This is a genomic window from Streptomyces sp. NPDC031265 (genome assembly GCF_055570295.1).
Genome location: NZ_JBVIHM010000002.1, coordinates 114,272 through 171,942, shown reverse-complemented (window position 1 = coordinate 171,942; position 57,671 = coordinate 114,272). Strand labels below are relative to the sequence as shown.

The 57,671-nt window shown below is 71.1% G+C and carries 44 protein-coding genes, 1 tRNA gene and 3 pseudogenes (1 of these 48 cut by a window edge); 26 read left to right on the top strand and 22 right to left on the bottom strand.

Translation table 11 applies throughout. The features are described from left to right. From ACZ499_RS04945 to ACZ499_RS04935, 3 genes and pseudogenes are all read right to left on the bottom strand, one after another. Positions 1-1,325: the 5' portion of a bifunctional metallophosphatase/5'-nucleotidase gene (locus tag ACZ499_RS04945; protein ID WP_468672354.1), read on the bottom strand. 484 nt of this gene lie to the left of the window's left edge; 1,325 of the gene's 1,809 nt are visible here — the first part of the coding sequence; it begins with the start codon at positions 1,323-1,325; the stop codon falls past the left edge of the window. A 318-nt stretch (positions 1,326-1,643) separates the two neighbouring features. Further along, positions 1,644-2,063: pseudogene (locus ACZ499_RS04940) on the bottom strand (NPCBM/NEW2 domain-containing protein); the annotation flags it as partial. A gap of 36 nt (positions 2,064-2,099) precedes the next feature. Next, positions 2,100-3,776: pseudogene (locus ACZ499_RS04935) on the bottom strand (NPCBM/NEW2 domain-containing protein); the annotation flags it as partial. A 238-nt stretch (positions 3,777-4,014) separates the two neighbouring features. Here ACZ499_RS04935 and pyk point away from each other — a divergent pair. After that, entirely contained in the window at positions 4,015-5,448 is a 1,434-nt protein-coding gene (pyk, locus tag ACZ499_RS04930; protein WP_468672352.1) for a pyruvate kinase, read from the top strand. A gap of 116 nt (positions 5,449-5,564) precedes the next feature. Beyond that, positions 5,565-6,518 (top strand): DUF4331 family protein, encoded by a 954-nt coding sequence (locus ACZ499_RS04925; RefSeq protein WP_468672350.1) that lies wholly within the window; start codon positions 5,565-5,567, stop codon positions 6,516-6,518. A gap of 101 nt (positions 6,519-6,619) precedes the next feature. Here ACZ499_RS04925 and ACZ499_RS04920 read toward each other — a convergent pair. Beyond that, a tRNA-Leu gene (locus ACZ499_RS04920) sits at positions 6,620-6,692 on the bottom strand. Positions 6,693-6,794: 102 nt separating this feature from the next. Between ACZ499_RS04920 and ACZ499_RS04915 the strand changes: the two genes are divergently transcribed. Next, on the top strand, positions 6,795-7,445 hold the full coding sequence (locus ACZ499_RS04915; protein ID WP_361384341.1) for an ANTAR domain-containing response regulator: 651 nt from the start codon (positions 6,795-6,797) through the stop codon (positions 7,443-7,445). Between the two features lie 135 nt (positions 7,446-7,580). On the opposite strand, the gene ACZ499_RS04910 is transcribed toward ACZ499_RS04915, so the two are convergent. From ACZ499_RS04910 to ACZ499_RS04875, 8 genes are all read right to left on the bottom strand, one after another. Further along, positions 7,581-8,297 carry an ABC transporter ATP-binding protein gene (locus ACZ499_RS04910; RefSeq protein WP_385537088.1) on the bottom strand — a complete coding sequence of 239 codons (717 nt, stop codon included), beginning with the start codon at positions 8,295-8,297 and terminating at the stop codon, positions 7,581-7,583. Beyond that, complete coding sequence (locus ACZ499_RS04905; RefSeq protein WP_468672346.1) at positions 8,294-9,334, bottom strand: ABC transporter ATP-binding protein; 1,041 nt, start codon at positions 9,332-9,334, stop codon at positions 8,294-8,296. Before ACZ499_RS04905 ends, ACZ499_RS04910 begins: the two co-directional genes overlap by 4 nt. A gap of 5 nt (positions 9,335-9,339) precedes the next feature. After that, complete coding sequence (locus ACZ499_RS04900) at positions 9,340-11,124, bottom strand: branched-chain amino acid ABC transporter permease (protein ID WP_468672344.1); 1,785 nt, start codon at positions 11,122-11,124, stop codon at positions 9,340-9,342. A gap of 5 nt (positions 11,125-11,129) precedes the next feature. Continuing rightward, positions 11,130-12,062, bottom strand: coding sequence for a branched-chain amino acid ABC transporter permease (locus ACZ499_RS04895; protein WP_385537079.1), 933 nt, complete (start codon positions 12,060-12,062; stop codon positions 11,130-11,132). 143 nt (positions 12,063-12,205) lie between these two features. Further along, entirely contained in the window at positions 12,206-13,435 is a 1,230-nt protein-coding gene (locus tag ACZ499_RS04890) for a branched-chain amino acid ABC transporter substrate-binding protein (RefSeq protein ID WP_385537077.1), read from the bottom strand. Between the two features lie 476 nt (positions 13,436-13,911). Next, positions 13,912-14,325 (bottom strand): hypothetical protein, encoded by a 414-nt coding sequence (locus ACZ499_RS04885; protein ID WP_468672341.1) that lies wholly within the window; start codon positions 14,323-14,325, stop codon positions 13,912-13,914. An 832-nt stretch (positions 14,326-15,157) separates the two neighbouring features. Further along, positions 15,158-15,625, bottom strand: a complete 468-nt coding sequence (locus tag ACZ499_RS04880; RefSeq protein WP_468672339.1) for a PaaI family thioesterase — start codon at positions 15,623-15,625, stop codon at positions 15,158-15,160. A gap of 83 nt (positions 15,626-15,708) precedes the next feature. Continuing rightward, complete coding sequence (locus tag ACZ499_RS04875) at positions 15,709-17,991, bottom strand: FdhF/YdeP family oxidoreductase (protein ID WP_468405194.1); 2,283 nt, start codon at positions 17,989-17,991, stop codon at positions 15,709-15,711. A gap of 132 nt (positions 17,992-18,123) precedes the next feature. On the opposite strand from ACZ499_RS04875, the gene polA reads away from it, so the two are divergent. From polA to pgfA, 4 genes are all read left to right on the top strand, one after another. Next, on the top strand, positions 18,124-20,832 hold the full coding sequence (polA, locus tag ACZ499_RS04870; RefSeq protein WP_468672333.1) for a DNA polymerase I: 2,709 nt from the start codon (positions 18,124-18,126) through the stop codon (positions 20,830-20,832). Between the two features lie 244 nt (positions 20,833-21,076). Further along, positions 21,077-22,774 carry a lytic transglycosylase domain-containing protein gene (locus ACZ499_RS04865; RefSeq protein WP_468672331.1) on the top strand — a complete coding sequence of 566 codons (1,698 nt, stop codon included), beginning with the start codon at positions 21,077-21,079 and terminating at the stop codon, positions 22,772-22,774. A 153-nt stretch (positions 22,775-22,927) separates the two neighbouring features. Further along, positions 22,928-23,083 carry an SPW_0924 family protein gene (locus ACZ499_RS04860; RefSeq protein WP_283143937.1) on the top strand — a complete coding sequence of 52 codons (156 nt, stop codon included), beginning with the start codon at positions 22,928-22,930 and terminating at the stop codon, positions 23,081-23,083. A gap of 15 nt (positions 23,084-23,098) precedes the next feature. Beyond that, on the top strand, positions 23,099-24,088 hold the full coding sequence (pgfA, locus tag ACZ499_RS04855; protein WP_468672328.1) for a cell envelope lipid trafficking protein PgfA: 990 nt from the start codon (positions 23,099-23,101) through the stop codon (positions 24,086-24,088). Between the two features lie 63 nt (positions 24,089-24,151). Here pgfA and hrpB read toward each other — a convergent pair whose 3' ends face one another. Beyond that, complete coding sequence (hrpB, locus tag ACZ499_RS04850) at positions 24,152-26,761, bottom strand: ATP-dependent helicase HrpB (protein WP_468672326.1); 2,610 nt, start codon at positions 26,759-26,761, stop codon at positions 24,152-24,154. A 142-nt stretch (positions 26,762-26,903) separates the two neighbouring features. Beyond that, positions 26,904-27,722 (bottom strand): class I SAM-dependent methyltransferase, encoded by an 819-nt coding sequence (locus ACZ499_RS04845; protein WP_371652089.1) that lies wholly within the window; start codon positions 27,720-27,722, stop codon positions 26,904-26,906. A gap of 377 nt (positions 27,723-28,099) precedes the next feature. On the opposite strand from ACZ499_RS04845, the gene rpsA reads away from it, so the two are divergent. After that, positions 28,100-29,608, top strand: coding sequence for a 30S ribosomal protein S1 (gene rpsA / locus ACZ499_RS04840; RefSeq protein WP_371652088.1), 1,509 nt, complete (start codon positions 28,100-28,102; stop codon positions 29,606-29,608). Between the two features lie 91 nt (positions 29,609-29,699). Here the strand turns inward: rpsA and ACZ499_RS04835 are convergent, their stop codons facing one another. Next, positions 29,700-30,665, bottom strand: coding sequence for a right-handed parallel beta-helix repeat-containing protein (locus tag ACZ499_RS04835; protein ID WP_468672322.1), 966 nt, complete (start codon positions 30,663-30,665; stop codon positions 29,700-29,702). Positions 30,666-30,989: 324 nt separating this feature from the next. Between ACZ499_RS04835 and ACZ499_RS04830 the strand changes: the two genes are divergently transcribed. From ACZ499_RS04830 to ACZ499_RS04815, 4 genes are all read left to right on the top strand, one after another. Next, positions 30,990-31,871, top strand: a complete 882-nt coding sequence (locus tag ACZ499_RS04830; protein WP_385537129.1) for a PAC2 family protein — start codon at positions 30,990-30,992, stop codon at positions 31,869-31,871. Between the two features lie 79 nt (positions 31,872-31,950). Next, positions 31,951-32,553, top strand: coding sequence for a dephospho-CoA kinase (coaE, locus tag ACZ499_RS04825; RefSeq protein ID WP_468672320.1), 603 nt, complete (start codon positions 31,951-31,953; stop codon positions 32,551-32,553). A gap of 68 nt (positions 32,554-32,621) precedes the next feature. Continuing rightward, on the top strand, positions 32,622-33,008 hold the full coding sequence (locus ACZ499_RS04820; protein WP_468672319.1) for a DUF3592 domain-containing protein: 387 nt from the start codon (positions 32,622-32,624) through the stop codon (positions 33,006-33,008). Between the two features lie 93 nt (positions 33,009-33,101). Beyond that, a complete protein-coding gene (locus ACZ499_RS04815; RefSeq protein ID WP_385537042.1) occupies positions 33,102-33,473 on the top strand; it encodes a tetratricopeptide repeat protein in 372 nt (123 codons plus the stop codon). Here the strand turns inward: ACZ499_RS04815 and ACZ499_RS04810 are convergent. Then, positions 33,470-33,730 carry a DUF6343 family protein gene (locus ACZ499_RS04810; protein WP_468405174.1) on the bottom strand — a complete coding sequence of 87 codons (261 nt, stop codon included), beginning with the start codon at positions 33,728-33,730 and terminating at the stop codon, positions 33,470-33,472. The genes ACZ499_RS04815 and ACZ499_RS04810 overlap by 4 nt on opposite strands. 144 nt (positions 33,731-33,874) lie before the next feature. On the opposite strand from ACZ499_RS04810, the pseudogene ACZ499_RS04805 reads away from it, so the two are divergent. Further along, positions 33,875-34,783, top strand: a pseudogene (locus ACZ499_RS04805) (acyltransferase domain-containing protein). A gap of 31 nt (positions 34,784-34,814) precedes the next feature. On the opposite strand, the gene ACZ499_RS04800 reads toward ACZ499_RS04805, so the two are convergent. Next, positions 34,815-35,249 (bottom strand): hypothetical protein, encoded by a 435-nt coding sequence (locus tag ACZ499_RS04800; protein ID WP_468672317.1) that lies wholly within the window; start codon positions 35,247-35,249, stop codon positions 34,815-34,817. 301 nt (positions 35,250-35,550) lie between these two features. Between ACZ499_RS04800 and ACZ499_RS04795 the strand changes: the two genes are divergently transcribed. The 5 genes from ACZ499_RS04795 to ACZ499_RS04775 all read left to right on the top strand — a co-directional run bounded on the left by ACZ499_RS04795 (position 35,551) and on the right by ACZ499_RS04775 (position 43,757). Beyond that, positions 35,551-36,831 (top strand): esterase/lipase family protein, encoded by a 1,281-nt coding sequence (locus tag ACZ499_RS04795; RefSeq protein WP_468672314.1) that lies wholly within the window; start codon positions 35,551-35,553, stop codon positions 36,829-36,831. A gap of 106 nt (positions 36,832-36,937) precedes the next feature. Beyond that, complete coding sequence (locus tag ACZ499_RS04790) at positions 36,938-37,987, top strand: alpha/beta fold hydrolase (protein ID WP_468672312.1); 1,050 nt, start codon at positions 36,938-36,940, stop codon at positions 37,985-37,987. Between the two features lie 7 nt (positions 37,988-37,994). Beyond that, positions 37,995-39,506, top strand: a complete 1,512-nt coding sequence (locus ACZ499_RS04785) for a carboxylesterase/lipase family protein (RefSeq protein ID WP_468672310.1) — start codon at positions 37,995-37,997, stop codon at positions 39,504-39,506. 101 nt (positions 39,507-39,607) lie between these two features. Next, positions 39,608-42,436: a DEAD/DEAH box helicase gene (locus tag ACZ499_RS04780; protein WP_468672307.1), complete on the top strand. Its 2,829-nt coding sequence runs from the start codon at positions 39,608-39,610 to the stop codon at positions 42,434-42,436. Positions 42,437-42,533: 97 nt separating this feature from the next. Then, entirely contained in the window at positions 42,534-43,757 is a 1,224-nt protein-coding gene (locus ACZ499_RS04775; protein ID WP_468672305.1) for an SWIM zinc finger family protein, read from the top strand. Between the two features lie 19 nt (positions 43,758-43,776). On the opposite strand, the gene ACZ499_RS04770 is transcribed toward ACZ499_RS04775, so the two are convergent. Further along, positions 43,777-44,430, bottom strand: a complete 654-nt coding sequence (locus tag ACZ499_RS04770; RefSeq protein WP_468672846.1) for a DUF2293 domain-containing protein — start codon at positions 44,428-44,430, stop codon at positions 43,777-43,779. A 115-nt stretch (positions 44,431-44,545) separates the two neighbouring features. Then, positions 44,546-45,757 carry a pyridoxal phosphate-dependent aminotransferase gene (locus ACZ499_RS04765; protein WP_385537021.1) on the bottom strand — a complete coding sequence of 404 codons (1,212 nt, stop codon included), beginning with the start codon at positions 45,755-45,757 and terminating at the stop codon, positions 44,546-44,548. A 115-nt stretch (positions 45,758-45,872) separates the two neighbouring features. On the opposite strand from ACZ499_RS04765, the gene ACZ499_RS04760 reads away from it, so the two are divergent. Continuing rightward, a complete protein-coding gene (locus tag ACZ499_RS04760) occupies positions 45,873-46,526 on the top strand; it encodes a winged helix-turn-helix transcriptional regulator (protein WP_468672303.1) in 654 nt (217 codons plus the stop codon). Between the two features lie 90 nt (positions 46,527-46,616). Beyond that, positions 46,617-47,258: a nucleoside/nucleotide kinase family protein gene (locus ACZ499_RS04755; protein WP_468672301.1), complete on the top strand. Its 642-nt coding sequence runs from the start codon at positions 46,617-46,619 to the stop codon at positions 47,256-47,258. A gap of 4 nt (positions 47,259-47,262) precedes the next feature. On the opposite strand, the gene ACZ499_RS04750 is transcribed toward ACZ499_RS04755, so the two are convergent. After that, positions 47,263-48,222, bottom strand: a complete 960-nt coding sequence (locus tag ACZ499_RS04750; protein ID WP_468672300.1) for a carbohydrate kinase family protein — start codon at positions 48,220-48,222, stop codon at positions 47,263-47,265. After that, complete coding sequence (locus ACZ499_RS04745) at positions 48,219-49,124, bottom strand: pseudouridine-5'-phosphate glycosidase (RefSeq protein WP_468672299.1); 906 nt, start codon at positions 49,122-49,124, stop codon at positions 48,219-48,221. The genes ACZ499_RS04750 and ACZ499_RS04745 overlap by 4 nt, the downstream gene beginning before the upstream one ends. A gap of 196 nt (positions 49,125-49,320) precedes the next feature. Here ACZ499_RS04745 and ACZ499_RS04740 point away from each other — a divergent pair, with 196 nt between their 5' ends. Continuing rightward, entirely contained in the window at positions 49,321-49,710 is a 390-nt protein-coding gene (locus ACZ499_RS04740) for a cupin domain-containing protein (protein ID WP_468672297.1), read from the top strand. 31 nt (positions 49,711-49,741) lie between these two features. Here ACZ499_RS04740 and ACZ499_RS04735 read toward each other — a convergent pair whose 3' ends face one another. Next, positions 49,742-50,320, bottom strand: coding sequence for a methylated-DNA--[protein]-cysteine S-methyltransferase (locus ACZ499_RS04735; protein ID WP_468672296.1), 579 nt, complete (start codon positions 50,318-50,320; stop codon positions 49,742-49,744). A 279-nt stretch (positions 50,321-50,599) separates the two neighbouring features. Here ACZ499_RS04735 and ACZ499_RS04730 point away from each other — a divergent pair, with 279 nt between their 5' ends. The 5 genes from ACZ499_RS04730 (at position 50,600) to ACZ499_RS04710 (ending at position 57,665) form a co-directional block, all read left to right on the top strand. After that, the gene (locus tag ACZ499_RS04730) at positions 50,600-51,460 is read left to right on the top strand and encodes an MHYT domain-containing protein (protein ID WP_371652061.1); all 861 of its coding nucleotides are present in this window, start codon (positions 50,600-50,602) and stop codon (positions 51,458-51,460) included. A gap of 72 nt (positions 51,461-51,532) precedes the next feature. Continuing rightward, positions 51,533-53,665 carry an excinuclease ABC subunit UvrB gene (gene uvrB / locus ACZ499_RS04725; protein ID WP_468405147.1) on the top strand — a complete coding sequence of 711 codons (2,133 nt, stop codon included), beginning with the start codon at positions 51,533-51,535 and terminating at the stop codon, positions 53,663-53,665. Between the two features lie 118 nt (positions 53,666-53,783). After that, a complete protein-coding gene (locus tag ACZ499_RS04720; protein WP_101387801.1) occupies positions 53,784-54,362 on the top strand; it encodes a TerD family protein in 579 nt (192 codons plus the stop codon). A gap of 122 nt (positions 54,363-54,484) precedes the next feature. Next, entirely contained in the window at positions 54,485-56,407 is a 1,923-nt protein-coding gene (locus tag ACZ499_RS04715; RefSeq protein ID WP_468672293.1) for a TerD family protein, read from the top strand. 277 nt (positions 56,408-56,684) lie between these two features. Next, positions 56,685-57,665, top strand: a complete 981-nt coding sequence (locus ACZ499_RS04710; RefSeq protein WP_468672290.1) for a TerC family protein — start codon at positions 56,685-56,687, stop codon at positions 57,663-57,665. The last annotated feature ends 6 nt before the right edge of the window (positions 57,666-57,671 follow it).

Sequence of the window (57,671 nt, the reverse complement as noted above, 5' to 3'; positions counted from 1 at the left end):
TTGATGGTGACCTGGCCGGACGGGATGACGGCCGTGCGCGAGAAGCAGGACGCCTGCGACAGCACCGGCAGGGCCGCGTAGGCGCCGCCCGCGAGCGCCGCCTTCACCGTGTCCACCTGGACCGCGTTGATCAGGTCGATGATCGGCTCGTCCTTCCAGGCCGCCTCGGCGGTGGTCATCGCCGCCTTCGACGTGCCGATTACCTGGTTGACGTACGCCACGACCTTCCTGTGCTCGTCGGAGAGCAGCCGGACGATCTTCGGGTCCTCGACAGCGGCGCTGGAGTTGAGGACCTTGGACCCGGCCTTCTCGACCGCCCAGTGGCCCTTCTCCCACACCAGGTCGAAGTCGAAGACGGTCAGCCGCTGCCCCCACTTCAGCGGCTCGGACAGTACGACGTCCTTGCCGGTCTGCTTGTTCTTCACCCGGTACTCGGGGATCTCCACGTGCGCGTGTCCGACCAGGATCGCGTCGATCCCCGGCACCTGCTCGGCCACCAGCGCGGCCGCGTTCTCGATGTACGGAAGCTGGTCGCCGTACGACGAGGTGCCGGAGGAGCCCGAGTGGGCGGCCACGATCACCACATCGGCGCCCATCGAGCGCAGCTTGGGCACCCACTTCGCGGCCTGCTCCTCAAGGCCGGGGAAGACCATCTTGCCGCTGACGTTGGCCTTGTCCCAGATGGCGATGCCGGGGTTGGTGAGACCGAGGATCGCGACCCGGACGTCCCGCCCGTGCGGGGTGCACAGCCGCTTGACGACGTACGGCTGGAAGGCCGGCTTCAGCGTCTTGGCGTCCAGAGCGTTGGCGCCGAGCAGCGGGAAGTGGCACTGCTCCTCGAACTTGCGCAGCACCGGGATGCCGTAGTTGAACTCGTGGTTGCCGAGGGCGGCGGCGTGGTAGCCGATCGCGTTCATGGCCTGCGCCATCGGGTGCACCGGGCCGTGCTTGGCCGTGATCGGGTCGACCTTGGCGTAGTAGTACGACAGCTGGGTGCCCTGGATGGTGTCACCCGCGTCGATCATCAGGGTGTTGTGGCGGCCCTTCTCCTTGCGGATCTGCTCGACGAGCGTGGAGATCTTGGCGAGGCCGACGTCGTTGTGCGCCTTGTCGTCGAACTCCTTGTCCGTGAAGTAGTCCCAGTTGAAGACGTTGCCGTGCAGGTCGGTGGTGCCCATGACGCTGAACGAGTACCGCTTCGGCGCACGCCCGTGGCCGTGCCCCTGCTCATGGGCCTCGGCGGGAGCCGCGACACCCCCGACTATGGCCGCACCGGCTCCGGCGGCGGCCGTGGTTCCCAGGAACGTCCTACGGTTCAGCGGCATGTGATGCACTCCCTGACGGTGTGTTACGCGCGTAGACATACGCGACGCGCGTAGAAGGTCGAGAGGATTTTGGCCCAGAACCACTCCCACGCAACACCCCTGCGGGGTTTCGATCGAGTGACCGCCGAAAGTCACACGGCGGTCCCCGGACGAATGTGCCGCCCGGGGACCGCCGCAACCTTCCTTGCTTCTAGGGCCTGTCCGGCGGATCTGGTCGCCCGCGAGGTGCCTCCGCCTTTCGGTCCTGGTGAGCGGGGCTGTGTCAATGTGCGGCTCCGCCGCGTGGGCGCGCCCAGCCACAGCTAACCCGCAGAGAAGCTAGGCGCAAACAAGCTGCGGCCCACCCCAGTCACCGTGGTCATAGTCGACCCCGTCCCCCGCGTCGGAGACGACAAGCCGCACCTCAAGGGCGCCCTTCAGATCGACGGACAGCCGCTTCGCCACATCCGCAGACGTCAACTTCCCGCTGTCGGCGACAAGCGCCCCATCCCGCCAGATCTGGAAGACAACAGACCCCTTCGTGAGAACCTCGTCGTCCACCCCCACCGCCGTGGTCAACGAGGAGCACGAACCCCCCAGGTAGTACGAGACGGAGCTCGCCGCATGCGTACCGAGCCCCTTCGCGTACACCGCCCCGTTGACGGTGAGCGGCGTACCGTCCCCCGCCGCCTGCTCGGCGTTGCTGCGGTCACGCTCGACCGGCCCCCACCCGTTCGTGGCAGACGACCAGGTCAGGTCACTGAGATCGTGCGTACCGGCCGAGGGCCCCGCGCCGCAGGCCAGCTTCGCATCGGCCCAGTCGGCGTGGTCGTAGGTGATGCCGTCCCCGCCGTCGGTGACGACGAGGCGCAGCTTGGAGCCGCCCTTGAGGTCGGCGCTCAGATGCTTCGGCGGGTCGGCGGCGGTACGCACCCCGCTGTCGGCGACCAGAGTGGTGTCGCGCCAGATCTGGAACTGTACGGACCCGCCCTTCGTTGACTCGTCGTCGACGCCCACGTCGACCCCGAGCGAGGAGCAGGCGCCGCCCAGGTAGTAGGAGATGTCGCTGGGCGCGTGCGTGCCGAGGCCCTTGGCGTAGGCCGTGCCGCCGATGGTGAGCGTGCGGCCGTCGCCCGCCGCCTGCTCGCCGTTGCTGCGGTCGCGCTCCACCGGGCCCCAGCCGCCCACCGCCGACGTCCACGGCAGATCGCTCAGCTGGTTCAGGCCGGTCGGCGGCGGCACCGGGCTGCCCGGCGTGACCCGGAACATGACCGTGCCGTGCGCGGGCACCGACGCGCTGATGGCGTTGGTGGTCGTGCTCGTCGCCTTGGACCACAGGTCCTTCAGGGCGTACGACGACGCCCCGCCGATCCCGATGTCCCTCACGGTCGTGGAGACCGTCTTCGCCGAGGTGTTCTCGTTCGTCAGCGTCACCGAACGGCCGCCGTCCGCGAGGGGCTTGGACATCACGACCAGGCCGCCGGAGCTGGAGACGACCGTGCCCTGCTTGCCGAGCGGGTCCTGGTCCACCGCGATCACATCGGTGTTCTTGAGGATGGCGAGCGTCGAGGCGCTCGCGGTGCGCAGATCGCTGCCGATCAGCAGCGGCGCGGCCATCTGGGACCAGAGGCTGAAGTGGGTGCGGTACTCGGTGTCGGTCATCCCGCCGTTGCCGACCTCCAGCATGTCGGGGTCGTTCCAGGCGCCCGGCCCGGCGTACGGCGCGAGCGACTGGTTCTGGTGTGCGATGGAGATCATGCTCGACCAGGAGTCGCTGATGTCGCCGGTGGTCCGCCAGGAGTTGCCGACGGCCGGGGCCCAGGTCCAGGGCTGGTTGGAGCCCCACTCGCAGATGCTGTAGAGGATCGGGCGGCCGGTCGGGCCAGTGGCCGCCTTGAGCGCGTCGCCCATCGCCTTGTAGCGCTGCTTGGCGTCGACGCCGCTGTTGTTGCAGTTGTCGTACTTGAGGTAGTCGACGCCCCAGGAGGCCCACAGGTTGGCGTCCTGCTGCTCGTGGCCGAGCCCGCCGGGGAAGCCCAGGACGTCGCACGTCTTGGTGCCCGCGCTGGAGTAGAGGCCGAACTTCAGGCCCTTGGAGTGCACATAGTCGGCGACGGCCTTGATGCCGTGGGGGAAGCGCACCGGGTCGGGGACGAGGTTGCCGCTCGCGTCCCGGTTGGGCAGCGCCCAGCAGTCGTCGAGGTTGACGTAGGTGTACCCGGCGTCCTTGAGGCCCTGCGAGACGAAGGTGTCGGCGATCCCCTTGACCATCGCCTCGTTGAACTCGGCCCGGCAGTGCGTGGAGTTCCAGTTGTTGAACCCCATCTGCGGGGTCCGGGCGAGTCCGTTGTCGACGGCCGCGGCGGGGGCGGCGGTCGTGGTGGCCAGCGCGACGAGCCCGCCGGCGAGGAGGGGGAGCGAGGCAAGTGCGGCCCCGGCCCGTTTTCTGAACGGCGTTCTGGACGATGACATGTGCGGCTCCGTCGGTGTAGTAGCACGCAACTCAACGAGGTCGAACGAAAACGAACATATCTCAGCGCTGGGGCCTGAACATGTCAAGGGTTTGCGCGGGGGTGCGGACCGGCGCTCCCTGCTCATCGGAGCACCCCCGCGCCCAATTCAACAGTTGTCAATAACCTTTCATGCAAAGGTTGTTGAGTAGTCACGCGGGGCCAATTCTCTACCGGCCGGTAAGGCCTAGGCTCGAAGCATGCGCCGAGCAAAGATCGTCTGTACCCTGGGGCCCGCCACCGACACGTACGACCAGATCAAGGCACTGGTCGAGGCCGGAATGGACGTCGCCCGCTTCAACCTCAGCCACGGCACGTACGCCGACCACGAGGAGCGCTATCAGCGCGTGCGCAAGGCGTCCGACGAAACGGGCCGCAGCGTCGGAGTGCTCGCCGACCTTCAAGGCCCGAAGATCCGCCTCGAACGTTTCCGCGAAGGTCCCGTACTGCTTGAACGCGACGACGAGTTCACCATCACCGTCGAGAACGTCGAGGGCGACCGCCACATCTGCGGTACCACCTACTCCGGCCTGGCCGACGACGTCACCATCGGCGAACGCATCCTCGTCGACGACGGCAAAGTGGCCCTGGAGGTCGTCGGCGTCGACGGCCCGCGCGTGCGCACCCGCGTCGTCGAGGGCGGCCTGGTCTCCGACCACAAGGGGCTCAACCTCCCCGGCGTCGCCGTCTCCGTGCCCGCGCTCTCCGAGAAGGACGTCGAGGACCTGCGCTGGGCGCTGCGCACCGGCGCCGACATCGTCGCGCTCTCCTTCGTCCGCAGCGGCCGCGACATCGACCACGTCCACCGCGTCATGGACGAGGAGGGCCGCCGCGTCCCGGTGATCGCCAAGATCGAGAAGCCGCAGGCCGTCGACAGCATCGACGACATCGTCGCGGCCTTCGACGGAATCATGGTGGCGCGCGGCGACCTGGGTGTCGAAATGCCCCTCGAACTGGTCCCGATCGTGCAGAAGCGAGCGATCAAGCTCGCCAAGCGGAACGCCAAACCGGTCATCGTGGCCACCCAGATGCTCGACTCGATGATCGACAACTCCCGCCCCACCAGGGCCGAGGCGAGCGACGTGGCCAACGCGGTCATCGACGGCACCGACGCGGTGATGCTCTCCGGCGAGACGAGCGTGGGCAAGTACCCCGTCGAGACCGTCCGTACGATGAGCCGCATCGTCGAGGCGGCCGAGGAGGACGTCCTGGCCAAGGGCCTGCCGCCGCTCACCGAGCTCAGCAAGCCCCGTACCCAGGGCGGCGCCGTGGCCCGCGCGGCGGCCGAGATGGGCGACTTCCTGAACGCCAAGTACCTCGTCGCCTTCACCCAGTCCGGCGACACCGTCAAGCGCCTGTCCCGCTACCGCTCGCCGATCCCGCTGCTCGCCTTCACACCCGACCCGGCCACCCGCTCCCAGCTCAACCTCACCTGGGGCGTGGAGGCCTTCCTCGGGCCGCACGTGGAGTCGACGGACGCGATGGTCGCCCAGGTCGACGAACAACTCCTGAAGATCGGCCGCTGCGAGCGGGGCGACACCGTGGTCATCACGGCGGGCTCCCCGCCCGGAGTGGCCGGCTCGACCAACCTCGTACGCGTCCACCACATCGGCGAGGACAGCCCCAGGAGCTGAACGCGTCGCCGTACGGGGGACGCGTCGCCCGCACCGGGGACCCGGCCGGGCCGAAGGGATGACCCGACGGCCCGGCCTCGGGGGCCCGGCCCGGGGTCCGCCGCCACGCTGACGCCATGTCACATCACCACAGCGGGCCGAACCTCCGCTCGCCCATGGACGACGCGCGCCTCGACCTCACCGACGTGTTCGCCTTCACGGTCCCGGGCGGCCGCACCGTCCTCATCATGAACGTCAACCCGATCGCCCCCACCGGCGGCCGGGCGTTCCACCCTGACGCCGTCTACCGCCTCAACATCGACACCGACGGTGACCACCGGGCCGACGTCGCCTACAGCTTCACCTTCTCCGACCCCGCCGACGACGGGGAGCAGACCCTCACCGTCCACCGGGCCACCGGCGCCGAGGCCCGCGCCCACGAGGCCGCCGGCACCCCGCTCTTCACCGACGCGCCCGTCTGCTTCGGCCCCCATCCGCAGGTCACCGAGGCGGGCCAGTACCTCGTCTCGGCCGGGCTGCGCAGCGACCCCTTCTTCGCTGACCTCGACGGCATCGTCAACGAGTTCCAGTGGACCGGCACCGACTGGGGCGCCGACAAGAACGTCTTCGGCATCGTCCTGGAAGTACCCGACTCCGAACTCGGAGCCGACCCCGTGATCGGCGTCTGGGCCCGCGTCAGCGTCCACCAGAACGGGACGCTGACCTCGGTGGACCGGGGCGCCCACCCCTCCCTCACGGCGTACTTCAACGCGGAGGAGGTCAAGGACGCCTACAACGCGGGCGAACCGGCCGACGACTGGGACACCTACCGCGCCCCCTGGACAGCGGTCCTCCAGCACACCGGCGGCCACACGGAGGAGTCGGCCGAAGCGGCCCTGCGCACGGTGCTCCCCGACGTCCTGCGCTACGACAGAAGCAGGCCCGCCGCGTACCCCAACGGCCGCACGCTCACGGACGACGTCACCTCGGCCCGGCTGGCCATGGTCTCCGGCGGGAAGATCTCCACGGACCACATCGGCCCGCACATGGACCTGCTCCCGGAGTTCCCCTACCTCGGCACGCCGCACTGAAGCCCCGGGCCCCTGTCGTACGGGCGGGGGCCCTGCTCCGAGAAGGGGGCAGGGGGTGACGCGAACCTCAACGGCGCGTGACCATGGATTCGCACGAAAAGTACCCCGGGTCGGATTCGAACCGACGCTGGATGGTGTTTGAGACCATTGCCTCTACCGCTGGGCTACCGGGGCATCCTTGGAACCAAAGGTAGGCGGCTACCCGCCGTGACCACACCTTACCGCAGCTGGGTACGCTCTTGGGAAGCAGTACTTGCCCCGCAACAAGGAGCCCCCGTGACCGCCCCCGAGTCGCCCCAGCCCGTCGCCGACGACGATCAGTCGCACGTCCCGCCGCTGACGACCCGCGTCGTCATCGCCGAGGACGAGGCCCTCATCCGCCTCGACCTCAAAGAGATGCTCGAAGAAGAGGGCTACGCGGTCGTCGGCGAGGCCGGGGACGGGCAGAAGGCCGTCGAGCTGGCCCGGGAGCACCGCCCCGACCTGGTCATCCTCGATGTGAAGATGCCGGTCCTGGACGGAATCTCGGCCGCCGAGCAGATCGCCAAGGAATCCATTGCGCCCGTCCTGATGCTCACCGCGTTCTCGCAGCGCGACCTGGTGGAGCGGGCCCGGGACGCCGGGGCGATGGCGTACCTGGTGAAGCCGTTCTCCAAGAGCGACGTCGTGCCCGCGATCGAGATGGCGGTGTCCCGGTTCACCGAGCTGAAGGCGCTGGAGCAGGAGGTCGCGGACCTCTCCCAGCGCCTGGAGACGCGCAAGCTGGTGGACCGTGCGAAGTCGATCCTCCAGACGCAGTACGGGCTGAGTGAGCCCGCCGCGTTCCGCTGGATCCAGAAGACGTCGATGGACCGGCGCCTGTCGATGCAGCAGGTCGCGGAGGCGGTCATCGAGGACGCGGAGGAGAAGAAGGCGGCGAAGGGGTAGGCCGGTCTTCGGCTGCGGGTGATCTGTGGCTTGTCGCGCCCACGCGGCGGAGCCGCAAATGTCTCAGCCCCGTGCCCCCAAAGCCGTACGGGCCGCGCCACTCGTAAGTGGCGCGGCCCGTACGCGTAACCCCTGCTAGTCCTCGCCGAGGTACGTCTTGCGGACGTTCTCGTCGTGGAGGAGGTCCTGCCCGGAGCCGGAGAGCTTGATCTCGCCGACCTCCATCACATGGGCGTGGTCCGCCAGGGAGAGCGCGGCCTGGGCGTTCTGCTCGACGAGCAGAATGGTGGTGCCCTGGGCCTTGAGCTCGACGATGGTCGCCATGATCTTCTGCATCATGATCGGGGAGAGCCCCATCGACGGCTCGTCCAGCATCAGTAGCTTGGGCTGGGACATCAGCGCCCGGCCCATCGCGAGCATCTGCTGCTCACCGCCCGACAGCGTGCCGGCCGCCTGCTTGCGCCGTTCGCCCAGGATGGGGAACAGCTCGTAGGCGCGCTGGACGTCCTTCTCGATGCCCGCCTTGTCGCTCCGCAGAAACGCTCCGAGCTGGAGGTTCTCGGCGATGGTCAGCCGCGGGAAGATATGCCGGCCCTCGGGGGAGTGGGCAAGCCCCAGCGAGACGATCTTGTGCGCGGGGATGTCCGACAGGGGCTTCCCGTCGAATATGATCCGGCCGCCGGAGGGCTTGAGCAGCCCCGAGAGCGTACGCAGGGTCGTCGTCTTGCCGGCGCCGTTGGTGCCGATGAGGGTGACGACCTGCCCGGCCTCGACGGTGAAGGAGATCCCCTTGACGGCCTCGATCTTGCCGTAGGCGACGCGGAGGTCCTCGACTTCCAGAAGTGCGGTCACTGGGAGTCTCCTTCGGTGCGGGTCTTGCCTTGAGCGTCGGCCTCGGGGGAGGCGATGTCGGCTTCCTCGGCGTCGGCGTCGCCGTCGGCCTCGGGGGCGGCCTCGGCTTCGGCTTCGGCCTCGGGGGCGTCCGCCGGAGCCGGAGCCTCGTCGGCCGGTGCGGCTGGGGCGTGCCCGGCCTGCGGGGACGCGTCCGCGTCCTCGGCCGCCGCGGCCGCCGCCTCGACCTCCGCCACTTCCTCGTCCCCGGGCGCCCCCTCGAACGGCTCACCGAGGTACGCAGCGATGACGCGCTCGTCGCCCTGGACGACGTCCGACGTGCCCTCGACCAGCTTCTCGCCCTGCATCAGCACCGTCACCCGGTCGCACAGGTTGAAGATGAAGCGCATGTCGTGCTCGATGACGAGGACGGCGATGCCCATGTCCCGGATGGCGAAGACCAGTTCCTCGGTGGTCCGGGTCTCCTGCGGGTTCATACCGGCGGTCGGTTCGTCCAGGAGCAGCAGCCCCGGCTCGCTCGCCAGCGCCCGGGCGATCTCCAGCTTGCGCTGCTCGCCGTAGGGCAGGTTGCGGGCGAGGTGGTCCGCCTTGTGCTGCAGGCCGATGAACTCCAGGAGTTCCATGGCCCGTTCGCGGGACTTCGCCTCGGCCTTCTTGAAGCCGGGGCCGCGCAGCAGGGCGGACCAGAGGCCCTCCTTGGTGCGGGTGTGGCGCCCGACCAGCACGTTCTCCAGAACGGTCATATTGGCGAAGAGCCGGATGTTCTGGAAGGTGCGTGCGATGCCGGCCTGGGTGACCAGGTGCGGCTTGGGCGGGAGCACCTTCCCCTTGTACGAGACCTTGCCCTCGGTGGGGACGTAGAGGCCGGTGAGGCAGTTGAAGAAGGTGGTCTTGCCAGCGCCGTTGGGGCCGATGAGACCGACGATCTCGCCGCTGTTGACGGTGAGGTCGACATTGCGTACGGCGGTCAGACCGCCGAACCGCATGGTGACGCCGGACGCTTCGAGCACCGGGCTGGGGGCGATGGTGGTGGTCATGATGGTTACGCCTCCGCCTTGGTGACGCCGACGGTGGTGTCCGGAAGCCCTTGTTCGGGCACGTCCAGTTGGCCGGTCTCGTGGAATTCGAGCTGGCTGCGCCGGTTGGCGACGATGCCCTCGGGGCGGAACCGCATCAGCAGGATGAGGGCGACGCCGAAGCCGAAGAGCTCGTACTCCTTGAGGAAGCCCAGCTTCTCGGGGATGAGGTAGAGCAGCGAGGCGCCCAGGAGCGGGCCGCTGACCGTGCCCATGCCGCCGAGGACGACGGCCGCGAGCAGGAAGGCCGAGTTGGGCGGCGCGGCGCCGGCGAACTGGAAGGGGCTCGGCACCACGCTGTAGTTGACGTGGGCGAAGACCGTGCCCGCGAGGCCGGCGAGCGAGGCACCGAGGGCGAAGGCGATGAGCTTGACCCGGAAGCCGTTGATGCCCATGGCGGTGGCGGCGGTCTCGTCCTCGCGGATGGCGATCCAGGAGCGGCCGATGCGGGAGTTCGCGGCGCGGTTGAAGACGAGCACGATGAGCGCCGTGATCAGCAGCATCAGGAACAGGTAGTTGCCGAAGCGGCCGATGGTGCGTCCGGCGATGTCGTGCGCGGCGCCGAGGTTGAACCCGAAGATCTCCAGGTCGGGGATCTGGGAGATGCCGTTGGGGCCGTTGGTGAGGTTGGGGCCGGAGGCGCCGTCGAGGTTGTTGACGGTGATCCGGAAGATCTCTCCGAAGCCGAGGGTGACGATGGCGAGGTAGTCGCCGCGCAGTCGCAGGGTCGGTGCGCCGATGATGACGCCGAAGACGAGCGACGCTCCCATGCCGATCAGTGCGGCGGCCCAGAACGGGACCTGCACACCGGAGAAGCGGGAGAACTCGGAGCCGGAGACCAGCGCGGCCGCGTAGGCGCCGACGCCGAGGAAGGCCACGTAGCCGAGGTCGAGCAGACCGGTGAGGCCGACGACGATGTTGAGGCCGAGGGCGACGGTGCCGAAGATGAGGATGTTGGCGCCGAGGTTGGCGTTGTGGTCCTCGCTCTGGGTGAAGGGGAAGATCACGGCCGCGAGGAAGACGGCGGTGGTCGCGAACCCCTTGTGCCGGGCGTTGAGTTCGGTGAACCGCTCGAAGAGCCCGGCGGCGAACAGCGCCATCGAACCGAACAGGACGAGGAGCAGCAGACCGATGAACGTCTCGCTCTCGTCGTCGTTGACGCCGATGCCGTACGTGAAGACGACCAGGCCGAGCGCGGTGGCCAGCGAGATGATCAGACGCTGGGCCCAGCTGGGCAGCGGCACGGCCGCCGGGATGCCGTCGGGCTTGGCGATGTGGTCGCGCAGCGAGCGGCCCGGGTGGGGCAGCGCGAGCGCGCCGAGGACCGGCAGCAGGGAGGAGACGGCCGCGACGAACGCGCCCGGCTCCAGGTTGGCCAGGCCGCCCAGGTCGTACGCGATGGCGATCACGGTGTACCAGACGACCGCGAACGCGGAGAACGCGGCGAGGAGCACCGGGTTGTTGGTGCCGCCCGGGTTGAGCCAGCCGAGGCCGCGGATCCCCTGGCCCGCGAGGGCGTAGAGCAGGGTGAGCGCTCCGGCGACCAGGGTGAGGGTCTGGAGCCCGGCCGGGTAGCCGGTGACGGTGAGGTCACCGGGGAACTCGGAGGTCCAGGTCCAGGCGAGGAAGGTGGAGGCGACGGTGGCGACGGCGCCGCCCGCGATGAGCAGCCGGGCGACGGGCGCCGGCAGCGCGATGATGCCGTGCGGCTCGGCCGCGGGGGCGGTGGTCTTGGTGGTGCTGGTGGTCATGTCGATCACGCCCTGTCCGCGACGCGTTCGCCCACCAGGCCTTGTGGCCTGAAGAGCAGGACGAGGATGAGGAGGACGAACGCCCAGACGTTGGCCCAGCCCGAGCCGCCGAGCTGCTGCATCCCGGGGACGTCTGCGATGTACGCGCTGGCCATGGTCTCGGCGAGGCCGAGGACCACACCGCCGATCATGGCGCCGTAGATGTTGCCGATGCCGCCGAGGACGGCGGCGGTGAACGCCTTGAGACCGGCCTGGAAGCCCATCTCGTACTTGATGGAGCCGTACTTCAGGCCCCAGGCGATGCCCGCGACGGCGGCGAAGAGGCCGCCGATGGCGAAGGCGATCATGATGATGCGGTTGGTGTCGATGCCCATGAGCTGCGCGGTGTCCGGGTCCTGCGCGGTGGCCTGCATGGCGCGGCCGGTGCGCGAGGAGCGGACGAACAGGGCGAGCGCGGCCATGCAGAGCGGGGCGGCGGTGATCAGGAAGATGTCACCGGTGCCGAAGGAGACCGAACCGATGCTGAAGGGTCCGCCGGGGATCTGCGGGAAGACCTCGTCGTTCTTGGCGTTCGGGTACCAGTTGAAGACCGCCTGCTGGAGCGCGAGCGAGAGGCCGATCGCGGTGATCAGTGGCGCCAGGCGTGGCGCGCCGCGCAGTGGTCGGTAGGCGAAGCGTTCCGCTCCCAGTGCGATGAGTACGGAGACGAGTGCGCCGCCGATGAGCATCAGGGGGAGGGCTATCCACATGGATATGCCGTCGGGCAGCACGTAGAGGTAGACCGTGAGTCCGCCGAAGGCGCCGGTCATGAAGATCTCGCCGTGGGCGAAGTTGATGAGCTGGACGATGCCGTACACCATCGTGTAGCCGATGGCGATCAGCCCGTACATCGAGCCGAGGAGCAGCCCGTTGGCCAGCTGTTGCGGCAGAGTGTGCACCGCATGGCCTCCATGTGGATGGGGAGTGAGTGCAGGGGAGTAGACGTCGGGCCGCGCGGTCGGACGGTTGTCGTGGCCGCGCGGCCCTGTTGTCGTGCGGTGGTGCGGTGGAACGGGTGGTACGGGGTCGTACGGGGGCTGGATCAGCCGGCGTTGTACGTGCCGCTCTTGACGGCCTTCCACTTGCCGTCGGTGACCTGGTAGACGGTCAGCTGCTTGTTGGTGGTGTCACCGAACTCGTCGAAGGCGACCTTGCCGGCGATGCCCTCGAACTGGGTCTTCTGGACCTCGGCGACGATCTGCTGGCGGGCGTCGGACGGGACCTTGCCGTCCTTCACCACGTTGCCGACGGCCTTGATGATCGCGGTGGCCGCGTCGTACGAGTAGCCGCCGTAGGTGCCGTAGTCGCCCGGGTACTTCTTGTCCTTGTACTTCTGGATGAAGTCCTTGGCGGCGTCCAGGGTGTCGACCGGCACGCCGACCGAGGTGGCGAGGTCGCCCTCGCCCGCCTTGCCGGCGGTGGTGATGAAGGTGTCGCTGTAGATGCCGTCACCGCCGAAGAGCGGGATCTTGGCGCCCGAGTCCTTGAGCTGCTTGGTGACGATCTGTGCCTCGTCGTACTGGCCGCCGTAGTAGACGAGGTCCGCACCCGAGTTCTTGATCTTGGTGACGAGGGTGGCGAAGTCCTTGTCGCCCACGTTGACGTGGTCCTCGCCGGCGACCTTGCCGCCCGCCTTGGTGAAGCCCTGCTTGAAGAGCGCGGCGAGACCGGCGCCGTAGGTCTGCTTGTCGTCGACGACGAAGACGCTCTTCTTCTTCAGGGTGTTGAACGCGTAGTCCGCGGCGAAACCGCCCTGGATGGCGTCGGTGGTGGCGGTGCGGAAGTAGGTCTTGAACGGGCGGGTCTTGTTCCCGGCCGCCCAGTCCTTGCCCTGGGTCAGCGTGGGGTTGGTGTTCGAGGGGGAGATCTCGACGAGGTTGGCCGTCGCGAAGACCTGCTGCATCGTCTGGGCGACGCCGGAGTTCAGCGGGCCGACCACACCGAGGACATCCTTGTTGGCGACGAGCGCGGTGGCGTTCTGCTGGCCGCTGGGCGGCAGCGCCTTGTCGTCGAGCGCCTTGACCACGAATTTGACGCCCGGGACCAGGTTCTTCGCGTTGGCGTCGTCGACGGCGATCTGCACGCCGTACTGGATACCGAGGCCGGTGGCGGAGTTCTGGCCGGTCAGGGGTGCGTCCACACCGATGACCACGGTCGTCTTCTTGCCGCCGCTGTCGCCGTCGTCCTTCTTGTCGCGCGAACCGCACGCGGTGAGGGTGAGCGCCCCTGTGGTGAGCACGGTGGTGAGTATGAGCAAGGAACGGTGTCGCACGATATGTCCTCTCCCTGGCGCGACGCCTCCGCTGAGGCGCCGTGTGACTCGCCGGGCCGTACTGGGGGTGGTGCAGGTGCCGTGCAGCAGACGCGCCCGGCGGCGCGGTGACTGGCCGTGACTCTAGGCGCGGTTGCTGAGTCCGGGACCAGGGAAGGTCAGGATGTGACTTTCTTGTTATGACGAGCGGACACACCGAGGGGAGCTCTGTGGACAGATGGGGGCATTGGTGAGCCCGAAGAGTGCCCACATACTGAGAATCCCCAGTTCCGCTAAGGGGCTTGAGCTGATCTTGCTACTGACAGAGTGCTCCGCCGGGGTAGCGGCCCCACCTGCGGCGATGTCCGTGGAGGGGATTTCGGTGATGATCTTGTGAATGCGGACCGGAGGCACGGATCCCGTTTATCCATTTCGCCCGAGTTACGGAGCGTTACGATCGGGAGTGGCCGGAAGGTTGGTGCGGACCCGGTACGGACCTAGTGCCGACCACCTCCCATCGCGCCGCGCCGGGCGGTGCACTCCTGCCGGGCCTGACGGTCTATCAGCTGGAGCGCGGCCTCGGTGCCGTGCGCACGCTGCTCGGCGCGGGCCGCCGTGACGACCCGGTCGTGGATGGAGTGCTGGTCGATCGAGAACCCCTTCTGCTCCCAGTCGAGGCCCGACCAGCGGTTGCCCTGGACCATCGCGCCGGCCCAGTACGCGACCAGCCGTCGGCAGTCCTCCTCCGGAGTGGTGGTCGTGGGCGCCGGGACGGGGGTGGCGTGGGATGCGGCGCGCTTGCCGCCATCACACCCGACGGCCGCCAAGGCGACGATCAGCGCGCCGACGACGATCCGGAGCGGGGCGTACCGCGTGGCGGCACGGTGTCCGGTTCCCGATGGGCTGGCCATGACGGGAACGGTAGGGGGTCACGATCGGTGACACAACTGGGCTGGGGGGTAAGGGTGTTGGGGGGCGTGGGGCTGGCCCGGGGATCGTGTTCGGCTGCGGGTGGGTGGGGACTGGTCGCGGGGCCCTTCGGGGGGTGCCGGGGTTCGTCCGCGGGTTGTCTGTGGCTGGTGGCGGTTCTCCGCGGGGCCTTCGAGGTGCGGGGGCTCGGTATGTCTGCGGGCCGGCGGTGGCTGGTCGCGCAGTTCCCCGCGCTCCTTAAGCGACGGGGGCATTCGGCTCGGGCAGCCCCGACGCGAGTAGGTCGGGCGCGGCGAATTCAGCCCTTCCGGCGTTTGAGGACCGGGATCCGCGCATGCAGTCCTCCCGGCGTTTGAGGACCGGGATCCGCGCATGCAGCCCTTCCGGCGTTTGAGGAGTGGGGGTCCGGGGCGGAGCCCCGAAGGTGGGGGCGGCGCCGGAGCCCCTGGCGGGGGTATCGGGGGCGGGCCCCCGCGCAGGACAGCGGGCTTCGCCCACGGCAACCTACCCACCCCGCTCCGGGGCCCACGGCGATTCACTCACCCGCTGCGGGGGCACGGCAATCCACTCACACGGCTGCGGGGTCCACGGCAATCCACCCACACCCTCCGGGGCCCACAGCCACCCCCCCACCTCGCTACGAGGTCCGGGGCGGAGCCCCCAAAGCGGGGTGCAGGGGCCGCAGGCCCCGCAAAAGGGGTGCGGGGGGGCGGAGCCCCCCGCCCGGGGCCCGGGGGTGCAGCCCCCGCGAAACCCGCCTCCACCCCCACCCACCCCCGGGAGGGTTCGGGGAAGGGGCGGGGTGGGGCCACGTCAGCCCTTCGGCACCTCCGCGTCCCGCAGCAGACACGTCAGTCGCGCAGTGCACACCCGCTTGTCCTGCTCATCCGTGATCACGACCTCGTACGTCGCCGTCGAGCGCCCCCGATGCACAGGCGTGGCCACCCCCGTGACCAGTCCACTGCGCACCCCCCGGTGATGCGTGCAGTTCAGATCGACCCCCACCGCGATCTTGGAGATCCCCCCGTGCAGCATCGACCCCACCGACCCGAGCGTCTCGGCGAGCACCGCCGACGCGCCCCCGTGCAGCAGCCCGTACGGCTGGGTGTTCCCCTCGACCGGCATCGTCCCGACGACGCGCTCCGCCGAGGCCTCCAGGATCTGCACGCCCATCCGGGTGCCGAGGTGTCCCGCGGAGAACAGCGCGGGCAGGTCGATGCCCAGCGCCGCGTACTCGTCGATGACCTCCTGCGGGAACTTCACCTTGCTCTGCTCACCCATGGGTGGGACTCCGATCGTGGTCCGGTTCCATCTGGCTGTCCGGCCGGCGGCGGCCCGCACGGCCGACCTGTCTGAGCGAACGCTTAGACGGTCGCCGATTGTTCCAGACGTACGATCACGGACTTGCTGGCAGGGGTGTTGCTGGTGTCCGCCGTGGAGTCCAGCGGCACCAGGACGTTGGTCTCCGGGTAGTACGCCGCCGCGCATCCCCGCGTCGTCGGGTAGTACACGACGCGGAAGCCGGGCGCCCGCCGCTCCACGCCGTCCTTCCACTCACTCACCAGATCGGTGTACGAACCGTCCGCAAGCCCCAGCTCGCGCGCGTCCTCGGGGTTCACGAGCACCACCCGGCGGCCGCCCTTGATGCCCCGGTACCGGTCGTCCAGGCCGTAGATCGTGGTGTTGTACTGGTCGTGCGAGCGCAGGGTCTGGAGCAGCAGCCGGCCCTCGGGCACCGTCGGATACTCCACCGGCGCGGCCGTGAAGTTGGCCTTGCCGGTCGCGGTGGGGAAGCGGCGCTCGTCGCGCGGCGCGTGCGGCAGCCGGAAGCCGCCGGGCTTCGCCACGCGCGCGTTGAAGTCCTCGAAGCCGGGGACCACGCGCGCGATGCGGTCGCGGATAGTCGCGTAGTCCCTCTCGAACTCCTCCCAGTTCACCGTGGAGCCGGCGCCGAGCGTGGCGCGCGCGAGGCGGGCGACGATGGCGGGCTCGGAGAGCAGGTGCGGGCTCGCGGGCTTGAGGTTGCCGCGCGAGGAGTGCACCAGCCCCATCGAGTCCTCGACGGTCACGAACTGCTTGCCGCTCTTCTGTACGTCCTTGTCGGTGCGCCCGAGCGTCGGCAGGATCAGCGCACGGCGGCCGGTGACCGCATGCGAACGGTTGAGCTTGGTCGACACATGGACGGTGAGCGAGGCGCGGCGCATCGCGGCCTCGGTGACCTCGGTGTCGGGCGTGGCTCCTACGAAGTTGCCGCCCATCGCGAAGAACACCTTCGCCTTGCCGTCGCGCAGCGCCTCGATGGAGCGGACCACGTCATACCCGTGGTGGCGCGGCGGCGCGAAGCCGAACTCCTTCTCCAGGGCGTCGAGGAACGCGGGCGCGGGCCGCTCGAAGATGCCCATGGTGCGGTCGCCCTGCACGTTCGAATGGCCGCGCACCGGGCAGACCCCCGCGCCGGTGCGGCCGATGTTGCCGCGCAGCAGAAGGAAGTTGACCACTTCCCGGATGGTGGCCACCGCGTGCTTGTGCTGGGTCAGGCCCATCGCCCAGCAGACGATGGTGCGCCTGGAGGCGAGCGCCATGGACAGCGCCTGCTCGATCTCCGCGCGCGTGAGCCCGGTCGCGGCCAGCGTCTCGTCCCAGTCGGCCGCCCGGGCCGCCGCGGCGAACTCCTCGTACCCATGGGTGTGTTCACGGACGAACAGCTCGTCCACGGCCCCCTCGGTCTCCACGATCAGCTTGTTGAGCAGGCGGAACAGGGCCTGGTCGCCCCCGATGCGGATCTGGAGGAACAGGTCGTTGAGCGCCTGGCCGCCGAGCGCGAGGCCCTTGGCGGTCTGCGGGTTCTTGAAGCGCTCCATGCCCGCCTCGGGCAGCGGGTTCACCGAGATGATCTTCGCGCCCGCCGCCTTGGCCTGCTCCAGGGCCGAGAGCATCCGGGGGTGGTTCGTGCCCGGGTTCTGCCCGGCGACGATGATCAGGTCGGCCTGGTGCATGTCCTCCAGGGAGACGCTGCCCTTGCCGATGCCGATGGTCTCGGTGAGCGCCGAGCCGGACGACTCGTGGCACATGTTGGAGCAGTCCGGCAGATTGTTGGTGCCGAACTCGCGCGCGAAGAGCTGGAGCAGGAACGCGGCCTCGTTGCTGGTGCGTCCCGAGGTGTAGAAGAGCGCCTCGTCCGGTGAGTCCAGTGCCTTCAGCTCGGCTGCGATGATCTCGAACGCCCGCTCCCAGGTCACCGCCTCGTACCGGTCGGCGCCCTCCGCCAGATACATGGGCTGGGTGATCCGGCCCTGCTGTCCCAGCCAGTACCCACTGCGGCCCGCGAGGTCGGAGAGGGGGTGCGCGGCGAAGAAGTCGGGGGTGACGCGGCGCAGCGTCGCCTCCTCGGCGACCGCCTTCGCGCCGTTCTCGCAGAACTCCGCCACGTGCCGCTTGTCGCCCTCCGGCCAGGCGCACCCCGGACAGTCGAACCCGTCCTTCTGGTTGACCTTCAGCAGCGTCCGCGTGGCCCGGGCAACGCCCATCTGCTGCTGGGCCACCAGCGCCGTGTACCCGATGGCGGTGAGCCCGGCGGCGGCGTGCTTGGGCGGCGCGACCTGCGGCGCGTCCTGAACCGGGTCCCCATCGGGCGGCTTGGTGGCCATGGCGCTCCCCTTCGAGCGACGTGTGCGATGCGTACGGTTCCGATCCTGTCACGGACCACTGACAGCAGTCCCGGCGCGGTCCCCGCTGGGCACTGGCCGGGATTGTCAGTGGGGCGTGGCAGGATCGGGGACGTGGCTGAGACAGCATCGAAGAAGACCCCAGACAACCGACCGCGCCTGCTCCTCATGGACGGGCACTCCCTGGCGTACCGGGCGTTCTTCGCGCTGCCCGCGGAGAACTTCACGACCGGCGCAGGTCAGCCGACCAACGCCGTGTACGGCTTCGCGTCGATGCTGGCGAACACGCTGCGTGACGAGGTGCCCACGCACTTCGCGGTGGCGTTCGACGTGTCGCGCAAGACCTGGCGCTCCGAGGAGTTCCCGGAGTACAAGGCGAACCGCTCCAAGACCCCCGACGAGTTCAAGGGCCAGGTCGAGCTGATCGGCGAGCTCCTGGACGCGATGAACGCACCGCGCTTCGCGACCGAGGGCTTCGAGGCCGACGACATCATCGCGACGCTCGCCACCCAGGCCGAGGCCGAGGGCTTCGAGGTCCTCATCGTCACCGGCGACCGCGACTCCTTCCAGCTGGTCTCCCCGAACGTGACGGTGCTCTACCCCACCAAGGGCGTTTCCGAGCTGACCCGCTTCACCCCGGAGAAGGTCGAGGAGAAGTACGGCCTGACCCCGCAGCAGTACCCGGACTTCGCGGCCCTGCGCGGCGACCCGTCCGACAACCTGCCCGGCATCCCCGGCGTGGGCGAGAAGACCGCCGCGAAGTGGATCAACCAGTTCGGCTCCTTCGAGCAGCTGGTCGCGCGCGCCGAAGAGGTCAAGGGCAAGGCCGGGCAGAACTTCAGGGACCACCTTGAGTCCGTCAGCCTCAACCGTCGCCTCACCGAGATGGTGCGCGACGTGGAGCTGGCCAAGACCCCGGCCGACCTGGAGCGCGCGCCGTACGACAGGACGGCGCTGATCGGCGTCCTGGACGTGCTGGAGATCCGCAACGCGTCGCTGCGCGAGCGGCTGCTCGCGGTCGACCCGGGCGCGGGCGAGGAGGAGGCCCCGGCCCCCGCCGCCGGCGTGGAGCTGGACGGCGCGGTGCTGAGCGCGGGCGAGCTCGCCCCGTGGCTCGCCGAGCACGGCTCCGGGCCGCTGGGCCTGGCCACCGTCGACGCCTGGGGGCTCGGGACGGGCAGCGTCAGCGAGATCGCGCTGGCCGCCGCCGACGGCCCCGCGGCCTGGTTCGACCCCTCCGAGCTCGACGAGGCGGACGAGCGCGCCTTCGCCGCCTGGATCGCGGACGCCGCCAAGCCGAAGGTCCTGCACAACGCGAAGGCCACAATGCGGGTCTTCCCCGAGCACGGCTGGAGCGTCGACGGCGTCACCATGGACACGGCGCTCGCCGCGTACCTGGTCAAGCCCGGCCGCCGCTCCTTCGCCCTGGACGCGCTGTCCGTGGAGTACCTGGGCCGTGAGCTCGCCCCGGCGGCCGCCGACGGCCAGCTCGCCTTCGGCGCCGACGACCAGGCCGAGGCCGAGGCCCTGATGACCCAGGCGCGCGCGGTCCTGGACCTGGGCGGCGCCTTCACCGAGCGCCTCAAGGAGGTCGGTGCGACCGACCTGCTCCACGACGTGGAGCTGCCCACCTCGACCCTCCTGGCCAAGATGGAGCGGTACGGCATCGCGGCCGACCGCCCCCATCTGGAGGCGATGGAGCAGCAGTTCGCGGGCGCGGTGCAGCAGGCAGTGAAGGAGGCGCACGCGTCGGTGGGCCACGAGTTCAACCTCGGCTCGCCCAAGCAGCTCCAGGAAGTCCTCTTCGGCGAGCTCGCCCTGCCCAAGACCAAGAAGACGAAGACGGGCTACACGACGGACGCGGACGCGCTGGCGTGGCTGGCCGCCCAGACCGAGCACGAGCTGCCGGTCATCATGCTGCGCCACCGCGAGCAGGCGAAGCTGCGGGTCACCGTCGAGGGTCTGATCAAGACCGTCGCGGCGGACGGCCGCATCCACACCACCTTCAACCAGACGGTCGCGGCGACCGGCCGCCTCTCGTCCACCGACCCCAACCTCCAGAACATCCCGGTGCGTACGGACGAGGGCCGCGCCATCCGCCGCGGCTTCGTGGTCGGCGAGGGCTTCGAGTCACTGCTCACCGCCGACTACAGCCAGATCGAGCTCCGGGTGATGGCCCACCTCTCGGAGGACGAGGGCCTCATCGAGGCCTTCGCCTCCGGCGAGGACCTGCACACGACGGTGGCCTCCCAGGTCTTCGGCGTCGACAAGACCCAGGTCGACCCGGAGATGCGCCGCAAGATCAAGGCGATGTCGTACGGCCTGGCCTACGGCCTCTCGGCGTTCGGCCTCTCCCAGCAGCTGAACATCGAGGCCGCCGAGGCGCGCGGCCTGATGGACACGTTCTTCGAGCGCTTCGGCGGCGTACGGGACTACCTCCAGCGCGCGGTGGAGGAGGCCAGGGCGACCGGTTACACGGAGACCATGCTCGGCCGCCGCCGCTATCTGCCGGACCTCAACAGCGACAACCGCCAGCGCCGCGAGATGGCCGAGCGGATGGCGCTCAACGCCCCGATCCAGGGCACGGCGGCGGACATCGTCAAGGTCGCCATGCTCAAGGTGGACCGCGCCCTGACCGAGGCGGGCCTGGGCTCCCGTCTGCTGCTCCAGGTCCACGACGAAATCGTGCTGGAGATCGCGCCGGGGGAGCGCGAAAAGGTCGAGGCCCTGGTCCGCCGGGAGATGGCCTCGGCGGTGTCCCTGCGCGCCCCGCTGGACGTGTCGGTGGGCGCGGGCGCGGACTGGGAGTCCGCCGCGCACTGACCACCGGCCCGGACCACCGGGCCCCCGAGGGCCTGCCCGCCCGGTGCCGCACCCGGCGGGCAGGCCCTTGTGCGGTAGGGGGAACCGATTCTCCGCCATATCTGGGCAGCCGCCGGGTGACGAAGCGGTGAAAAGGTGAATAAGGGTCAGGGGGCGGTGTCGCGCTACCCGGTGGGTCCGTTAGGGTCACCTGAGGCCTGCGCTGGGGAGCGCGAACTGCTGACCACGGGGAGGGGCTGGACGTATGGCACCGCAGATCGGGCGACGGCTGCGCAAGGGAGCGACCACGACCGCTGTGGCCGCGGTGGCGGTGGCGGCGCTCTCCGCCTCCCAGGGACCGGGCGTCCTGGCCGACGGCCCGACGGGTGAACACGCGGCGTCCGGTACCCCGACGCCTCCCCCCGGAGCCCCGGCCAGCGGCGACTCGCCGTACTACACGGACCTCCCGCCCCTCGTCTCCCCGAACCCGGTGCCGGGCGCCCCGACCACCGGCTCGCCCGTCATCGGCGCGGATCTGCAGGGCATACCCGCGACCGTCCTCGACGCCTACAAGAGGGCCGAGGCCGAGCTCGCCCGCGACCGGGCCTCCTGCCACCTCCCCTGGCAGATACTCGCGGCCATCGGCAAGGTCGAGTCCGGCCAGGCCAACGGCGGCCGCGTCGACGCCGACGGCACCACCCTCACCCCGATCCTGGGCCCCGTCCTCAACGGCGTCGGCTTCGAGAACATCACCGACACCGACGGCGGCTCCTACGACGGCGACACGGTCCACGACCGCGCCGTCGGCCCCATGCAGTTCATCCCCTCCACCTGGGCGAGCTCCGGCCGCGACGGCAACGGCGACGGCCGCAAGGACCCCAACAACGTCTACGACGCCTCGCTCGCCGCCGCCTACTACCTCTGCGGCAGCCGCGACCTCGCCGTCCAGTCCGACCTGGACAAGGCGGTGCTCAGCTACAACCACTCGCAGGAGTACCTGAGCACGGTCCTGTCCTGGTTCGCCTACTACAAGCGCGGCTCGCACGAAGTCCCGAACGGTACGGGCGTGCTGCCGGGCAGCCGCAGCGACACCCCGGGCCGCCGGCCCTCCGGCACGGTCCCGGCGCCGCACCCGTCGACCCCCGGCCCGACGCCGAAGCCCACCCCTTCCAAGCCGGGCCCGACGCCGACGCCGACGCACCCGCAGCCCTCCAAGCCCGCCCCGAGCGACCCCGGCTCACCGAGGCCGCTGCCGTCGAAGAAGGCGAGCACGTTCGAGGACGCGGACACCGCGCCCCTGAAGGCCACCGCGGGCTCCTCGTTCGCCGGACAGCCCAAGGTGCGCGTCAAGGACCAGTTCGGCCGGCCGATGGGCAAGGCGACCGTCCGCTTCCAGGTCATCGGCGCCACCGACGCCCGCTTCCCGGGCGGCGCCACTCAGGTCACGGCCACCACCGGCGGCGACGGCCGCGCCACCGCCCCCGCACTGCTGGCGGGCGAGCAGGCCGGCAACTTCACCGTCCGGGCCACCGTCGTCGGCACCACCCTGCCCGAGATCAAGTGGACCGCGACCGTCAACGCCCGCCAGGCGGACGCCCTGGCGCGCACCGACACCAAGGAGCTGACGGCCGCCCCCGGCGCCGAGTTCGCCAACTACGTGGAGGTCAAGGCCACGTACAAGGGAGCCGTCGTCCCCGGCATCGCCGTCGCCTCCGCGATGATCGTCACCCCGGAGGCGCCCGCCGCCGGCACCGCGGTCGCCGACCCGAAGGTCAACGACAAGGGCCCCTACTTCAAGGACGACAAGGGCAACCCGATCCGGTCCCTGAAGGATCTGAAGACCGACGCCAACGGTGTGCTGCGGCTTCCCAAGATCTACGCGGACGGCCAGACCGGCACCTTCGTGCTCCGCCTCACCACCCCGGGCGGCGCCACCCTCGACGTCCAGCTCAAGGTCGCCTGACCGCCTCCCCTCTCGCGGCAATCCGCCGCCGTCGTCTCCGGACCGCCCCCGCTGCCGCAAGTGCAGCGGGGGCGGTGCAACGTGTTCTCATCTCACCCCCGCGTTGCTACGGTGCCCCAACCCTGACGACCCATCAGCTCCGGGAGGCCGAGCATGCGCGCCCTCGTCGCCGCGGCCATCGGGCTCGCCGCCGCCCTCGCCATCGTCCTGACCGTCTCGGCGATCGGCGGCCCCGAGGGCACCACCTCGCCCAAGCCCCTGCTCACCACCGTCCCCACCGCCCCCGGGGCCATCCCGCCCGGGAAGTAGAGGAGAGCCGGCCGCATGCGACGCAAAGCCAGCCTGATCCTGCTCGCCCTCGCCGTCTTCCTCACGGCGCTCTCCCCGCTGCTGCGCTGGTACGCCTTCCCCCGGCTCGCCAAAATCCCGCCCAGCCAGTACCAGGAGACGGTCCTGGAGGCGAAGAACGCCACCCTCCTCGACTACAACCGGTTCAAGTCAGTGACGGTCCCCAAGGTGACCATCGTGCAGACCCTCAAGGGCAACGTCGAGGAGTCCCGGAAGATCGAGAAGACCTCGGGCAAGGACGTCGTCGTCTGGGACTCCCTGACGTATGTCCTCGACGACAAGGGCCAGTTCGTCTCGAAGAACCCCGAGCGCTACATCTTCGACGCCCACAGCCAGGCCCCGGTCCACGCCACCGGTGAGATGGTCGACGGCGACCCGGTCAAGCGCGAGGGCATCGAGTTCAAATGGCCGTTCCTCACCGAGAAGCGGGACTACGAGTACTTCGACGCCCAGAGCCGCACCAGCGCCCCCATCCACTACAAGGGCACCACCACCTTCCACGGCCTGAAGGTCTACTACTTCGAACAGACCATCCCCTGGACCCGGGTCCCCTTCCCCAAGGCGATGCCCCTCGGCGTCACCCCCGAGGTCGCCAAGCAGACCGGCCTGACCCGGTGGTACAGCACCAAGCGGATGTTCTGGGTCGACCCCGTGACCGGCGGACCGGTCAACGGCGAGGAGATCCACCAGGAGGAACTCCGCAACGCCACCGCTCTGTTCGGCCAAGACAAGATCACCGCCTTCTCCGGTCATGTGAAGATGCGCGAGGACTACGTCGACCACACGGTCGCGCTGATCAAGAAGAACCGCACCCTGGTCCTGCTGCTCACCTCCTACCTTCCCTGGGGCTTCCTCGGACTCGGCACCGCCCTGCTCGCCCTCTCCCTGTGGCTGGAGGCCCGCAGCCGCCGCCCCGGCACCCCGGCCCGGACGGCCCGTACGGAGCCGGAGCCGGTCAACGCGTGACCTCGGCGCGAGAGCGAGCCGGGTTTCCGCAGGACGCCTTTCCCCAGGTCGCCTTTCCGCAGGTCACCGTTTGAGCCGGGCGTTGGTGTAACGCGTCGGTTGGGCCTGCGAAGGGTCCTCCGGCCAGGGATGCTTGGGGTAGCGCCCGCGCAGTTCGGCGCGGACCGCCCGGTACCCCTCCCGCCAGAAGTTCGCCAGGTCGGCCGTGACGGCGGCGGGCCGCCCGGCCGGGGAGAGCAGATGTATGAGCACGGGCACCCCGGCGACCTCCGGCGTTCCCTCCAGCCCGAACATCTCCTGGAGCTTCACCGCCAGCACCGGCTGCGCGCCCCCGTACTCCACCCTGATCCGCGACCCGCTCGGCACCTCGATGCGCTCCGGTGCCAGCTCGTCCAGGCGCGCCGCCTCGCCGCTCGCCCACGGCAGCAGCCGGTTCAGCGCCTGCCCCGCGTCCAGCCTCCCCAGATCGGCCCGGCGCCGCGCCCGGGACAGCTCCGGCTCCAGCCACTCCTCGGCCCGCGCGAGCAGCGCCCCGTCCGACACGTCCGGCCACGGCTCGCCCAGCGTCCGGTGCAGAAACGCCAGCCGCTCCCGCAGCCCCCCGGACTCCCGCGACCACCGCAGCAACCCTATGCCCTCTCTCGCCAGCCCCTCCAGGAGCGCCTGTCGCACCAGAGCGGGGTCGGGCTGTTTCAGCGGACGCACAGACAGCTCCACCGCGCCCAGTCGCTCCACCTCCCGGGCGACCACATCGCCGTCCTCCCAGTGCACCTCCTCGCCCTCGGCCCCCAGCGGCCCGGCCGCCACGCGCGCGATGCCCTCGTCCACGACGGCGGCCAGCCGCACCCGCGCCGAAGCGGCCTGCACCGGCCGGTCCGCCACGGCCACCGCGAGCCACCCGGCACTCCGCAGCCCGGACCCCTGGCCCAGCTCGGCCCGGGTACCGGACACCATCAGGAACGAGCCCTCGCCCCGAGCCCGCGCCACCCGCTCCGGAAACGCCAGCGCGGTGACCAGCCCGGCAACGGCGTCGTCCGCTCCCGACGCCGGGGAGGGTCCCGCCCCGGAGCGCGAGGGAGAGGTGGACACGGGGCGCGCTCCCGTCGTCGTGGACACGGAACCCGCTCCCGTCACCGTGGACACGGAACCCGCTCCCGTCACCGCCGACGTCAGCCGCCGCACCTCCTGGCGCCAGCGCGCCGCGTATCCGTCGCCGCCCCGGCGGGCCGTGCGCCACGCCGCCGCGAGGTCGTCCCCGTACTCCCTCGGCGGCTCCTCGCTCAGCAGCGCCACCACCTCGGCCGCCCGGCGCGCGCCCACCTCGGCCGCGCCGTCCAGGAGCGCCCGGGCAAGCCGGGGGTGTACCCCGAGCCGGGCCATCCGCGCGCCCCGCTCGGTGGCCCGGCCGTCCTCGTCCACCGCGCCGATCGCGGTCAGGACGGAGCGGGCCGCCGCCATGGCCCCGGCGGGCGGGGCATCGAGCAGCGCGAGGCCCCGTGCGGTCGGATCGCCCCAGCACGCGGCCCGCAGGGCGAAGGACGCCAGGTCCGCGATTTTGATTTCGGGGGACGGGAAGCGCGGGCGCCGTGCGTCATCGGCCGGCGCCCAGCACCGGTACACCGTGCCGAACGCCTCCCGGCCCGCGCGGCCCAGCCGCTGGGTCGCCCCGGCGTCCGACACCGTCACGGTCGCCAGCGAGCCGAGCCCCCGTGCGTGGTCGACGCGCGGCTCGCGGGCCAGCCCCGAGTCGACGACGATCCGCACGCCCGGCACGGTCAGGCTGGACTCGGCCACGGAGGTCGCGAGGACCACCCGCCGGCGCCCTTCGCCTCCCCGCAGCACCGCGTCCTGGACCGCCGCCGGAGCCCGCCCGTGCAACTGGAGGACCTCGGCGTCCACCCCGTTCAGTATTCCGGCCGTCCGCGCGATCTCACCGGTGCCCGGCAGGAAGCAGAGCAGATCCCCTTCGTGCGCCTCCAGTGCCAGCCGGACCGTCGCCGCGACGTGGCGCAGCAGCTGGGGGTCCACCCAGGTGCCGTGGGCCGGGCGGATCCCGGCGGGCGGCGGGGCGTAGTGGATCGCCGCCCCGTGGCCCTGTCCCGTACTCCGCACCACCGGGGCCGGGCCCGAGCCGTCGGCCACCGTCAGAAGCTGTGACCAGGCCTCCGCGTCGCTGGTGGCGGAGGCCGCGATCAGCTGGAGCTCAGGGCGCAGGGCGGCCCGTACGTCCACCAGGAAGGCGATCGCGGTGTCCGCGTCGAGATGGCGCTCGTGGCACTCGTCGAGCAGCACCACGTCCACCCCCGCGAGCTCGGGGTCGCGTTGCAGCCGTTGCAGCAAAACGCCGGTCGTCACCACTTCGACCACCGTGCCGGGGCCGGTGCGGCGCTCCCCGCGCACGGAGAAACCGACCGCGTCCCCGACCTCCTGGCCGAGCAGCCAGGCCATCCGGCGGGCGGCGGCCCGGACCGCCATCCGCCGCGGCTCGGCCACCAGCACCCGCCGCCGTGGGCCGGACCCGGTCAGCCCGGCCAGCGCCAGCGGCACCAGCGTGGTCTTGCCGGTGCCCGGGGGCGCGGACAGGACCGCCGTGCCGCGCCCGTCGAGTGCGCTCAGCAGCTCGGGCACGGCATGGCGTACGGGAAGACGCTCGATCGCGTCGGTTCGGATCACGACCACAGTTTCGTACGTCCCGGCCCGGGCCCGTTTCCGGCCGTCCACAGACCAGCTGGTTTGTGGGTTCGTATTACTAATAGGGTGCGGCGGGCCCTCCGCCGGGGCAGCCGAACCCGGCGCGGGCCCGGCCGCGCCTGAACTAATCCCGCTCGCACACGAAGATCGCTGTGCCCGGAATCAGATTGCCCCGCAGCGGGGACCAGCCGCCCCACTCCTGCGTGTTCCAGGCCGGCCACTCCGGCTCGACCAGGTCGACCAGCCGGAAGCCCCCCGCCACCACGTCGCGCACCCGGTCGCCCAGCGTCCGGTGGTGCTCGACGTAGACCGCGTGCCCGGCCTCGTCCTGCTCCACATACGGCGTGCGGTCGAAGTAGGACGCGGCCACGCTCAGCCCCTCCGGGCCCGGCTCGTCCGGGAACGCCCAGCGGATGGGGTGGGTGACGCTGAAGACCCAGCGCCCGCCGGGCCGCAGTACCCGTCGTACCTCGCGGAAGACCCGCACCGGCTCGGCCACGAAGGGGACCGCCCCGTACGCCGAGCACGCGAGGTCGAAAGAGCCGTCCGCGAACGGGAGCGCCCCCGCGTCCGCCTCCACCAGCGGAACCGCCCCGCCGTCGATGCGCAGCGCGTGCTGGAGCTGCCGGTGCGAGAGGTCCAGGGCGACCGGCCGGGCGCCCTGGGCGGCCAGCCAGCGCGAGCACTGAGCCGCCCCGGCGCCGATCTCCAGGACGTCCAGTCCCTTAAGGGACTCCACGGGTCCGAGCAGTGCCGCGTCCGCCTCGTCCAGCCCCTCGGGGCCCCAGACGAAACGGTCGTCGCCCAGGAACGCTCCGTGGTCGGTCTGGTACTCATCGGCGTTCCGGTCCCACCAGCCGCGGCTGGCCCGGCTGCTCTCCGCGTCGCCTGCGTCACGCCGCGTCGCATCGGGCTCGTATTCGGCCTCGTACTCTTGGATCATCGTGCCCGTCGTTGTAGTTTGCGCAGAAGCGCGAGCGCGGCTGTGCCGCCGCTTTCTGCTTGGGCCGGCATGGGCCTGCGTGGCCTCGGAGGACCTTAATTCTGCCGGGATTGCGGGGATCCGCCCCCGGTGTGCGCCTTCGCGCATTGACCGTGTCCGGCTGCCCCCGTATGCTACAAGTTGCGCTGCGAGCCTGCGCACCTCAGACGTAGCAGGCGCGCTTCCATCTGTTGCATGTCCCCTCGGTTTGTCGAGGCGCCCACCGGACCGACCCGGAGTGGCGCTTCCTAGGCTGTCCGGCTTCTGCAGAGGGCGATGAGGGCTTTCGGCGTAGCAGTACCTACGACTTTCTGTCCGTAACCGGAGCCCTTACCCACATGACGAGCAGCACCGAGACCACCGCCACCACCCCGCAGGTTGCGGTCAACGACATCGGTGACGAGGAAGCATTCCTCGCCGCGATCGACGAGACGATCAAGTACTTCAACGACGGCGACATCGTCGACGGCGTCATCGTGAAGGTCGACCGGGACGAGGTCCTGCTCGACATCGGTTACAAGACCGAAGGCGTGATCCCGAGCCGTGAGCTCTCGATCAAGCACGATGTCGACCCGAACGAGGTCGTCAAGGTTGGCGACGAGATCGAGGCCCTGGTTCTCCAGAAGGAGGACAAGGAAGGCCGTCTGATCCTGTCCAAGAAGCGCGCTCAGTACGAGCGCGCCTGGGGCACGATCGAGAAGATCAAGGAAGAAGACGGCATCGTCACCGGTACCGTCATCGAGGTCGTCAAGGGTGGTCTCATCCTCGACATCGGCCTCCGTGGCTTCCTGCCGGCCTCTCTCGTCGAGATGCGTCGTGTCCGCGACCTCCAGCCCTACGTGGGCAAGGAGCTCGAGGCGAAGATCATCGAGCTGGACAAGAACCGCAACAACGTGGTCCTGTCCCGCCGCGCCTGGCTCGAGCAGACCCAGTCCGAGGTTCGCCAGACGTTCCTCACCACCCTGCAGAAGGGTCAGGTCCGCTCCGGCGTCGTTTCCTCGATCGTCAACTTCGGTGCCTTCGTGGACCTGGGTGGCGTCGACGGTCTCGTGCACGTCTCCGAGCTGTCCTGGAAGCACATCGACCACCCGTCCGAGGTTGTCGAGGTCGGCCAGGAAGTCACCGTCGAGGTTCTCGACGTGGACATGGACCGCGAGCGTGTCTCCCTGTCGCTGAAGGCGACGCAGGAGGACCCGTGGCAGCAGTTCGCCCGTACGCACCAGATCGGTCAGGTCGTCCCGGGTAAGGTCACCAAGCTCGTTCCGTTCGGTGCGTTCGTGCGCGTCGACGAGGGCATCGAGGGCCTGGTCCACATCTCCGAGCTGGCCGAGCGCCACGTGGAGATCCCGGAGCAGGTCGTCCAGGTCAACGACGAGATCTTCGTCAAGGTCATCGACATCGACCTCGAGCGTCGCCGGATCTCGCTGTCCCTGAAGCAGGCCAACGAGTCCTTCGGTGCCGACCCGGCGTCGGTCGAGTTCGACCCGACCCTGTACGGCATGGCCGCGTCCTACGACGACCAGGGCAACTACATCTACCCCGAGGGCTTCGACCCCGAGACCAACGACTGGCTCGAGGGCTACGAGACCCAGCGCGAGGCGTGGGAGGGCCAGTACGCCGAGGCGCAGCAGCGCTTCGAGCAGCACCAGGCCCAGGTCATCAAGTCCCGCGAGGCCGACGAGGCCGCCGCTGCCGAGGGCGCTGCCGCCCCGGCCGCCGGTGGCACCGCCAGCGCCGGCATCTCGGGTGGTTCGTACTCCTCGGAGTCGGACGACAACTCCGGCGCCCTGGCGTCGGACGAGGCCCTTGCTGCCCTGCGCGAGAAGCTGGCGGGCGGCCAGAGCTGACGCTCTGACCCCGGTCGGTAGATAGCCGAATGTAAGGCCCGCTCCCCATTGGGGGGCGGGCCTTACATCGTTTTCCGGGGGCGGACGGCTGTCACGGGGTGACCGCGATGTTGGTAAGCCCCTTTCCGCCGGTGACGGTGTTGCTGCTGTAGACGGTCGTCGGGCAGCCGCTCGCGCTGTAGTTGGTCACGTTGACGGCGAGTCGCAGCGAGCCGGGGGAGTCGCTCAGATCCGACCTGTTGGAGCGGAAGACAGTGCCGCAGCCCCAGCCGGACTGCTGGGTGTGCGTCTCGTAGCCGTTGTTGAGGGTGTGGACGCCGGTGTTGCCCTCGACCACGACCTTGTTGCCCTTCACATCGACCCATGAGTCGTCGTAGTTGGCGTTGGTCAGCCCGCTGCCGTCGAAGTGGTTGCCGGTGATCCGGGTCCCCGTGGTGCCTTCTTTTACGTCGACGTTCTCGCCACCGACGCCGGGGCCGATGGTGTTGCCGAGTATCTGGACCTGGTCGCTCCTGTCGGAGAGGTCGCCCGTCGTGCCGACGTACACGCCCTCGCCCATGCCCGAGCCGTCCCGGCCGGTGTCGTAGACGCGCGAGTTCTTGATGACGCCGTTCTTGCTGGACTTGCGGAAGTGGACGCCCTCCATGGCGAGGCCGTGCACGGTCACGGAGTCGATGACGACACCGCTCGCCGCGTCCATCATGATCCCCTTCTGACCGCCGGTGACGCTGACGCCCTGGACCGTCCAGTACGAAGCCCCGTTGAGGTACAGGCCGTAGCCGCCGCTCGCCTTGAGCACGGCTTTCGACGAGCCCGTGAGGGTGATCCGCGCGGACGGGGTGCCGGCGGCGCTCGTCTTGAAGTTGCCGGTGTACGTGCCGTCCGCGAGCCGGATGGTGTCACCGGGTTCGGCGGCGGCGAGCGCGGACTTCAGCTGGGCGGCCGTGGACACGTCGATGACGGCGGCGGACGCGTCGGCGGATGCGGCGGCGAGACCGAGTCCACCGGTGGCGAGGGCACCGGTGAGGAGGGAGGCGAGCAGCGGGCGGTTACGCATAGGGGTCCTCCGGGTCGAGGCGGGGGCAACCGTTCTCATACGCGGGAAGTTCTCTTACCTGAACGCTGAACGCGTTTCTGAACTTCGTGCCGTCAGGTGACGGTAGGGAGGGCGCGTGGGCATGTCAAGGTCCGGACCAGCGGCCGGAAATCGCGGACCTGACCCCGTATCGGCCGCTGTGAGAACAGCATGTGAAACGGACGCGCGCGGGAATGCCGCTGTCCCATGGGGCGTTCTTTCCTACGAACACGAGGAGGAGCGGTAATCGTGCTTGATCCGCAGGGTTTGTACGAATGGGAGCCGAAGGGCCTCGCAGTCGTCGACATGGCGCTCGCGCAGGAGTCGGCCGGCCTGGTCATGCTGTACCACTTCGACGGATACATCGATGCGGGTGAGACCGGCGAGCAGATCGTCGGGAAGCTGCTGGACAGCCTGCCCCACCAGGTGGTGGCCCGCTTCGACCACGACAGACTCGTCGACTACCGCGCCCGCCGACCGCTGCTGACCTTCAAGCGGGACCGCTGGACGGAGTTCGAGACCCCCGCGATCGAGGTGCGCCTGGTGCAGGACGCCACGGGCGCGCCGTTCCTGCTGATGTCCGGCCCCGAGCCGGACGTGGAGTGGGAGCGTTTCGCCGTTGCCGTACGGCAGATCGTCGAGCGCCTCGGCGTACGCCTTTCGGTCAACTTCCACGGCATCCCGATGGGCGTTCCGCACACCCGCCCCGTCGGCATCACTCCGCACGGCAACCGCACGGACCTGATGCCGGGTCACCGCTCGCCCTTCGATGAGGCGCAAGTGCCAGGCAGCGCCGAGTCGTTGATCGAGTATCGGCTGATGGAGGCCGGACACGACGTCCTCGGCGTGGCCACGCACGTCCCGCACTACGTGGCGCGGTCGGCCTACCCGGACGCCGCGCTGACCGCCCTGGAGGCGATCACGGCGGCCACGGGCCTGGTCCTGCCGACCATCGCCCACGGCCTGCGGACCGAGGCGCAGCGCACCCAGACGGAGATCGAGCGCCAGATCGGCGAGGGCGACGAGGAACTCGTCACGCTGGTGCAGGGACTTGAGCACCAGTACGACGCGGTCGCGGGCGCCGAGACCCGGGGCAACCTGGTGGCCGAACCGGCGGACCTGCCGTCGGCGGACGAACTGGGCCGCGAGTTCGAGCGGTTCCTCGCGGAGCGCGAGGGAGACCTGTAATGGTGGGGCGGCGGCAGCTGTAATGGCCCCAAAGGCCCTGGGACCGACGGCATGAGCGGCATCCCCTAGGCTGCCGCCCATGCTGAAGGTGGGCCTGACCGGCGGAATCGGCGCCGGCAAGAGCGAAGTGTCGCGCATGCTCGTTTCGTACGGGGCGGTGCTGATCGACGCCGACAAGATCGCCCGCGAGGTGGTCGAGCCCGGAACCGAGGGGCTGGCGGCGGTGGTCGAGGCGTTCGGCGCCGGGATCCTGGCGTCGGACGGCACCCTGGACCGCCCGGCCCTGGGCGCCATCGTCTTCGCCGACCCCGCGAAGCTTGCGGTCCTGAACGCCATCGTCCACCCTCTGGTCGGCGCGCGCTCCGCGGAGCTGGAGGCGGCCGCGGGCCCGGACTCGGTGGTGATCCACGACGTTCCGCTGCTGACCGAGAACGGTTTGGCCCCCCTGTACGACCTGGTGGTGGTCGTCGACGCCGCGCCCGCCACGCAGCTGGACCGGCTGACGCGGCTGCGCGGCATGGCGAAGCCCGAGGCCGAGGCCCGGATGGCGGCCCAGGTGCCCCGCGAGCAGCGGCTGGCCGTGGCGGACCTGGTCATCGACAACGACGGCCCGCTGGAAGCGCTGGAACCCCAGGTCAGGAAGGTGTGGGGCGAGCTCTTGGAGCGGGCTGCCGCGCGCTAGGTCCGGGCTCCCGCCCGGAAGTCTCAAATCCCCGGCACCGCCTCGTCTCCCGGGATTACGATCCCGATGTGCTCTTCGTACTGGCGGGTTTCACGGTCTTCGGCGGCCTGGTGGCGCTGCTGGCCGGTGCGTACGGGCTGCGCGAGACCCGGCGCATCGCGGCGGCGGGCGGCGTCGCCTGGGCTCTGGTCAAGCCCACCCTGCCCGGTTCCGGGCGCCCGCTCCTCCAGTACGAGACGGCCGACGGCCAAGTCCTGGAGCTGCCGTCCCCCGTACCGCCCACCCGCCGCGAGCCACTGACCCCGGGCGCGCGCGTCCAGCTCGCCTACGATCCGGCCGACCCGCGCGAGGTCGTTCTGCTCGGCCGGGAACGAACGGGCCTCGACCGTACGTTTGTAGCGGCAGGAGCCGCCGTACTGGCCGTGGGTCTCGTCCTGGCGATGGCCGCGCTGTGAACGGGCCTCGCACTCCGTGACGGGCGGAATGAATACGGAATACCGGAACTGGGCAGCGCGTTGTCAACGCGCAGCGAGGGAAAGGACTCGACCGTGGCCGAGAGCACGCCGGAAACACACGTCATCGACTTCCGTGCGGCGGAGCAGCTGCTTGCTGCCCGTGACCCTCGTGGCGCGGTGAAGCTCCTCGACTCGGTCGTCGCGGCCCACCCCGAGAACACCGCGGCCCGCCTTCTGCGCGCCCGCGCGTTCTTCGCCTCGGCCCAACTCCGTGCGGCGGAACTGGAGTTCCAGCTGGTCCTGGAACGCGAACCGGACAACGCCTTCGCCCACTTCGCCCTGGCCCGCACCTACGAACGCACGTCTCGCCCCGACCAGGCGGTCCGCCACTTCCGCCTTGCGGCGGCCCTGGATCCGAAGCCGGAGTATGTGGAGGCGGCGCGGTTCGACGCGGACGGCGCCTAACGCCGCCGAGGCGGCTCGTACGGCGGGATGTCCGGGCCCGGCTGGTAGTGGGGGCCCTGATGGATGTGGTGGATGATCATGCAGAGGTCGATCGTGATCACTAGGGCGAGTGCCGCGCACGCGGCCGTCCAGCCGGGACGGCCCTCCAGGGCGAAGCCCGCCGTGCCGGCGAGGGCCCAGACCAGCCCCCATACGCTCAGCCAGAACCTCATCCGCAGGGGACTGCGCGCAGTCGCGGGTTCACTCCCAGTGCGCATGGCCATCGCCTCTTCAGGGAAATTTTACCCGCTGGATGGCTGAATAGGGCTGTCCGGTGAAGCCCGGTTGTCCGGCAATCCCCGCGTCCCGTGCCCAGTGCCCCGGTGCCGCATAGGGTGACGCGCATGGTGGACGAGGACGCGCTGTTGCCGGTGGGGGACGAGCTGCCCGAGGCGCTGCTCGACCTTGCCGTACCGCACGAGGACATCAACGAACTGGTGGGGATCGCACGGAGGGTGGTGGGCGATCCGGAAGTGGGCGGGCTACTGGAGGAGTCCGTTCGGGCGCTCGTGCGCGACATCGGGGGCATGGGATTTCAGCCTGAAATGCCGGAGATTCCCTAGGGGTTGGAGGGAGCGGCGACCGTCCGACGCCTCTTTCCCGTCCTCGTCCTGCTCGCCGCACTGCCGCATACGCGCGCGTACCACGACGAACGCGCCGTGCCCGCCGACCTCGCCCGCCGCACCCTCGCCGACCTCGGACGCCACATGGCCCTTCATCGCAGGCGCTACGGGAACGCCGGTCTGGACGAGCCGCGATGGCTGTGGCCGCACTTTCGCGGTGAGCTCTACCAGTTGGGACGGTTGCAGTTCCAGCGGACTCGGCTGGGCGAACGTACCGGTGAGGCGGTGCGGGCCGCCGGGCTGCCGCTCGGGCCCGGCGACGCCTGCCTCAGCATCCACATCCCGGACTTCCGCGGGCCGTTGACCCCGCAGGCGTGCGACGCCTCGCTCGCGCTGGCCAGGGACTTCTTCGCGCTCCACTACCCCGACGAGGTCTACCGGGTCGCGGTCTGCCACTCATGGCTGCTCGACGCGCAGTTGGAGAAGTACCTGCCCGCGGAGTCCAACATCGTCCGCTTCCAGCGCCGGTTCCGCACTCCGTACCGGGAGACCGAGGCGGACGATCAGCTTCCGGTCTTCTTCGTCTTCGGGGATCCGGACCTGCCCGTGGAAGCGCTGCTCCAGCGGACCGCCGTGGAGCGCGCCGTCGCGACCCATCTGCTCGCGGGCGAACACTGGTACCGCGGACACGGGTGGTTCGAGCTGTGATCCGGGCGACAGGTACGCGCCCCGTCCGCCGTCAGTGCACGAACGCGTAGCTGCGCCAGGGCAGTGCGTTCGGCGCGATGTTGTCGCCGAGACGGCTCGGGATGTACGCCGTCTCCTTGCCGCGGCAGTTCAGTGTCCGATACACGCGGACGTCCGCCAGTGTGTTGTTGAGGACCGCCGTGGCGCCCGTCGGCGCCATCCGGTGGCAGCCCGTGATGGGCGGGCTGCTGATCTTGACGATCCGCTCCGCCGCGGTCGAGTACGAGAAGGTGCCGACCGCCGTACGGCCGAGGCTGGAGCAGGCCGCGGTGGCGAGCGTCAGCAGCGCCGCCCCGGTGGCGAAGCCGAGCCGCCTCCTGACCGACGCCGACCGCCCCCACGTGGAGCGTCCCGACGCGGACGGGGACGGCGTGGAGGGGGACGGCTCCGACGAGCGCGGCGCGAGCTGGGACACAGGCACGGACATGAGCGGTCCTCGTCTGTACGGTGTACGGCGGTGGTACGGCGGTCAGTAACGTCACCCTGCCCGGTGCACGCCACCCGGGCATCCCGTGCGCGGCCGGCCGGGCGACGCCACTCCCACCAGCCGCCCGTGTGTGGTCCGCGCGCGGTCGTCCCCACATCCGCTAGCCCGCTTATGTGGTGCGCACACATCCCCCACCCGTGCACCGCCTGCCTAGCGTCTTGGTCGCAGCCAGATCAGCCTAGGCAAGGGGGCCCAAGACGTGCGCAGCAGACACCGTGGGGGATGGAGAACGGCGCTGGCCGTGACAGCGGCACTCGGCGCGATCCTGTCGGCGGGAGGCACCGCCACCGCCGGAAGCACCGCCACAGAGGGCAGCACCGCGACCGCCCCACCGCCGTACCTCACCCAGGAAGCCGCCTACGGCTCCGGCACCGTCACCAACGGCTGGGAGAAGGTCGAGCGCTACCGCGACACCACCCCGGGCTTCCAGGCGGCCGCCGCCGAGGGCTACCCGCCGGACGGGCGCGGCAACCAGGACGGCGTCCGCGTCACCTATTTCGGTGGCGTCGCCCGCCCCACCTCCGACCGCTTCCTGCTCTACTCGGCCCCCGGCTGGAACACGGGCGCCAAGGCCACCCCCGTCCTCCTGGTGCACGGCGCCAACGACACCGCCGACCGGGCCTGGGCCAACCCCGGCGAGTCCGGCGGCTACGGCTGCGGCGCCCTGTCGTGCCCCTCGACCGGCATGATGCAGTACCTGGCGGCCCGCGGCCACCGCGTCTTCGCCATCGGCTTCGCCCACAAGCAGGGCGACAACCTGATGCAGGCGCAGGCCGTCGGCGACGCCGTCGCCCTCATCAGGGCGAAGCTGGGCGTCGGTCAGGTGGACCTGGTCGGCTGGAGCAAGGGAGAGCTCTCCACGCGCGCGTACGTGTCGTCCCTGAAGCCCTCCTGGGGCCGCGCGTACGCCGGTGACGTACGGAAGCTGCTCACGCTCGGCGGCCCCAACGGCGGCTTCGACTACCCGTACGCCCACGGCTGGGCCCACGACTTCTCGATCTGGCCGGAGTGCGGCGGCAAGATCAACGCGCCCTCCCCGCACTCCCGGATGACCTGCTACGGGACGTACACGGCGCACCCCGAGTTCTCCATGACGCCGTCCGGCGGCTACGACGACTACCCCGGCCAGCGGCAGATGCTGGCCCGCTGGGACGGCGTGTACGGCGTCGACCAGACGGCCCAGGACTGGTACACGACGTACTACGGAGGCCAGGGCTTCTACACGGCCGGTGACGGCATCCAGCCGGCCATCGACGCGGGCTCGCTGGTCGCCCCGCTGCAACGGGCCGGAATCCCCGCCTCCGTCACCACGTATCTGCTGGCGGGCGGCTCGCCGGACGTCATCGGCATCTTCAACGAGAACCGCGGCCCGAGCGACGGGGTCGTCTTCGTCTCCAGCGCGCTCGACACGACCGGTGTCGGCAAGGTCGGCGGCAAGGCCACCGTGACCGGCGCCAACCACCTCGAACTCGGTTGGAACAGTGCCTCACAGGCTCAGGTCGCCTCCTGGCTGGCCGCCTGAGCCCGTCGTCCGGCCCCCGGCTCCGGCATCCTGTCGGAGCCGGGGGCCGAGGTCCTGAAGCCACCCCCCCCCGGAAGTCGAACCCTGAAGTCGAAGGACGGCCCGTATGTCCACGCTCACCGCACGCCGGGTACCGACTGCCCGGCTCACCCAGCACATCCTGGAGGACGCCTCCAGGAACGCGGGCGAACCGGTCGTCTTCGTCCACGGAAATGTCTCCTCCTCCGCCTTCTGGCAGGACGCGATGCTCGCCCTGCCCGAGCGCTACCGGCCGATCGCCGTCGACCTGCGCGGCTTCGGCGGCACCGACCCACTGCCGGTCGACGCGACCCGTGGACTGCGCGACTACGCCGACGACTTGCTGGCCCTCCTCGATGCCCTGCATATGGAGCGCGCACACTTCGTCGGCTGGTCCATGGGAGGTGGTGTGGTGCTGCAACACATGCGGGACCGGCCCGCCATGGTGCGCTCGCTGACGCTGGTCAACCCGGTGTCTCCGTACGGCTTCGGCGGCACCAAGGGCGTGGACGGGCGGCTCAACTCGCCGGACGGCGCGGGCTCGGGCGGCGGCACCGCCAACCCCGACTTCGTACGGCTGCTGGCCGAGGGCGACCGTGGTGAGGAGTCCCCGCTCTCGCCCCGCCGCGTGCTCGCCCTCTGCTACGTCAAGCCCCCGCTGCGGCTCGAACGGGAGGACGAGTACGTCGAGTCGATGCTCAGCACCCGGCTCGGCGACGATCACTACCCGGGTGACAGCATGCCCTGCGAGGTCTGGCCCGGCACCGCCCCGGGCACGCGCGGGGTGCTCAACTGCCTCGCCCCGACCCACTTCCGCATCGACGACCTGCACACCGCCCTCGCCGCGCTCCCGGCGAAGCCGCCGGTCACCTGGGTGCGCGGCGAGGACGACGTGATCGTCTCCGACACCTCGCTCTTCGACCTCGCCCACCTGGGCGCGATCGGCGCGGTGCCCGGCTGGGACGGCACCCCGGCGCAGCCGATGGTCGCCCAGACACGGCACGTTCTCGCCCTTTACGCGCGCGTGGGCGGCAGGGTACGAGAGGTGACGGTGCCCGGAGCAGGGCACGCGGTGCACGTCGAACGCCCCAAGGAGTTCGGCGAGGCCCTGCTGGAGACGCTGGCCGAAGGAGTCTGAGGCGCAGATGGAACCGATCAAGCCGGTGGAACCGCCCGTGACGCGTGTGTGCACGACCCGGCAGGGCGCGGTGCGCGGCCGGACCGGGAGCGACGCGGTGACGTCCTTCCTAGGCATCCCGTACGCGGCACCGCCGTTCGGCCCGCTGCGGTTCCGCGAACCGGCGCCGGCGGCCTCCTGGGAAGGCGTACGGGACGTCTTCGCGCACGGCCCGTCGGCGCCCCGGGCCCCGTACGCCCCGCCCATGGACGCCCTGATCCCCGACGCCGACGGCGGACAGGGCGAGGACTGCCTCAACCTCAGTGTGTGGACCCCGCACCCCGGGCCGGGCGGCGGCCTGCCGGTGATGGTCTGGCTGCACGGCGGAGCGTTCTCCAACGGCTCGGGGGTGGGTCCGGCGTACGACGGCACCGCCTTCGCGCGCGACGGCGTCGTCTGTGTGAACGTCAACTACCGCCTCGGTACGGACGGTTTCCTGCGGCTGCCCGGCAGGCCGGACAACCGCGGGCTGCTCGACCAGATCGCCGCCCTTGAGTGGGTCCGCGACAACATCGAGGGCTTCGGCGGCGACCCGGACCGCGTGACCGTGTTCGGCGAGTCGGCGGGCGGGATGAGCATCGGCGTCCTGCTCGCACAGCCACGCGCGCGTGGGCTGTTCCACCGGGCGGTCCTGCAGAGCGGCGCCGCCCACCACTTCCTGCGGCCCGCCACGGCCGACCTGATCACCGCACACCTCGCGGCCGGGCTGGGCATCGAGGCCACGGGGACGGAGCTGACCGACGCGTTCGCCCGCGTCCCCTTCGCGGACCTGCTGCCGGCCCAGGCCGGGCTGCGGGCCGAGATGGGCGCCCGCCCGGACCCGGCGCTGTGGGGTGAGGCGATGCTCAACATGATGCCCTTCGAGCCGGTCCTGGACGCGCTGCCGCTACCCTCCGCCGACTGCGGGGTGGACCTGCTCGTCGGCAGCAACCGCGAGGAGTACCGCCTCTTCCTGGTCCCCACCGAACGGCTGCACCTCCTGAGCGAGCGGAAGCTGCGCGCGACGACCGAGGCGTACGGGCTCGACCCCGACAAGGCGCTGCCCGTCTACGCCGAGAGCCGCCCCGGCGCGGGCCCCGGCGAGCTCTTCGACGCCATCGCGACCGACTGGTTCTACCGGATCCCGGCCCTCCGCGTCGCCGAGTCCGTGCCCGGCACGCACGTGTACGAGTTCGCCTGGAGCTCGCCCCAGTACGGCGGTCTGCTCGGCGCCTGCCACAGCGCGGAGCTCGGCTTCGTCTTCGACAACCTGCGCGACCCCGTGTACGCCCCGATACTCGGCGAATGCCCGCCCCAGGGCCTCGCGGACGCGATGCACGGCGCGTGGGTGGCCTTCGCGGCGACCGGCGACCCGGGCTGGGACGCCTACGACCGGGAGACCCGTACGACGATGGTCTTCGGTGCCTCCCAGGACGTCCCGACCGAGCTGGTCCGGGACCCACGGGCGGCGGAACGTGCCTTGTGGGAGGGGGTGCGCTGAGGCCGTGGTGCCCGATTGTCAGACCCCGCCCGTAAGGTCGTAGAGCAGTCGTGGATCGCGTGCTGATCCACGGCCCTACGCACGAGGGGAGGTGACCTGACATGACGCAGCCCGAGCGGACGACGGCGCTCGCGCCGCTGCCCGGCGTGTCCGCGGCCGCGGTGTTCCTGCCCGCAGGGCTGCCCCGCGAGGGCAAGGTCGCCTTCTGGGACCCGTCGGGCGGCCCGCTGCCCCAAGGCGATGCCGGCGCGGGGGAGGTCACTGAGCTGACCGTGGTGCGGCGCCACGGCAGCGGCGCCGGGCGGCGCACCGTCGCGGCCCGCCTGCTGCCCGTCACCGACGCCCTGCCCCTGCTCGTCCGGGCCCGGCACCACCCCGCCGCGCACCCCGCGGCCGCCTGCTGGGGCGCCGCCGCTCTGCACGCCCTGCACCTGGTCGCGCGCGGCAAACTGCTGCCCGGGCTGACCGGGACCGATCACGACGCCTGGCGGGCGGGCCCGCTGGACGCCGACGACATCGCCCAGCTCCGGGCCATCGCCGCCGCCATGCCGTACGAGGCGTATGGAGTCCCGGTGCCGGGCCGCGGCCCGCTGCGGCTGCCCGACCCCGAGGCGCTGGTGCGGGCCTTCCTGGACGCGGTCGCGGACAGCCTGCCGCGCACCCCGGCCGCCGCCCACGCCGTCGGCCCGGCGTTCGCGGCGGCCGCGCCCCAACACCTGCCCGGTGCGCGCCTGTGGGCGGCGGAGGCGGCGGCCGGCATGGACGCGGGCGTACGGGTGTCCCTGCGGCTGGACCTGTCCGGATACGGGATGTTCGACAGTGACGACGAGGAGGACGCGCGGCGCGCGGGCTCGGCGGTCGTCCAGGTCCACAGCCTCGCCGACCCCAGCCTGGTCGTCGACGCGGCGGGCCTGTGGGCGGGCGAGCGGTCCGACGCTTTCGGCCCGCGCGCGCGGATCGACGCCCTGCTCGCGCTGCGCCGGGCCGCCCGGGTGTGGCCACCGCTTGGCCTGCTGCTCGAACGGTCGGTGCCGGATGTGCTGCCGCTCACCGAGAGCGAGCTGTACGACCTGCTCGGCTCGGCCGCGACCCGCCTGGACGCGGCGGGGGTCGCCGTGCACTGGCCGCGCGAGCTGGCCCGCACCCTGAGCGCCACCGCCGTCGTGCGGCCCGCGCCGGGCTCGGCGACCGACGGCACGGCGTTCTTCGACGCCGGGGAACTGCTCGGTTTCAACTGGGAGCTGGCGCTCGGCGGCGAGCCGCTCAGCCAGTCCGAGATGGACACCCTGGCCGAGGCCCACCGCCCGATCGTGCGGCTGCGCGGCCAGTGGGTGGTGGCCGACCCCGAGCTCGTACGCAAGGCGAGGAAGCGGGACCTGGGGCTGCTCGACCCCGTGGACGCGCTCTCCGTCGCGCTCACCGGTACCGCCGAGGTCGACGGCGAGACGGTCGAGGCGATCCCCGCCGGCGCGCTGGCCGTCCTGCGCGACCGCCTCACCGAGGGCCCGCAGGCCACCGTCCAGCCCCCGGGCCTGGACGCCACCCTGCGCGACTACCAGCTGCGCGGCCTCGCCTGGCTGGACCTGATGACCTCGCTCGGCCTCGGCGGCTGCCTCGCGGACGACATGGGCCTGGGCAAGACGATCACCGTGATCGCCCTCCATCTGCGCCGCGCGCGGCCCGAGCCGACGCTGGTGGTGTGCCCGGCCTCGCTGCTCGGCAACTGGCAGCGCGAGATCGCCCGGTTCGCGCCCGGGGTTACCGTGCGGCGCTTCCACGGCAGCGACCGCAGCTTGGCGGACGTGGCGGGCGGCTTCGTCCTCACCACGTACGGCACGATGCGCGGCAGCGCCCCCCAACTGGCCGCGCACACCTGGGGAATGGTCGTCGCGGACGAGGCGCAGCACGTCAAGAACCCGTTCTCGGCGACGGCGAAGGCCCTGCGGACCGTCCCCGCGCCCGCGCGGATCGCGCTCACCGGCACCCCGGTCGAGAACAACCTCTCCGAGCTGTGGGCCCTGCTCGACTGGACGACGCCCGGGCTGCTCGGTCCGCTCAAGTCGTTCCGCGCCCGCCACGCGCGGGCCGTGGAGAACGGCGAGGACGCGCAGGCGGCCGAGCGCCTGGCCCGGCTGGTCCGCCCCTTCCTCCTTCGGAGGAAGAAGTCCGACCCGGGCATCGTGCCCGAGCTGCCGCCCAAGACGGAGACGGACCACCCGGTCCCGCTCACCCGCGAACAGGCCTCGCTCTACGAGGCGGTCGTCCGGGAGGCCATGGCCGGGGTCGAGGCCGCCGAGGGCATCGCCCGCCGCGCCCTGATCATGAAGCTCCTGACGGCCCTGAAACAGATCTGCAACCACCCGGCGCAGTATCTGAAGGAGACCGCGCCCCGGCTGCACGCCCGCTCCGGCAAGCTCACCCTCCTCGACGAACTGCTCGACACGATCCTGGCGGAGGACGGCTCGGTCCTCGTCTTCACCCAGTACGTGTCGATGGCCCGGCTGCTCTCCGCGCACCTCACCGCGCGCGGAGTCCCCTCCCAACTCCTGCACGGAGGAACGCCGGTGGCGGAGCGGGACCGTCTGGTGGACGCGTTCCAGTCCGGTGAGGTCCCCGTCTTCCTCCTCTCCCTGAAGGCGGCCGGCACCGGCCTCAACCTCACCCGGGCGGGCCACGTCGTCCACTACGACCGCTGGTGGAACCCGGCCGTGGAGGAACAGGCCACCGACCGCGCGTACCGCATCGGCCAGACCCAGCCGGTGCAGGTCCACCGGCTGATCGCCGAAGGCACCGTGGAGGACCGCATCGCGGAGATGCTCGCCGCGAAGCGCGCCCTGGCCGACGCGGTCCTCGGCTCCGGCGAGAGCGCCCTGACCGAACTCACCGACCGCGAGCTCGCCGACCTCATCTCCCTGCGGAGAGGAGCATGAACGCTGACCGGCTCCCCACGCCCACGCCCCCGACGCGGCTCCCCGCGTTCCCCACAGGGCACCCCACTCCCCGTTCCGCCCCCGAGAGGAGGCCCGTATGAGCCCGCTTCCGACCACCCGGTACGACGACCGCCGCCGCACCTTCCCGGCCCTGGGCGCCCGTTCGGAGCGGACCGGTACGTGGTGGGGCGGGGCCTGGGTCGAGGCGCTGGAGGACCTGGCCCTGGACCCGGCCCGGCTGGCCCGTGGCCGAAAGTACGCGGAGGCGGGCCATGTCGACGCGATCACCGTCACGCCCGGCCGGATCACCGCGTACGTACACGGCTCCCGCCCCCGCCCCTATCGCACGGAACTGCGTCTGCGCACCCTGCCCGACCAGGCATGGGAGGACTTCCTGGACACCGCGGCCCAGGACCCCTCCCACATCGCGGCGCTGCTCGACAAGGACCTGCCGCACACCCTCGCCGACCAGGTCGACCTGCTCCCCGCCTCCGGCGACCTGGTCCCCGACTGCTCCTGCCCCGACGACGGCTACCCGTGCAAGCACGCGGCGGCGCTCTGCTACCAGACGGCCCGGCTGCTCGACGAGGACCCGTTCGTCCTCCTGCTGATGCGCGGCCGAGGCGAGCAGGAGACGCTCGCCGCGCTCACCCGCCGCAACACCGCCCGGATGGCGGTGGAGCGGGAGACTCCCGCGCCCGAACTCCCCACGGTCGCCGCCCGCGAGGCCGTCCGGGCCGCCTCGCGGCCCGAGCTGCCGCTCCCGTTCCCGCCCCTCCCGCGCGCGGGCCATCCGCCGGCCTTCCCCACACTCCAGGGCGCCCCCGACCCGCTCGCGCTCGATCTGCTGGCCACCGAGGCGGCGGCCCGGGCGCACGCCCTGCTGGCCACGGGGGAGGACCCGATCGCGTCCCTGTCGACGTGGCAGGACGCCGTCCGCCTGGCGGCGGCCCACCCGGGCTCCGGCGTGACCTCCACGACCAGGGCGCTGTACGCCGCCCTGTCCCGGGCCACCGGTCGCACCCCCACCGATCTGGCCCGCGCGGTGGCCGCCTGGCGCCAGGGCGGACTTACGGCGCTTGCCGTCCTGGAAGCCCCCTGGGACCCTCCGGCGGGCCCCTTCGACCGCGCCCGCCCCGCCCTGACAGCCGCCGGCCACCCCGGCTTCCGCCCCTGGCGCAACCACCTCTCCACCCCCACCACCCAACTCCGCTACGGCCGCGACGGCCTCTGGTACGCATACGAGTCCGACCCGGGGCGCGAGGACTGGTGGCCGCGGGGGATACCGGCGCGGGACCCGGTGGAGGCGGTCACGCGGTGACGCCGCCGATGCACCGGTGTCACCGTTCCCGCCCCGCAGCCCAAGCCGCGAGCACCGCCTCGATCCGCGGCGCCACCGTTGCCCTGGCCCGGTTGCGCGGCACCCGGGCCATCAGGAGCTCGTCGTAGGGCGTGTCCAGGTGGCGTACGGACGCGCGGACCGCCGCCGTCACCGCGTCCTCGTCCAGGGCGCGGCCCGCCGCGCTGCGGCCCACGCGCCCGCTGCCGCGTAACGAGGCGTGGACCGCGACGTCATGGGCCCGTTCGGGCGGGCAGCCCGGGAACAGGCGCAGGATCTCGGCCTCCAGCGCCGCGGTGAAACGGACGTCCTCGGCGGCCCGCCTGAGCGCGTCGCGGGCACGGCGGCGCGCGCGTGCCTCCGCGTCGGCCAGACAGCGCTCCTCGGCGACGGCGAGCGCCGCCTCCTCGACGAGCACGCCTTGGCGTTCGTACCGGCGCCGGCGGCGGTGGAAACGGATCACGACGGCCGAGAACGTGCTCTCCTCGCGGGCGCGGCGCGTCAGGGCCGTGTCGCCACGAGGCAGGAACACGAGGTGTCCGAGATCGGCGCAGTCCAGACAGCGCGGGGTGCCCGTGTCCAGGACCAGCCGGGGGAGGGGACCTCGGTCGCACTCGGCGCAGCGGTGACGGCGTCTGGGTTCGATGACGAGAATGGGGCGCCTCCCTCTCCCGTTTCCCCCACTCTCCCGATCCCGCGATGTGCGTTCGGGTAAACCGCGTGCGCGGGCCACGGACCTCGGGCGCCCGGGCTGCGCACCCGGTTCCGGACTACTGCCGGTACCCGCTCAAGAACCGCCCGATCCGGCTGATCGCCGCGTCCAGGTCGTCCGCGTGCGGCAGCGTCAGGATCCGGAAGTGGTCCGGGCGGGGCCAGTTGAAGCCCGTGCCCTGGACCACCTGGATCTTCTCCCGCAGCAGCAGGTCAAGCACGAACCTCTCGTCGTCTTCGATCGGGTGAACCTTGGGGTCGATCCGGGGGAACGCGTACAGCGCGCCCTTCGGCTTCACGCAGGACACGCCCGGGATCTCGTTCAGCTTCTCCCAGGCCCGGTTGCGCTGCTCGTACAGCCGTCCGCCCGGCGCGGTCAGCTCCTTGATGGACTGGCGTCCGCCGAGGGCGGCCTGGATGGCGTACTGGGCGGGCGCGTTGGGGCACAGCCGCATGGAGGCGAGCATGGTCAGCCCCTCCAGGTAGCTCTTGGCGTGCTGCTGGGGGCCGCTGACGACCAGCCAGCCGGAGCGGAATCCCGCCACGCGGTATGTCTTGGACAGCCCGCTGAAGGTGAGGACGACGAGGTCGGGGGCGAGGGCGGCGGCGGTGTGGGCGACGGCGTCGTCGTAGACGATCTGGTCGTAGATCTCGTCCGCGAACACCATCAGCTGGTGGCGTCGGGCCAGGTCGAGGATGCCCTCAAGGACCTCCTTCGGATACACCGCACCCGTGGGGTTGTTGGGGTTGATGATGACGACGGCCTTGGTGCGGTCGGTGATCTTCGACGCCATGTCGTCGAGGTCGGGGTACCAGTCGGCCGACTCGTCGCAGATGTAGTGCACGGCCTTGCCGCCCGCGAGCGTGGTGACGGCGGTCCAGAGGGGGAAGTCGGGTGCGGGGATGAGGACTTCGTCGCCGTCTTCGAGCAGTGCCTGCACGGCCATGGAGACCAGCTCGGAGACGCCGTTGCCGAGGAAGACGTCATCGACGGAGACGTCCGGCAGGCCCATCGCCTGGTAGCGCTGGGCGACGGCGCGGCGGGCCGAGAGGATGCCGCGCGAATCCGTGTAGCCGTGGGCCTGCGGGAGCATCCGGATCATGTCCTGGAGGATCTCCTCCGGCGCCTCGAAGCCGAAGAGTGCCGGGTTGCCGGTGTTGAGCCGCAGCACGCTGTGGCCCGCCTCCTCCAGCGCGTTGGCGTGCTCGATCACCGGGCCGCGGATCTCGTAACAGACCTCGCTCAGCTTGCTCGACTGCCGGAACTCCATGCCGTGGCCCTCCCGCGTTGCCCAGATCCCTCTGGCGTGACTCGCCTGTTCTGCGTCACTTGGTTTTACCAAGTTGGAGCTTGGAAAGTCCAACATGTTGTCTAGACTGCGTTGTATGCCACGTCAGCCACGCCGTCGAAGTTACGACCAGTACTGCGCCGCTGCCCGCGCCCTCGATGCCGTCGGGGACCGGTGGACGCTGCTGATCGTCCGGGAACTCCTCGCGGGACCGCGTCGTTATACAGATCTGCACGCAGATCTGCCGGGCGTCTCCACGGACGTGCTCGCCTCCCGGCTCAAGGACATGGAGCGCGAGGAGCTGGCGACCCGCCGCAAGCTGCCCCCGCCCGCGGCCGCGACGGTGTACGAACTGACAGCGCGCGGACGCGAGTTGCTGCCCGTGCTGACCGCCCTCGCGGCGTGGGGTGCGCCGGATCTCGCCGAGCGGCGGCCCACCGACGCCGTGCGCGCGCACTGGTTCGCGATCCCGCTGATTCCGCTGCTGCGCCGCCTTCCGTACGCCCCGGCGGTCCTCGACGTACGCCTGGACGAGGGCGAGTTCCACGTCCGGACCGGCGGGGACGAAGGCGACGGCGGCGCGGTGTACGGGGACGGGCCGGCGCCGGACGCCGACGCCCGGCTCTCGATGGACGCCGACACCTGCCGCGCGCTCGCAGGAGGCAGGCTGACGGTCGAGGAGGGCGTCAAGGCCGGGCGGATCCAGGTGACGGGCGAGGGGCCCGTCGCGGCGGCACTGCGGGGCGAGTGACCGTCCGCCGTACGGCATGGCTGTACGGAACGTCTCTGCGCCCTCCGGGGCTGCCGTCGCACCCGCCGGAGCAGCCCGCATCATGGAGGCGTGCGACTCGAAGCGATCACGTGGGAACGGCTGACCGAGGCCCTGGCGGAACGGGCCGTGGACGCGCAGGCCGAGGGTGACGTCCCCTGGCTGCGCGTCGGCGTCGACGGGGCGCTCGCGGCCCGTCCCGGTGAGCTGGCGCAGTCGCTCGCCGAGGCGCTGCGTGTACGGGGGCGGTCGGTGCTCGTCCTGTCCACGGAGGGCTTCCTGCGGCCCGCCTCGCTGCGCTACGAGTACGGCCGCGAGGACCCGGACACGTACTTCGACGGCTGGTTCGACATCGCCGCGCTCTGGCGGGAGGTGTTCGATCCGCTGGAGGCCGGGGGCGGCGGTCGGGTGCTGCCCGACCTCTGGGACCCGGTGACGGACCGGGCGACCCGGAGCGAGTACCGGCTCCTCCCGAAGGGAGGAGTGCTGCTGGTGCACGGGCCGTTGCTCCTGGGGCGCTGGTTCCCCTTCGACCTCACCGTCCACGTCCGTCTCTCGCCGGGCGCGCTGCGGCGGCGCACGGAGGACGGCGCCCGGTGGACGCTCCCGGCGTTCGAGCGGTACGAGGACGAGGTGCGGCCCGCCGAGGCCGCCGACGTGGTCGTGCGCGCCGACGACCCCAGGCATCCGGCGTGGAACGGCATGGCCCGTTAGCGGATCAGTCGGGTGCGGGCGGCCGTCCGCCCACCACCGTCACGGCCTCCGCGCCCGCCCGGCAGCCGGCCGCCGCCGCCCCGGCCGGGTCCGCACCCGCGAGGAGGGCGGCGAGGAAACCGCCGGTGAAGGCGTCGCCCGCGCCCGTCGAGTCGACGGCGGCCGCGCCCGGCGCCGGGGCCGCCACCTGGGCGACGACCTCACCGGCCACCGCCACCAGTGCCCCGGTCGCCCCGAGCGTGACCGCGACCAGCGGGAACCTGCGGCTCAACTCCGCCGCCGCACCCGCCGGTTCGGCAAGCCCGGTGAGCAGCCGCGCCTCGTCGGCGTTGGGCAGCAGCACCTCCACGCCCTTGGCCGCCGCCAGGAACCGCTCGACGCCCAGCTCGGCCAGGAACCCCGCCGACGCGGGGTCCAGGCTCACCGGAACCCCGGCGTCCAGCGCCGAACGGCAGGCGGCGAGGGCCAGTTCGCGGCTCGTGTCGGCGAAGAACAGATAACCGGAGAGGTGCAGTCGGCCGACGCCGTTCAGGAACGCCGGGTTCCAGTCGGCGGGGGATATGCGCAGCACGGCGCCGCTGTCGGTGAGGAAGGTGCGCTCGGCGGTCGCGGTGTCGACCAGCGAGACGACGGTGGCGGTGGGCGCCGCCGGGTCCGGGATCAGCAGGGGCCGTACGCCCGCGCGCCGCAGCCGGCGCTCGTGCCAGGCCAGCGCGTCGCTCCCGACCCGGCCCAGGACGCGTACGTCCGCGCAGCCCGAACGAGCCGCCCAGCAGGCCGCGTTGGCCCCCGCCCCGCCCGGGACCGTACGGATCTCGGCCGCCGTGTCCGTGGCGGGCGCCAGCGGCCCCCGATGCCGGGCGACGACGTCGGTCACCACGTCCCCGACGACCAGGAGGCCGCGGGGCGCACCGGTCGTGGGGGCCGCTGCGCCCTGCCCCGTCCCGGCGGGCGCATCGGTCACAGCGCCGCCGCGATCGCCGCCGCAAGGCGTACATTGCCGCGCACCGCCGCCACGTTCGCCTCCAGGGACGCCCCGCCGGTGTGCCGCACCAGATGGTCGAGCAGGAAGGGGGTGACGGCCTGGCCCGTGATCCCCTGCTCCCGGCACGAGGCCAGGGCCTCGGCCAGCACCCGGTCGTGCAGCTCGGGGTCGAGCTGTTCGGCCTCCGGCACCGGATTGGCCACGATCAGCGCCGAGTCGGGGCCGATCGCGTCATGGGACCGCAGCACGTCGGCGGCCTCCTCAGGGGTCCGTACCGTCCAGTCGACCGGCTCGCCGGAGTCGGCCAGATAGAACCCGGGGAAGCGGTCCGTTCCATAGCCGACCACCCCGATGCCCAGCGTCTCCAGCCGTTGCAGCGTCGCCGGTACGTCGAGGATCGACTTCACTCCCGCGCACACCACCGCGACCGGCGTCCGGGCGAGGAGCCGCAGGTCCGCCGACTCGTCCTGCGTCTCGGTCCAGCCCCGGTGGACGCCGCCGAGCCCGCCGGTGGCGAAGACGCGGATGTCCGCCCAGTGGGCCAGATACGCGGTCGCGGAGACGGTGGTGGCCCCGCTCGCGCCCGTGGCGAGCGCCATCGGCAGATCGCGGTGGCCGAGCTTGCGCAGCCCGCCGCCCGCGACGCGCTCCAACTGGTCCTTGTCCAGGCCGACATGGGGCCGCCCGTCCAGGACCGCGACCGTGGCGGGGACGGCGCCCCCGGCCCGTACCAGCTCCTCCAGCTCCGTCGCCACCCGCAGATTGCGCGGGCGCGGCAGTCCGTGCGCGATGATCGTGGACTCCAGAGCGACCACGGGACGCCCCTCGGCCAGGGCCTCGCGCACCTCTTCGGACACCTTGAGTACGTCGTCGTAGGACATGCACCATCCCTGGCGCGCCCGGGCACCGCGTAAACGTCTCTCCTGCGATCACCTGTGCGAGGCGCGCGGAGGCGGCGGCCGCGAGGCCTACGGGGCCCGCCCCCGCGACCCACTCACGGGGAGTCTGCTCCCGGTCGGCGGTTCCGGCCAGAGGCGGCGTCGAGGACGTCGCAGGACATGGCTAGATTGGCGCGCCATGACGACCAATGATCACATCGAGACCCCCTCCGTTGTCGCGGCCGCACCGGCCTCGTTCGTTGTCCACATCCCGGACGCCGAGCTGGAGCCCGAGCCCCTGGACCCCGGCCAGATCGTCTCGGGCGCCCCCGAGGTCACCGGCAAGGTGCTCTGGGAGTCGCCCGACGGCCAGCAGGTGCGCGGCATCTGGCAGATCACTCCCGGCGTGGTGACCGACACCGAGGCCAATGAGCTCTTCGTGGTGGTCAGCGGGCGCGCGACCGTCGAGGTGGCGGGCGGCGACACCCTGGAGCTCGGCCCCGGCGACGCGTGCGTGCTGCGCGAGGGCGACCGGACGACGTGGACCGTGCACGAGACGCTGCGCAAGGCGTACCACATCAGCCTCTAGCGCCCCCAGCGCCCGGCCCGGCCTGGAGCACTCAGAACAGCGGCTGCGGGAGCACCCCTTCCAGAGCGAGCAACTGCCGCTTGGTCTCCAGGCCGCCGCCGAACCCGCCGAGCCCGCCGTCGCTCTCCACCACCCGGTGGCAGGGCACCACGACCGGCAGCGGGTTGGACCCCATCGCGGCGCCCACCGCCTGCGCCGCCCGGGGCTGGCCGACCCGGTCGGCGAGGTCGCCGTACCCCACCACCGTCCCGTACGGAACGGTCGCCTCCAGCTCGCGGAGCACCTGGCGGTTGAAGCCGGAGGACAGCGACCAGTCCAGCGGCAGCTCGAACGCGCGCAGGTCACCCGCGAAGTACGCCTCCAGCTGGCGTATGGGCTCGGCCAGCGGGCCCGTGCCGCCGGGGCCGGCCGGGACCGGCTCGGCCCCCAGCCGGGCCGCCAGGCCGCGCAGCGCCTTGTCCCGGACCGCCTCCCGGGCGTGGAAGACCACGTTCACCAGCCCCTGGTCGGTCGCGGCGAGCAGCAGGGGGCCGATGTCGCTGCCGACGACCGCCCACACCACCCGCTCCGGCCCCCGCGAGGCCCGCTCGAACTGCTCGTCGCTGTTCATGTCGCCACCGTACGACCCGCCACTGACAACGCCCGCCGGGCGGGCTGCGGGCGCCGGTCCGTCCGGTCACCGGAGGTTCGGTCGCCGCCCATCGGACGGGCCCGGCCACGTTCCCCGAACCGCCGGAAACGGACCCCCCGGGTCCGGGGTGTCGACAAATTGGCGTGAAAATGTTTGCCTGTCGCTCGGCGAGCCTTAATGTCGCCCCGAACCAGGGCCTCCGCGACAGCAGTGGGCCTCTTCAGTCGCCAGTCGGTACGGGGTGAAGGGCACACGCATATGCACGGGACGGTCGACGGCTTCACCTACGGCCTCGTCACGCCAGTCGTGGCGTTCCTCATGGCCTGTCTGGGCGGTGCGCTCGGGCTGCGCTGTACGGCCAGGTCACTGCGGGCCGACCGGCCCTTCAGAGCGCTCTGGCTGGCGCTCGGCGCCACCTCCATAGGCTCCGGGATATGGACCATGCACTTCATCGCGATGATGGGATTCACGGTCCGCCAGGAGGTGCTGAGCTACGACCGGCCGATCACGTTCGCCAGCCTGGGCCTGGCCGTCGTCATGGTCGGGATCGGCATCTTCATCGTCGGTTACCGGGGGGCCACACCCCTGGCCCTGGTCACCGGCGGGACCATCACCGGGCTCGGCGTGGCGTCGATGCACTACCTCGGGATGGCCGGAATTCGACTGCACGGCGAGTTCGCGTACAACACCCTCACCGTCAGCCTCTCCGTGGTGATCGCGGTCGTCGCGGCCACCGCCGCCCTCTGGGCGGCCGTCTCCGTCAACGGCTTCCTGGCCAGCCTCGGCGCCAGCGTCGTCATGGGCCTCGCCGTGAGCGGCATGCACTACACGGGGATGGCCGCGCTCAGCGTCCATCTGCATGACGGCGCGGGCACTGCCGCCGGGGACTCCTCCGCCACCGTGCTCGCGCCGATGCTCATCGGCCCGGTCGCCTTCCTGGTGCTCGCGGGCGTCGTCGTGATGTTCGACCCGCTCGTGGTGATGGGCAAGCCCGAGTGGGAGAAGCGGCCGCCCCGCCCGGCGCCCGTCCCCCGCCATCTGCCGTCGTTCCCGGACCGGACCGAGTGGGCCGCCCCGCACCGGCCGGGCGAGGGCTCCTCGTCGCCGCACGACTGGTGACCCGGGGGCCGGACGAGCCCGCGCCCGGGCCGATCGCGCCCGACTGTCAGTGGGGGGTCGTACGGTGGTTCCATGCGGCCCGTTTCCAAGATCGAACGTACGGTGGCGCCTTTCGAGGTCGTCAGCCCCTACCAGCCCAGCGGCGACCAGCCGGCGGCCATCGCCGAGCTGGAGCGGCGCATCCGTGCAGGTGAGAAGGATGTCGTCCTGCTGGGTGCGACCGGCACCGGAAAGTCGGCGACGACTGCCTGGATGATCGAGAAGCTCCAGCGCCCCACGCTCGTCATGGCGCCGAACAAGACGCTGGCGGCCCAGCTGGCGAACGAGTTCCGCGAGCTCCTGCCCAACAACGCCGTCGAGTACTTCGTGTCGTACTACGACTACTACCAGCCCGAGGCGTACGTCCCGCAGTCGGACACGTACATCGAGAAGGACTCCTCGATCAACGAGGAGGTCGAGCGGCTGCGCCACTCGGCGACGAACTCGCTGCTGACCCGCCGCGACGTGATCGTCGTGGCCTCCGTCTCGTGCATCTACGGCCTGGGCACGCCGCAGGAGTACGTCGACCGGATGGTGCCGCTGAAGGTCGGCGAGGAGATCGACCGCGACCAGCTGCTGCGCCGCTTCGTCGACATCCAGTACACGCGCAACGACGTGGCCTTCTCGCGCGGCACGTTCCGGGTCCGCGGCGACACCATCGAGATCTTCCCGGTCTACGAGGAGCTGGCCGTCCGGATCGAGATGTTCGGCGACGAGATCGAGGCGCTGTCCACGCTCCACCCGCTCACCGGCGAGATCATCAGTGAGGACCGGGAGCTCTACGTCTTCCCCGCCAGCCACTATGTGGCCGGCCCGGAGCGCATGGAGAAGGCGGTCACCGGCATCGAGCAGGAGCTGGAGCAGCGCCTGGCCGAGCTGGACAAGCAGGGCAAGCTCCTGGAGGCCCAGCGGCTGCGGATGCGCACCACGTACGACATCGAGATGCTGCGCCAGATCGGCAGCTGCTCGGGCGTCGAGAACTACTCGATGCACTTCGACGGCCGCGAGCCCGGCACCGCGCCCAACACGCTGCTCGACTACTTCCCGGACGACTTCCTGCTCGTCCTCGACGAGTCGCACGTGACCGTCCCCCAGATCGGCGCGATGTACGAGGGGGACGCCTCCCGCAAGCGCACGCTGGTCGACCACGGCTTCCGGCTGCCCTCCGCGATGGACAACCGGCCGCTGAAGTGGGAGGAGTTCCTGGGCCGCGTCGACCAGACCGTCTACCTCTCGGCGACGCCCGGCAAGTACGAGCTGTCGCGCGGCGACGGCTTCGTGGAGCAGATCATCCGCCCCACCGGCCTGGTCGACCCGGAGGTCGTCGTCAAGCCCACCGAGGGGCAGATCGACGACCTGGTGCACGAGATCCGCAAGCGCACCGAGAAGGACGAGCGCGTCCTGGTCACCACCCTCACCAAGAAGATGGCCGAGGACCTGACCGACTACTTCCTGGAGATGGGCATCCAGGTGCGCTACCTGCACAGCGACGTCGACACCCTGCGCCGGGTCGAGCTGCTGCGGGAGCTGCGGGCGGGCGAATTCGACGTGCTGGTCGGCATCAACCTGCTCCGCGAGGGCCTGGACCTGCCCGAGGTGTCGCTGGTCGCGATCCTCGATGCCGACAAGGAGGGCTTCCTCCGCTCGGGCACCTCGCTGATCCAGACCATCGGCCGCGCGGCGCGCAACGTCTCCGGCCAGGTCCATATGTACGCCGACAAGATCACCCCGGCGATGGAGAAGGCGATCGAGGAGACCAACCGCCGCCGGGAGAAGCAGGTCGCGTACAACAAGGAGCGCGGGATCGACCCGCAGCCGCTGCGGAAGAAGATCAACGACATCGTCGCGACCATCGCGCGCGAGGAGGTCGACACCGAGCAGCTGCTCGGCTCCGGCTACCGCAAGGCGAAGGACGGCAAGGGCGCCAAGGCGCCGGTCCCCGCGCTCGGTGCCAAGGCGGCGAAGTCGAAGGCGAAGGCGGGCAAGGGCGGCGAGGTCCTCACCGACCGCCCGGCCGCCGAACTCGCCGAGCAGATCGAGGAGATGACCGACCGGATGCGGGCCGCCGCCGCCGAGCTGCAGTTCGAGATCGCCGCCAGGTTGCGCGACGAAGTCGGGGAGCTGAAGAAGGAGTTGCGGCAGATGAGGGAGGCGGGTCAGGCCTGACGGTCCGCCACCCGCTGTGTTGCAAGACCGACACAAATCCGCCCTGCACGGTGGCGCACATCGCGCCACTGCGTAGGGTCGGGCCGAGAACGTAAGAAATGCGGAGAGGGGACAGCGCGTGACGGTCAATCTGACCAAGGGCCAGGCCATCAGCCTGGAGAAGCAGGGTGGCGGCACCCTGACCGCGGTGCGGATGGGGCTCGGTTGGCAGGCGGCGCCGCGCCGCGGCCTGTTCGGCTCGCGCACCCGGGAGATCGACCTGGACGCCTCGGCGGTGCTCTTCGCCGACAAGCAGCCCGTGGACGTGGTGTTCTTCCGCCACCTCGTCAGTGACGACGGCTCGGTCCGGCACACCGGAGACAACCTGGTGGGCGGCGCGGGCCAGGGTGGCGACGACGAGTCGATCCTCGTCGACCTCCAGCGCGTCCCGGTCCACATCGACCAGATCGTCTTCACGGTGAACTCGTTCACCGGCCAGACGTTCCAGGAAGTGCAGAACGCGTTCTGCCGCATCGTCGACGAGACCAACGGCCAGGAGCTGGCGCGCTACACGCTGGACGGCGGCGGTCAGTACACGGCGCAGATCATGGCCAAGGTGCACCGCGCGGGCGCGGGCTGGCAGATGACCGCCATCGGCAACCCGTCCAACGGCCGTACTTTCCAGGACCTGATGCCGGCGATCCTGCCGCACCTGTAGACGCGGCCGTACGCAGGCACCACCGGCCATCACGGCCGTAACCGCAGCTCCCGGAGGCAAGGCCGCCGGGAGCTGCCCCGCACCACCGTGCGCCACCGGCAACTCGACGAGGGGACAGAGCGATGACGGCCGAGCTGGTACGGGGACAGAACCACCCCCTGCCCCGGACCCGACTGGAGATCCGGGTGTCGGCCGGCACACCGATCGTCGCCGGCGCCACCCTGGGAGACGAGAGCGGCACGGTGCGCGGGACGGAGTGGGTGGCCCACCCCGGCACGCCCACGCTGCCGGGCCTGGAGGTCTCCCGGCAGGCCGCCGCCGACCACCGCCTCGCCGTGGATCTGGAGGCGCTGCCGCAGGACGTGCACCGGGTGAGCGTCCTGCTCGCGCTGCCGCCCGGGGCGGCGGGCCCGAGCCGGTTCGCCGCCGTCGCCGCGCCCTTCGTGGCGGTCACCGGCCTCGACGGCACCGAGGTCGCCAGCTACACGATCACCGGCCTGGACGCGGAGTCGGCGGTCGTCGCCCTGGAGCTCTATCTGCGGGGCGGCGCCTGGAAGGTCCGCGCGATCGGCCAGGGCTACGCGGGCGGCCTCGCCGACATGCTGGTCGACCAGGGCCTGCCGCAGGCCCGTGAGCTGGCCGCCGTCATCCTGGACGCGGTCGCCCTGGGCGCCTCCCGCTCGGTCGCGGCGCCCCCGCCCCGTACGTCCGACGAGGCGCGGGTACGGGCCGGCGCGCCCGGCACCGGTGGGAGCGACGCCGGTCCTGCGGGCGCCGCACCCCCGCCCGATGCCGCCCAGCAGCCCCTGACGGACAGCGGGCCCATCGACTACGCGCACCCGCGCCGCACGACCACCGCGCCCCCGCCGCCCCCTCCCACCGCGCCGCCCGTCGCCCCCGGCGAGCCGCCGTCCCCCGTGGCGGGCGACGCCAACGGCTGGTCCATGGACGAGCGGCTCTACAACCAGGTGTGGGGCATGTTCGAGGACCTGGCCCGCACCACCGCCTCGTACCGCAGCGCCGTCGACTTCGCGGACTCGCGGATGGAGCAGGAGCTCGACCGGGCCCTCGCGGATCCGCGCAGCCGGATCGGCTCCGCCGGCGACCAGGCCCGCGAGGAGGCCTCGGCCCGGCGCGAGCAGCTGGTCGACCGCGCGCGCGAGGCCTTCGACTGGGACCTCGCGCAGCTGACCGCCGAGTCCGAGGTCGTCGAGCCCGCCCTGCCGCCCGCCTACGCCCGCTGGGACAACCCCGTCTGGCACGCCTACCGGGTGCCGATGGAGATCCCGATGGCCCTGCGTGTCGGCGACCTGCGGCTGCCAGAGCGGCCGGAGCTGCGGATTCCGATGCTGGTGCGGCTGCCGCTGGAGCGCGGGCTGTGGATCGACTCCGGGCGCTCGGCCTCCGAGGCCGCCGCCTTCATGGACGCCGAGCAGGTCAAGCGGCTCGCTGTGGAGACCGCGGTGGCGCTGGCGGCCCGGCTGCTCGCGGTGTACCCGGCGCACGAGTTCGCCGTGCACGTCGTGGACCCGGCGGGGGCGGCGGCCGGGGCCTTCGCGCCCCTGACGCGGTCGGGGGCGCTCGGTCAGCCGCCCGCGGCCGGTGCCGGGGGAGTGGCCGACGTGCTCGCCCGGCTCACCCAGCGCGTCGACCTGCTCCAGATGGCCGCGCGGGGCGGCGCCGGGGCGGACGCGCTGCCGCTCGGCATGGACACCGCCGAGCAGCTCCTGATCGTCAACGACTTCCCGCACGGTTTCGACGACCGCGCGGTCAACCAGCTGCGCTATCTCGCGGACGAGGGCCCGTCGGTCGGGGTCCATCTGCTGATGGTCGCGGACCGTGAGGACGCCAGTGCGTACGGGCCGGTGCTGCAGCCGCTGTGGCGCTCGCTGCTGCGGCTCACACCGGTCCCGGACGGCCACCTGGCCGATCCGTGGGTGGGGCACGCATGGACGTACGAGCCGCCGCTGGTCCCGCCCGGCAGCGCGATCCTGGGGCAGGTGCTCGGCCAGGTCGCGGACGCGCGGCGCAACTGGCCGCGCTGACCGCCGCCCGGGCGCGCGCGATCCGGCGCGCGCCCGTCCCGTACTCCCTCACCCATTGACGGTCTTGGTTCTTCTTTACCCTTCCCTTTACCTTCTCTTGGTGATTGGGGTAGGGTTCTTGGTGCGGAGGGGAGTACTCCCGACTGCGGCGTTCCCGTCAATACGGACCGAAGTGACCGGTTCCGGGGCGTCGGCCCAGGGCACGTGATGTGCCCGGGTGGAGGAGACCTCCGGCAGCGACGACGCTGATCTGTAGCGGTACGAAGCCGGAGGCACTGTGGACGTTTCCCTGACCCTTTGGGTGCTGACCATTCTCGGTCTGTGCGCCCTGATCGCGGCCGACTTCTTCATCGGGCGCAAGCCCCATGACGTGTCGGTCAAGGAAGCCGGAATCTGGACGGTCGTCTGGATCGTGCTCGCCGCGCTCTTCGGCGTCGGCCTGCTGGTGTTCGGCGACAGCAAGGCGTCCGGCGAGTTCTTCGCGGGCTTCATCACCGAGAAGTCCCTCTCCGTCGACAACCTCTTCGTCTTCATCCTGATCATGGCGAAGTTCTCGGTACCGACCCACCTCCAGCAACGCGTGCTGCTCTTCGGTGTGCTGATAGCCCTGGTGCTGCGGGCGATATTCATCGCGGCCGGCGCCGCCATCATCGCCAGCTTCTCCTGGGTCTTCTACCTCTTCGGCGCCTTCCTGATCTACACCGCCTGGAAGCTCATCCAGGAGGCGCGCTCCGACGACGAGGAAGAGGAGTTCGAGGAGAACCGCCTCCTCAAGTCCATCGAGAAGCGGTTCGGCGTCGCCGACCGGTACCACGGCACGAAGCTCTTCATCCAGGAGCACGGCAAGAAGGTCATGACGCCGCTGCTCGTCGTCATGCTGGCCATCGGCATGACCGACGTGCTGTTCGCGATGGACTCGATCCCCGCGATCTTCGGCCTGACCCAGGACCCGTACATCGTCTTCACCGCCAACGCCTTCGCGCTGATGGGCCTGCGCCAGCTGTACTTCCTCATCGGCGGACTGCTCAAGAAGCTGGTCCACCTCAGCTACGGCCTCTCGGTGATCCTCGGCTTCATCGGAGTGAAGCTGGTGCTGCACGCCCTGCACGAGAACGGGGTGAACGTCCCCGAGATCTCCATCCCCGTCTCGCTCGCCGTCATCTGCGGCGTGCTGGTCGTCACCACGATCACCAGCCTGATGGCCGCCAAGGAGCAGACGGCGGACGAGGAGTCCGAGAAGAAGAGCGTCGGGGTCTGACCCCCG

What these genes read in the sequence shown, in the direction of transcription:
- ACZ499_RS04810 (WP_468405174.1), bottom strand. Translation starts at nt 33,730, where the DNA reads ATGCGCACTGGGAGTGAACCCGCGACTGCGCGCAGTCCCCTGCGGATG.
- ACZ499_RS04730 (WP_371652061.1), top strand. Translation starts at nt 50,600, where the DNA reads ATGCACGGGACGGTCGACGGCTTCACCTACGGCCTCGTCACGCCAGTC.
- ACZ499_RS04835 (WP_468672322.1), bottom strand. Translation starts at nt 30,665, where the DNA reads ATGCGTAACCGCCCGCTGCTCGCCTCCCTCCTCACCGGTGCCCTCGCC.
- ACZ499_RS04845 (WP_371652089.1), bottom strand. Translation starts at nt 27,722, where the DNA reads ATGATCCAAGAGTACGAGGCCGAATACGAGCCCGATGCGACGCGGCGT.
- ACZ499_RS04800 (WP_468672317.1), bottom strand. Translation starts at nt 35,249, where the DNA reads ATGTCCGTGCCTGTGTCCCAGCTCGCGCCGCGCTCGTCGGAGCCGTCC.
- ACZ499_RS04745 (WP_468672299.1), bottom strand. Translation starts at nt 49,124, where the DNA reads ATGTCCTACGACGACGTACTCAAGGTGTCCGAAGAGGTGCGCGAGGCC.
- ACZ499_RS04765 (WP_385537021.1), bottom strand. Translation starts at nt 45,757, where the DNA reads ATGGAGTTCCGGCAGTCGAGCAAGCTGAGCGAGGTCTGTTACGAGATC.
- ACZ499_RS04785 (WP_468672310.1), top strand. Translation starts at nt 37,995, where the DNA reads ATGGAACCGATCAAGCCGGTGGAACCGCCCGTGACGCGTGTGTGCACG.
- ACZ499_RS04905 (WP_468672346.1), bottom strand. Translation starts at nt 9,334, where the DNA reads ATGACCACCACCATCGCCCCCAGCCCGGTGCTCGAAGCGTCCGGCGTC.
- ACZ499_RS04860 (WP_283143937.1), top strand. Translation starts at nt 22,928, where the DNA reads ATGCGCGCCCTCGTCGCCGCGGCCATCGGGCTCGCCGCCGCCCTCGCC.
- ACZ499_RS04790 (WP_468672312.1), top strand. Translation starts at nt 36,938, where the DNA reads ATGTCCACGCTCACCGCACGCCGGGTACCGACTGCCCGGCTCACCCAG.
- ACZ499_RS04900 (WP_468672344.1), bottom strand. Translation starts at nt 11,124, where the DNA reads ATGACCACCAGCACCACCAAGACCACCGCCCCCGCGGCCGAGCCGCAC.
- ACZ499_RS04760 (WP_468672303.1), top strand. Translation starts at nt 45,873, where the DNA reads ATGCCACGTCAGCCACGCCGTCGAAGTTACGACCAGTACTGCGCCGCT.
- ACZ499_RS04925 (WP_468672350.1), top strand. Translation starts at nt 5,565, where the DNA reads ATGTCACATCACCACAGCGGGCCGAACCTCCGCTCGCCCATGGACGAC.
- ACZ499_RS04830 (WP_385537129.1), top strand. Translation starts at nt 30,990, where the DNA reads ATGGCGCTCGCGCAGGAGTCGGCCGGCCTGGTCATGCTGTACCACTTC.
- ACZ499_RS04740 (WP_468672297.1), top strand. Translation starts at nt 49,321, where the DNA reads ATGACGACCAATGATCACATCGAGACCCCCTCCGTTGTCGCGGCCGCA.
- ACZ499_RS04885 (WP_468672341.1), bottom strand. Translation starts at nt 14,325, where the DNA reads ATGGCCAGCCCATCGGGAACCGGACACCGTGCCGCCACGCGGTACGCC.
- ACZ499_RS04875 (WP_468405194.1), bottom strand. Translation starts at nt 17,991, where the DNA reads ATGGCCACCAAGCCGCCCGATGGGGACCCGGTTCAGGACGCGCCGCAG.
- ACZ499_RS04780 (WP_468672307.1), top strand. Translation starts at nt 39,608, where the DNA reads ATGACGCAGCCCGAGCGGACGACGGCGCTCGCGCCGCTGCCCGGCGTG.
- pyk (WP_468672352.1), top strand. Translation starts at nt 4,015, where the DNA reads ATGCGCCGAGCAAAGATCGTCTGTACCCTGGGGCCCGCCACCGACACG.
- ACZ499_RS04880 (WP_468672339.1), bottom strand. Translation starts at nt 15,625, where the DNA reads ATGGGTGAGCAGAGCAAGGTGAAGTTCCCGCAGGAGGTCATCGACGAG.
- ACZ499_RS04735 (WP_468672296.1), bottom strand. Translation starts at nt 50,320, where the DNA reads ATGAACAGCGACGAGCAGTTCGAGCGGGCCTCGCGGGGGCCGGAGCGG.
- pgfA (WP_468672328.1), top strand. Translation starts at nt 23,099, where the DNA reads ATGCGACGCAAAGCCAGCCTGATCCTGCTCGCCCTCGCCGTCTTCCTC.
- ACZ499_RS04775 (WP_468672305.1), top strand. Translation starts at nt 42,534, where the DNA reads ATGAGCCCGCTTCCGACCACCCGGTACGACGACCGCCGCCGCACCTTC.
- ACZ499_RS04865 (WP_468672331.1), top strand. Translation starts at nt 21,077, where the DNA reads ATGGCACCGCAGATCGGGCGACGGCTGCGCAAGGGAGCGACCACGACC.
- coaE (WP_468672320.1), top strand. Translation starts at nt 31,951, where the DNA reads ATGCTGAAGGTGGGCCTGACCGGCGGAATCGGCGCCGGCAAGAGCGAA.
- rpsA (WP_371652088.1), top strand. Translation starts at nt 28,100, where the DNA reads ATGACGAGCAGCACCGAGACCACCGCCACCACCCCGCAGGTTGCGGTC.
- ACZ499_RS04715 (WP_468672293.1), top strand. Translation starts at nt 54,485, where the DNA reads ATGACGGCCGAGCTGGTACGGGGACAGAACCACCCCCTGCCCCGGACC.
- uvrB (WP_468405147.1), top strand. Translation starts at nt 51,533, where the DNA reads ATGCGGCCCGTTTCCAAGATCGAACGTACGGTGGCGCCTTTCGAGGTC.